The organism is Limnobacter sp., from assembly GCF_036405155.1.
Classification (GTDB): Bacteria; Pseudomonadota; Gammaproteobacteria; order Burkholderiales; family Burkholderiaceae_B; genus Limnobacter.
Genome location: NZ_DASWYD010000007.1, coordinates 681,995 through 739,304 on the forward strand (window position 1 = coordinate 681,995; position 57,310 = coordinate 739,304).

Sequence of the window (57,310 nt, forward strand, 5' to 3'; positions counted from 1 at the left end):
TGGGTGACGAAGGCCTGGAAGAAGCGACCATGACTGGTTTGACCGTGTTTTTTACCCAGTTCAAGGAACAGCCCGAGGCAGCGCGCATTTTGCTGGTGGAGGTGTTGACGGTGAACCGACACCTGGAAGAATTGTCGCTGAAGACGCTCTATAGCTTTGTGGAAATGCTGGAAGCACTGGCCAAGCCGCTGATTGAACAACGTGCCAAGGGCGACCCCAATGCGCATTTGGACTCCACTTTGTTGGCCTCTGGCCTGGTGGGCTCGGTGTTGTACATGGCTGCGCGGTGGGCGCTGGACGGGTGTCGTCAGCCTGTTGAGCATGTGGTTGAAAATGCCATGCTGATTTTCCGGGGTGTGGGCTTCAGTCTGGTGGGTGGGGCGCAACGGGTTTAATTCCGGCGGTGTTACCTCGCCTTTTGCAGATGAAAGACATAGAGGCACTGCACGGTCACACCCCTTTGCGACGGTCCATTGGTGTTTCCCTCGCTGAGCCTCACGATCGCTGAGGTCGCCCCTCCAAACGGCGAGTCGGGATCGACCTCTGGGCCAGCCTGAAGGCTTAGCCCACCGCGCCTGTTTGGCACGCTCGGGCCAATGGCCCTGACTGTCGCTGCAGGGGAGGTGAACCGCGCAGGCCGCCAACCGACTCGGTGCCATGCCACCAAGCAATGTCGGTGTGCCCGGCGCCGAACAGTCAGCCCCCCGATCGGTTTGACCTGCACAGCATTCGAACACACGGACCGAGATGTTTGAGCGCCACCGGCGCGAGTTCTCGGGACGGTTCGATATGCAAGGGTCAACTTTTACATTTCGGGGGGCGTTCGGGCCAGGCTACCGGTGTTGCTGGGGGCAATAAAAGGCACGGGCTACCGGTGTTGCGGGGGCAATGGAAACCACGGGCTGTCGGCGTTGCTGGGGGCAACGTACAGGCATTGGAAGTACCAATAAAAAACCCCGGCATCAAACCGGGGTTTTCAACATCACCAGGCTCAGTCATTGAGCCCGATCAAGATCACTTTGCTGCAGGTGCTGCTGGCGCTGCACCATCGGCGGCTGGGGCTGCAGCGGGTGCGGCTGGCTCAGGGGCTTTGAAATTGGCACCGGCCTCGTTGGCCATGTACGCCACGGCGCGGCCCACTTCAATGTCGTCGAGGTCGGGGTTGCCGCCCTTGGCTGGCATGGCGCGAATGCCCTCAACAGCGTGCTTCCACAGCGTGTCAAAGCCTTGCGACAGGCGCGGACCCCACTGGCCCTTGTCGCCAAACTTTGGCGCACCGGCTGCACCAGCGCCGTGGCAAGCTGCGCAGGCGCCTGAGTACACTTCCTGGCCGGTTTTCAGCACTTTGGGTGCATTGGCATCCAGAAACTCAACGGAGCCCACCGGCTTCAAGCGCTCGGCAATGGCTTCTTCGGTCATCGCGTTGCTGCCTGCTGCAGGCTTGTTGCCCGAGCTTACATAATTGGCCAGCAGAATAATGATGAAAACGGGCACCACAAAGGAAGCCACAATGGCCACAATCAGCTGCTTGGGTGTTTTAAACGGCAGTTCGTGTTCGTTGGATTCGCTCATACCACATCCTGTTTAATTGTTAGCGCGAGGGGTAAACCGGTGTGCACTGCCAGCATCCATGCCCCTGGGGAATGTTCCACCAGCCCGGTAAACTGTACGCAGCGCCAAAACAACTGTAAATTGTATCTTGAAAAAACCCAAAGTCCCAAACGGAATTTGCGGGAAAAAAGTTGTAAATCAAGCACAAGGACCTGACATTCATGCCACCAACCCCAAGCCCCGCCCGTTATAACCCGTTCATGATGCTGCTGCACTGGGCCATGGCCTTGGGTTTGGCCACCGCCTTTGGCATGGGTTTGTACATGGTGGACATTCCCGGAATTACACCGTTCAAGTTGAAATTGTTCAATTGGCACAAGTGGTTGGGCGTGACGTTGTTTGCCGTGTTGCTGGTGCGTGTGGTGGTGCGGGCCGGTTCAAAACTGCCCAGTTATCCGGCCAGTTGGGCCGGGCGTTTGATGACTTTGGTCAAGACGGGGCATTGGGCGTTGTACGCCATGATGCTGGTCACGCCGGTGTTGGGTTACCTGTACAGCCTTGCGGCCGGTTACCCGGTGGTGTGGTTTGGTGTCATTGAACTTCCGGTGCTCATTCACAAGGACCCTGCGCTAAAAGAGGTGTTTGAGGAACTGCATGAACTTTCGGCCTGGGGGCTGGTCATTCTGGTGGCGGGCCATGTGCTCATGGCATTCAAGCATGAGTGGATGGACAAGACCCGCATCTTGGGCAAGATGATCCCCGGCCTGAAGGTCGACAAGCAGTGAGGCAGACAATGCAGTGGAAGGGTGCGCGTGGTGTGGCTGCGGTACTGACCGTGGCCGGTTTGTGGGTTTGTGGTGTGGCGCAGGCGGATTCGATTGACCCGGCGCAAAGCCTGGTTCGGGCCACCTTCAAACAGTTCAATGTTCCGGTGAGTGGCGACTTCAAGAAGTTTTCCGGGCAGGTGGATTTCAACGCTGCCAAACCCGAGGCCACCAAAGCGACCGTGACTGTTCAAACGGCCAGTTTTGATTTGGGCGACCCCATGTACAACAAAGAGGTGGCCAAGCCCGACTGGTTTGACTCCGCCAAATTTCCCGATGCCACCTTTTCGGTTACCAGCGTGAAGCCCGTGGGCAAGGCCTACCAGGCCACGGGTGACCTGACGATACGTGGCATTAAAAAGCCGCTCACGTTTCCGGTGAACATCCAAACACAAGGTGGAAAATCCGTATTCACCGGCCAAACCAAAATCAAGCGGCTGGATTTCAAGGTGGGTGCCTCGGGCGAATGGGCCGACACCAGTCTGGTGGCCGATGACGTGGTGATTGATTTCAAGTTCGTCACCACCGGGAAATAAAACAACAAGCCGGGCTCATGCAGTGAGCCCCGACAGATTCAGCTCAGGAGTAGGGACTATGACAAAAAGAAACCGGCCCTTGGCCGCTTTGATGGTCGGCTGTGTGTGTGTGGGTGCGGCCGGTGTGGCCCACGCGGCGGTGGACAAATACCTGGTGGACCCGGGCCACACGTACCCGGCGTTTGAGGCGGATCATTTGGGTGGCTTGTCGATTTGGCGCGGCAAAATCAACAAAACAAAAGGCACGGTCACGCTGGACCGGGCCAACAAAACCGGCACCGTCAACATCGAAATGGATGCCAGTACGATTGACTTTGGGCACAGCAAAATGAACGAAGAGGCCAAAGGCGTCGAGATGTTCGATGTGGAGGCTTACCCGACAATTGAGTACGTGGGCAAGGCCATGCGTTTTGAGGGTGACAAGCCGGTGGAGGTGTTGGGCGAGCTCACCTTGAAAGGCGTGACCAAACCCGTGAACCTCACCATCAAGCAGTTCAAGTGCATCAACCACCCCTTCAAGAAGGTGGAGGTGTGTGGTGCCGATGCGGAGGCCAACTTCAAGCGCACTGACTTCAACCTGGGCTACGCGGTGGACCGCGGTTTTTTGCCCGAGGTGAAGGTGCGCATCTCGATTGAGGCGGTCAAGCAGCCTTAGGCTGCTGCCACCGCGGCTTCAATTTCTGCAAAGGTGTTGGCCTTCACCGGGTCGAACACGGGTATGCCCATTTGACGGGCAATTTGTGTGGCTGAAAACAAACCGACCACCCGCAGGTTGCCCTGCCGGTTGTCCACCACCAGCGCATGTTGCCGATTGTGGGCTTTCAGTGTCGCAATGATGTGGCCCACCTCAGCGCGGGACACTGCACCAAACTCCAGAAACTCCAGATCGGGCAGTTTCACCATGACGTCGTTGACCGTGAGTTCAAGCACGCTGCGACCGCTGTTGGCGGCTTGCACAATGGCGCGCTCGCCAGCCAGGTCGTTGGCGGTGATCAGGCCCAGCAGGTTGCCTTGTGTGTTGCGCACAAACAGTAGCTTCACGCCACACACAATCATGGTGGTGCGGGCTTGCTCAAGGCTTTCGGCTGGGTCGATGCTCACCGGCTGAATGCGGCGAAGGTCGGTCATGGCGTCAAAGGCAGGTGAGTCGGCTGTCAGCTTGATCGGCCGGCTGGGGTCGCTGACGGTTATCACGTCGGTGGCGCCTGCGGTGATGTGTTCAAGCGGCTGATAGTGTTGTCGAATCATTGCCCTAACCCCCTTCTTGTGTTTGAAAGTCCAGTCTACGCCGCTGCCTTGAAGTTACAAGTGCGGGCAAACACGGAATACAGGAACAAAGGCCCCTCAATTGTGCGTGGCCTTGCTTCTGTGAGGGTTTTCAGGGGTGGATGGTTCTCAGCTTTACAAAGCTTTACTTGAGCGGGGTGCCCAGCGCATAGGGCAGCAGGTCCATCACCTCGGTGCTGATGCCCATGGACAGGTGCGGTGTCTGGATCTCGATGTGTTCCACATTGGGTGAGAATCGGTCGATGCAGGCCTGCCAGCTGACGATGCTGTCTTTTTTGCAGTACAGGGCCACGATGGGGCACACAATCGGCTGTTCAAAGCGTTTCAGGGTGCTGTTCTCGATGGACTCCACATCGGTGCCCTTGAGGTCGTAGAGACCGCGCACCGCTGTGTACTTGGGGCCACCCACCACAGGGCTGCCGATGGTCACTATGCGGCTCACGTTTTGCTGCACTTCACGTGCTGCTTCGCGGGCCAGGTAGCCACCCAGGCTCCAGCCCAACAGTTTGATGGGGCCTTGGGCTTCGTCGGACAGGCGTTTGATGTCATCAATCACTTGCGGCAGCAGTTTGCCCACTTCGCCATGGTTGAAGCCCGCGCTCCAGTGCACCGCGTTGTAGCCCAGCGATTCCATGTACCGCTTGATGAAGCTCATGGCGGCAGGGCCCGAGCCAAAGCCGGGCAACAGCAAAATGGTTTGCCCCTGCCCCACATTTTTGCGGGGCAAAAAGCGCCACTGAACCGCGAGTTTGGCCGCTTCCAGCGGTGCCCGGGCTTCGCCCAGCAGCAGGCTTAGTTTGGGTTTCCGGATGGTGTTTCCGTAACGTTTCTGGAATTCGGCTTTGTTCATGGCGCGGGTGGGGTTTTTGTATACACCCGTGAACATACGGCATGCCGGGCGCTTGGACAAAGAATAAACCTTCTAGCCCGGCTGCGTGAGCGCAAGCCCCTGGTTGGACAGCCGAACCCGCAAGGTCAGCTCTTTGGCCAGGTTGCGCAACAGGGGTGTGGCCAATTCAGGGCCCAGTTGGTGATAGGTCTGCAGGGGCAGGTGCAACACGGTGCAGGCGGTGTCGGCCACCAAGGTGGCCGAGCGGGGGCGTTGGTCCAGCAAGGCCATTTCGCCAATCAGGCTGCCGGGGCAAAACCGCATCAAGCGTTCGGAGTGGGTGCCACTTTGGTGCCAGGCGCTCATTTGGCCTGCAGCCAGCACATACAGGCCTGTTGCGGCATCGCCCTCGCGGAACAGGGCTTCGCCAGCGCCCAGTTGCTGGGGCAGCCAAGCATCCATCAGTTGTGTTTGCAGGTGTGGGGGCAGGCCATCGCACACATGGCTGTTCAACAAGGCTTGGTCGGAAGGCGGATTGGCAAGCCCGGGCGCAGCGCCAAGCAGGTGGTTTTCCAGCCAGTAAAATGCATCATCGAGGTGGCTGGTGGTGTGCAGGCCACAACCCTGGCACAGTTGCAGCAGCGCATGGTGTGTTTCGGTTGGCACGTGCTGGGCTGCTGGCAACACGGCCACACTGTGCCCCTTCAAGTGGGGAAGGTTGCTGCCCAAGGCGCGCACCAGGGCTTGCACGGCCGTGTCGTCCACATACCGCACCCGCGAAAAATCGGCCACCCAATGGGCGCAGGGCTTGAGCTCGTCCTGCAGCCGAATGGCCAGCGATGCGGCATTCCCAAAAAACAGGCTGCCGTCCAGCGTGACCCTGCACACCTGGAGAAATGCGCGGTCCAAGGTTTGGCGATCGCCCCGGGGGCGCAATGTGCGGGATCTGCCTTGGGGGCGGTGCTCAAGCGCCAGCAGCCCACCCACCGATTGCTGACGCAAAAAGTACGCCGCCACAAACAACACGCCCACCAAGGTGCCAACCAGCAGGTTGCTGAGCGCAGTGGCCCCCACCATGCCGATGAGCACCCACACGGTAAACCGGGCATTGCTGTCCATGCGGCGGTGTTGGCTTGGGCGAAAGAACTGGCCCACCCACTGCAAGGTTTTTCCCTGAATCAGAAAAAGCGAGCTGATGGCGACCACCGTGGCCAGAATGTGCAGTGGCAACTGGTCCATGACCGGCCACAGCAGGGCGCTCAAGACCAGCAACACGGCACAATAGGCGGCCTCGCTGCGGCGGGTTTTGCCACCCACCGCCAGCCCGTTGTTGCTGCGGGACACATAGTTGGAACTGGGCAGCGCCAGCAGCAGGCCATTGACCACCGTCGCCAGTGCAAGGGTGTTCAGCTCGCGCGCGGTGTCGTGGCGGGTGTTCAAGGTTTGGTCCACGGTGAGCAGGGACTGCATGCTTTCCAGCACCACCAGCAGGGCAATCACGCTGGCACCGATGACCAGTTGAAGGCCCAGGCCCGGGTGTTGCCACAATGCGGCCAGTGCGTTGTTGGCCGAAGTAACCCAGTTCACGGTGTGCGGCCAGTGGGCTGTGGTCAAGCCCAGCAAGGGGCTGGTGATGGGCAGCAGGTGCTGGCAGGCTTGCTGAACCGCCAAGCCAGCAAGTAGTGCAATCACGATGCCCCAGGGGTTGGGCCGAACCACCCGGAAATACACCACCAGTGCTGTGGTGAGCGCGGAGATGGCGGCCACCAGCCACGAGGCCTCTGACAGGTGGTTGGCTGCGTGGGGCACACCCACAAACACGGCAAAACCCACCATGGCCGGCAATAATTTGTAAGCTGAAAACAGGCCCAGGGTGGTGTTCATGCCGATGAGCACGGGTGCAGGCAAGCACTGCATAAGCCGTCCCACGCCTTGCCGTTGGGCCAAAAAAACCAGCATCCCAGCCAGCACGACTTCAAGCGCGGTCAGGCCCACCAGCGCTTCCAGGCTCAGGGTTTGAGCCTGGGATTGAAACCCAATGATGGAACCCGCCACGATGAGGGCGGTGGAGGAGCGGGGGCCGCCAAACTGAACGGGCGCCTTGCCCAGCAGAGCACCCAGCGCGCTGCCCACCAGTGCACTGACAAGGCCAGCGTACAGACCAATGGCCAAGCCGTCTTGCCCCAGGGGGGCAAAAGCCAGCATGCCGTAAACCAGGGCTTGTGCAAAACCCGCCAGTGCAACCAGGGCACCGGCCTTGATGTCAGCGTTCAAGCAATCCTCTCGCAGAGTCGATGTTGGGCGGGCCCGTTGGACGAACTGCAACTCAACACCGAGTCTACGCGAAAGGTTTACTTCGAGGTGGGCATGGCAAATTCAGCGCCTTTCTGGGTGCTGTCTGGCCAGCGTTGCATGATGGACTTCTGGCGGGTGTAGAAGCGCACGCCTTCTTCGCCGTAGGCGTGCATGTCGCCAAACAGGCTGGACTTCCAGCCACCAAAGCCGTGCCAGGCCATGGGCACCGGAATGGGCACGTTGATGCCCACCATGCCCACCTGCACCTGGCGCCCAAACTCGCGCGCGGTGTTGCCGTCGCGGGTGTAACAGGCCACGCCATTGCCGTACTGGTGGCTGTTGATCAGTGCCAGCCCTTCGGCAAAGTCTTTCACGCGGATACAAGCCAACACCGGTCCAAAAATTTCTTCCTTGTAAATGCGCATGTGCGGCTTCACATGGTCAAACAGCGTGCCGCCTGTGTAAAAGCCTTTCTCGAAACCGGCTGGCTTGTGGCCACGGCCATCGACCACCAGGGTGGCGCCTTCGTCCACGCCAATCTGGATGTAATTCTCAATGCGCGCCAGTGCCTCGGCCGTCACGATGGGGCCCATCTCGGCCTTCAGGTCCATGCCATCGGTGATGCGCAGGGTGCGCACGCGCTCGGCCAGTTTGGGCATGATGCGGTCGGCCACATCGCCCACCAGCACGGCCACGGAAATCGCCATGCAACGTTCGCCCGCGCTCCCATAGGCTGCGCCCACCAGCGCGTCCACCACCTGGTCCAGGTCGGCGTCGGGCATGGCCAGCAGGTGGTTTTTGGCGCCACCCAGGGCCTGAACCCGCTTGCCGTTGCGGGCACCGGTTTCGTAAATGTATTGGGCAATCGGCGTGGAGCCCACAAAGCTCAGGGCCGACACATCGGGGTGGTTCAGCAGGGTGTCCACGGCCGACTTGTCGCCATGCACCACGTTGAACACGCCGTCGGGCAGGCCAGCTTCTTTCAGCAAGCCCGCCATGAAGTTGGCGGCTGACGGGTCGCGCTCGCTGGGCTTGAGGATGAAGGTGTTGCCGCAGGCAATGGCGACCGGGAACATCCAGCAGGGCACCATGCACGGGAAGTTGAACGGCGTGATGCCGGCCACCACACCCACGGGCTGGCGTGTGGTCCAGTTGTCGATGTTGGTGGACACCTGCTCGGTGTAGTCGCCCTTCAGCAGCTGTGGAATGCCGCAGGCAAATTCAACAATCTCAATGCCCCGGGTGACTTCACCCTGGGCATCCGTAAACACTTTGCCATGCTCGGCGGTGATGATGGCGGCCAGCTCATCCCGATGCTGGTTCATCAGCGCCAAAAAACGGTTCAGGATGCGCGCACGCTGCAGCGGGGGTTTGTTGGCCCAAGCGGGCAGGGCGGCTTTGGCAGCGGCCACCGCTTCGTTGACGGTGGCTGGCTCGGCCAGGGCCACCTGTTTTTGAACCACGCCATGCGATGGGTTGTAGACCGGCGCTGTGCGGCTGCCCGCAGGCAACACCGATTGACCGTTGATGACATGGGGAAGCGGGTTTTCACGTGCTGCGGCGTTCATGGCGGTGGGTTCTTTTGGTGAAACAGGAAGCTGACATTCTTGCCCGTGGGCACAACAGCGGCCATCGGGACTAACACCATACGGGCAAACCCGGGGATATTTGGCCAATTTGCACTTCATGACAGCGCATCCACTTTGTGATTTTTGAAGTAATACCCAATACCGGTAAAAAAGCAGCAGCCGGACAGCCGCTTGCGGCTGGCAACAATATTGAGGAGACAGTTGTGATCAATGTGCGTCAAAGCCGGCTAGGCTTGTTGACCGTCAGCGCCCTGGTGTTGGGCTTGGCGGGTTGTTTGGGTGGCAACGGGAGTGGCGGCGTTGCCGGCACAGACGGGCGGACCACGCCCAGCGAAGTGGACTACAAATACAATGCCACCATCACCCGCACCACCTACGGCGTTCCACACATTGAGGCCAAGGACTACGGCAGTCTGGGCTATGGCGAAGGGTATGCCTTTGCTGAAGACAACCTCTGCGTGTTCCTCGAGGACTTGTTGACCATTCGTGGAGAGCGGGCCAAATACTTTGGCCCCACCGGCACCTACACGATTGAACCCAATGGCTCGACCGCCAACAACGTGGACAGCGACTTCTTCTGGAAGAGCCTGTTTGCGTACAAAGAGAAGGGCACCGATGGCACGGAGCGCAATGCCTGGCAGCGTACCCGAGACAAGACCGTGCCCGATTTCCAAAATGTGGTGACGGGCTATGTGGCCGGTGTGAACCGCTACATCGCCGAGCTGAAAGCCGGCAAGCACCAATACACCAAGGCCGACGGCAGCAAGGTGAGCGCCCACGCCAGTTGCGCCACAGCTGACTGGCTGCAGCCCATTGCCACCGATGACATGTACCGGCGCTTTGTGCGCCTGGCGGTGCTGGCCAGCAGCTCTGTGTTTGTGACCGAAATTGGCAGCGCCCAGCCACCCAGTGGCGGTGCCCCTGCAGCCCCTGGCTTGCCGATGGCCAAAGCGGGCACGCCGTCCACCAAGCAGCAAATTGCACTGTTGAAAAACTCGCCCAACCCCTTGGTCGCGATGCAGGACCGTGACAAGTTCGGCAGCAATATGTATGCCTTTGGCAAGGACGGGACGCAAAACGGCCAGTCGATTGTGTACGGCAACCCGCATTTCCCGTGGCGCGGCACCGAGCGTTTGTACCCCAGCCACAATACGCTGACCATCAACGGCCAGAAGAAAATGGACATCATGGGCGTGGGCCTGTATGGCGTGCCAGCGGTGCTCATCGGCTTTAATGACAAGCTGGCCTGGAGCCACACCGTGTCCACGGCGTATCGCTTCACCTTCTACCAATTGCAGGTCAACCCGCAAAAGCCCACGCAATACATGTACGACGGCGAATACCGCGACATGATTGCGTTGCCCACTGAAATTGAAGTCAAGCAAACCGATGGCACGCTCACCAAAATGCAGCGCACCATGTACCGCTCGCATTTTGGCCCCATGCTGGTGCTCAAAGCCAGTGGTGTGCCGGTGTTGGGTTGGAACCAGTTACAGGCCTTCACACTGCGGGATGCCAACCTTGAAAACGACCGGCTGATCAACCAGTTTGCCAAATGGAACATGGCCAACTCGCTGGACGAGTTCATTGAGTTGCACAAAAGCGAGCTGGGTGTGCCTTGGGTGAACACCGTGGCCAGTGGCCCCGGCCAGCCGGCTTACTATGGCGACGTCACCGTGGTTCCCAATGTGACCGATGCCAAAACAGCGTCGTGCAAGAGCGAGCCTTTCCACACGGTGGTTAACCAGTTGTCGCCTGGCTTGCCAGTGCTGGATGGTTCGAAGTCCAGTTGCGAGTGGGACACCGATTCGGATGCGCCAGCCCCCGGCATTTTTGGCGCGGGCAACCTGCCCACCCTGAAGCGCGATGACTACGTGACCAACTGCAACGACAGCTATTGGTTGACCAACCCGGCCGAGCCAGTCACGGGCTACAACCGCATCATCGGTGATGAAAACACCGAGCGCACGCTGCGAACCCGCCTGTGTATTTTGCAGGCCGAGCGCCGCTTGGCTGGTGCAGACGGCCGCCCAGGCAACAAGATGACGCAAGACCTGTTGAAGGACATCGCCCTGTCGAGCGAAATCTACTCGGCCACGCTGGCCAAACAGGCTGTGACCGACCAACTGTGCCAGTTGCCCGGCTTGCCCACCACCAGCGGCCCACCCGTGCAAACAGCCGCAGCCTGTGCTGCGCTGAAGGCGTGGGATGGCAAGTCCAACCTGGACAGCAAGGGTGCCCACTTGTGGCGTGAATTCTGGACCCGCGCCATTGCCAACCCCGGCGGTTTGCCCGTGGGCTTGCCAGGGTTGTATCCACCCCCCTTGTTCCCCAACCCGTTGCCAGCCTCGCTGCCCACCAACTTGTGGGCCACAGGCTTCAACCCGGCCGACCCTGTGCGCACGCCCAACACGTTGAACCTGCTCAACCCGTTTACGGCGGCTGCGCTGGGCGATGCGATTGCCGCCGTGCAGGCCTCGGGCTTTGCGTTTGATGCACCCATGGGCATGGTGCAGCAGTCGGGCGTTCACAAAAACACGCGCATTCCGATTTTTGGTGGGACCAGCCCGGAAGGTGCCTTCACTGTGGTGAGTGTGGACAGTCGTTTGAGCAAAGCGGGTTACAACGTGGTGTATGGCAACAGCTACATTCAGGCCGTGACCTGGCGGGATGATGGCACGCCCAAGGCCGATGCCATGTTGACTTACTCGGTGTCCACCGACCCGGCCAACCCGCATTACGACGATTACACCAAAGCCTATTCACAAAAGCAGTGGCTGACCTTGCCGTACACACCGGCCGAGATCAAGGCCCAGCAAATTGCCGAGCCCTTGGTGCTTCAAGAGCCCAAATAAGCCAACGCGTTGTGTGTGTCTCTAAAAGCCCTCCCTTTGGAGGGCTTTTTTACAAGGCCATGTCTGCTTTGGCTGCGGCATACCGCTCGTCCAGTTCCTTGCGCAATTGCTTGCGCAGCAGGGCGGCGGCATGGCGTTTTTTTTCTTCTTGGGTGCCAGGCACAAACTGCGGTACTGGTGAGGGTTTGCCGTCCTCATTCATGGCCACCATGGTGAAAAAACAACTGTTGGTGTGGGTGGCAATGCCATGGTGGAAGTCTTCGGCCACCACCTTGATGCCCACCTCCAATGAGGTGTTGCCGGTGTAATTCACGCTGGCCAAAAAGGTGACCAGCTCGCCCACGCGAATGGGCTGCAAAAACTGCACCCGGTCTACCGAGAGCGTGACCACATACATGCCCGCATACCGGCTGGCGCACGCATAAGCCACCTGGTCCAGCAGTTTTAAAATATGCCCGCCGTGCACCTTGCCGCTGAAGTTGGCCATGTCGGGGGTCATGAGCACAGTCATGCTCAATTGGTGATTGGGAAAGGGCATGGGCGTGGCGCGATGATTGTTGTCGAAGTTCAAGAGTGTACCCAAGGCTCACCCCGGCGCAAGCCCACTACAATGCAGGGGTTTGATCTGATGAGGATGCGGCATGTTGGCCGAACTGACGAAATACGCCATCTGGTGCACAAGTCCACTCGGAATGTGGGTGCTATTGACCCTGTTGGCTTTCACGCTGTGTGTTCGGCGGCCCAAAACACGCGCCTTTCTTTGCGTGTTGGCCCAGCTTCAGTTGTTGGCTTTTTCAACACCGTGGGTGGCCGATCGCCTGTTTCAACAACTGGAGCAAGAGGCTGCCCAATTGCAAGCTGCCAAACCGTTGAAAGGGCCTGTCATGGCCATTGTGGTGTTGGGTGGTGGTGTGGATGGCCGTTACGCCGGTGTGCGTGAGCAGGGCGACCTCACCGACAGTGGCGACCGCATGCTGGAAGGCGCCCGCTTGTATCGCCGTGGTGTGTCTGCCCGGGTGGTGGCCAGTGGCGGCAAGTTTGGAAACGACCCCAACAAGGGCACCGAAGCCGCTGCCATGCAATCGATTTTGCAGGACCTTGGTGTGCCACCGCACAATGTGTTGATGGACGAACAATCCCGCACCACACTGGAGAATGCCCGCTACACCCGCGAGTTGTTGGGCCCTGGCCAACACAGCATTGCTTTGGTGACCTCTGCTTACCACCTGCCCCGTGCAGTCCGCCTGTTTGAACAGGCGGGTTTTGATGTGTACCCTGTGCTGTGCGACGTGCGGGTGTTGCCCGAGCACAAACAGCTCTGGGAAGAATTGCCCCGCCATGAATCGCTTCAGCGCAGCACCCTGGCCATCAAGGAATGGCTGGGTGGTCTGCAACTTCGGGTGTCAGACTGGTATTTGAAATTTTAATGGAACACCGATGAGAACCCACCAACGCTCACCCTGGCTGGCCTTGGTCGGCCTGGCTTGCTGGCTAGGCTTTTGTAGCCCGGCTTTCGCTGGCGACACGCTGAATGCCGTGAAGGCCCGCGGCGTGGTTCGCTGTGGGGTGAGCAGTGGGGTTGCCGGGTTTTCGGCCATCGGTTCGGATGGGCAGTGGCTTGGGCTGGACGTGAGCGTGTGTCGCGCCATTGCCGCTGCTGTGCTGGGCGATGCCCGCAAAGTGGTGTTTACCCCGCTCAGTTCGCAGCAGCGTTTTGCGGCTTTGCAGGCGGGGCAAATTGATGTGTTGTCACGCAACACCACCTGGACACTAAGCCGCGATGCGGGGCTGGGTATTGAATTCACCGGCATCAGTTACTTCGACGGGCAAGGCATACTGGTGCACAAGCGCTTCAAGGTGAAGCATGCCCACGAATTGAACGGCGCAGAAATTTGCGTGCAGTCGGGCACCACCAATGAAAAGAACCTGGCCACCTACCTGGCCACGCAGCGCATCCGCGCCAAAATCATTGTGTACGACCAATTTGAGCCTGCGTACAAGGCGTTTTTTTCAGGCCGTTGCCAGGCGTTTTCAACCGATGTATCCGCCTTGGTCAGCTTGAAGAGCAGCAAAAGCGCCCACCCGGATGACTTTGAAGTGCTGCCCGAGGTGTTTTCCAAAGAGCCCTTGGGCCCTGCTGTGCGCAGTGGTGATGCGGAGTGGTTTGCGATTGTGAAGTGGGTGCTGTATGCCATGCTGGAAGCCGAAGAGCTGGGTGTTGGGCAATCCAACCTGACGCAAGCGGCCCGCAGTGACAACCCCGCCGTGCTGCGGCTGCTGGGCCAGGCTGAGGACATTGGCAAACCCCTGGGCCTGCCGCGCGACTGGGTGGCCACCGTACTGGCCCAAGTGGGCAATTACGGCGAGGTGTACGAGCGCACCTTGGGGCGGCAGTCGCCCCTACAGCTGCCCCGGGGATTGAATGCACTGTGGACCAAGGGTGGGCTGATGTATGCGCCCCCGTTGCGTTAAGGGGCTCACGCCGTGAGCCTGAGTTTTTTATCAGACCCTGCAGGCTTTTCACTCAGTGAAGGCTGGTTGGCGCTGGGGTACACCGCACCGTATTGGCAGGTGTTTCTCAATGGTTTGCTCAACACCTTGAAGGTGGCACTGCCCGCCCTGTGCCTGGCGGTGGTACTCGGTTTCTCATTGGGTTTTGGTTTGCTCTCGCCCAACCCGGTGTGGCGGCGCACCGCACGGGTGTATGTGGGTGGGGTGCGCAACGTGCCCTTGCTGTTGCAGGTGTTGGCCCTGTACTTTGGGGCCAGCCTTTGGCTGCCGGTGGCCAGCGAAGCGTGGGCATTGCCGGGCGGTGTGCTGTTGAGCAAAAGTGGACTGGCGCTGCCTGCAATGGTGAGCACTGCGCAGGGTTGGCACGTGGACTGGCCACACATTGGCCGCTTTGCGGTGGAGGGCGGCTGGGTGCTCAGCCCCGAATACCTGGCACTGTTGCTGGCCTTGGGTTTGTACACCGCCGCCTTTGTGGCCGAGCTGGTGAAGGGAGGTGTGTTGTCGGTGCGGCCTGGCATGGCCCAGGCGGCACTGGCGCTGGGCCTTACCCCGGCGCAGGCGCGGCGCTGGGTGGTTCGCCCCTTGGCGTTGCGCGCCATGCTGCCCCCCTTGGCCAACCAGGTGCTCAACCTGCTGAAAAACGCGTCGCTGGGTGTGGCCATTGGTTATCCGGAACTGGTGTCGGTCGCCAACACATCCATGAACCAAAGCGGCAAAGCCACCGAATGCATGCTGCTGGTGCTGTTGATGTATGCATTGCTGAGCGCTGTGGCCGCCGTGTGCATGGCCGCCTTGAACAGCCGCGCCATGCGGGGCAGTGCATGATGCAACACAGGCTGAACAAAGCATTGACCGTATTGTGGCTGGCCTTGTTGGGCTGGCTGGCCTACAGCCTGCTGCGTTGGGGCCTGTGGCATGCGGTGTGGTCGCCCAACTTGGCGGCTTGCACGGCGCTGCAAGGGCAGGGCGCTTGTTGGGGCGTGATTGCTGAAAAAGGCCGTGTGATGCTGTTGGGGCGTTACCCGCTTGCGCAGCAATGGCGGGCCATCGCGGTTGTTGTGCTTTGGACCGGCTGGGTGTTTGCCGCATTGCTGGGTTGGCTTCATGGCCGGTGGCTGTGGTGCAGTGGTGCTGCGCTGCCCGCTGCGTTGCTGTGGTTCATGCATGGGGGCGCTGGTTTGCCCGTGGTGAGCAGCACCCTGTGGGGTGGTTTGCCGCTTACTTTGCTGATTAGTGGTGTGGGGTTCGCTGGTGCGTTTCCACTGGCGGTGGGGTTGGCGCTGGGGCGCCGGTCACGGTTGCGGCCCATTCGCTGGGCCTGCACAGTGTACATTGAGGTGCTGCGGGCCTTGCCTTTGGTCAGCGTGCTGTTTTTGGCAGCCTTTGTGTTGCCCAAATACATGTCAGGCTCATGGCTTGAGCCCGACTTGTTTGCTCGGGTTACCTTCACCATTGCGCTTTTCAGCGCGGCATACCTTGCCGAGGTGGTGCGGGGTGGCTTGCAGGCGGTGCCCAGGCACCAAGCGGAGTCGGCCCGGGCTTTGGGCTTGACCGCCTGGCAAGTGCAGCACTGGGTGGTGTTGCCACAGGCGCTGCATGTGGCCATGCCCGGCGTGGTCAACAGCTTTGTCACGCTGTTCAAGGAATGTTCGCTGGTGTCGATCGTGGCCCTGTTTGAGTTGACGGGTGCTTTGGGCTTGGCGCTGTCGGGCGACCTTCACTGGCGGGCCTTTTATCTGGAAGGGTATGTGTTCATTGCGTTGATCTACTGGGTCTATTGCTTTGGTTTGTCCAAAGCGGTTGAATACAGACAGGCAGTGTTCGGGGCTTTTGCGTCGGTTGGCCGTTAGAGCAGAATTTCTAGACCCTGAAGCCCTGTTTGTGTACAGTTGTACACCAATAGAACAACACCACCGTTCAGGGAGTGAGCACAGCATGAACACCGACAAGCCCGAGCACAGCACCGACCATGGCACCGCCGAGCGTGGCCGTGGCGACCCCACCACCGCTGAAACACTGGAAGGCACGCTAATGCTGGTGGGCGACACCATTGCACAGGCCACTAGCCGCGTGCATGAGTTTCACCGGGCCATTTCGGACATTCCCTTCAAAGCGGTGGGCACGGCCACGGTGTCGGCCAGCAAGCCGGTTGAAATGGTGCACAACGAAATCACCGACTTGGTGTACGGCGCTGTGCGCGAAACGGGCAAGGGCCTGTTTTCCGGTGCGGCCTGGGTGGTTCGCCAAGCCAACCAAAGCCTGTCGTCCCCGCAAATCATTGACGAAGCCTTGGGCGGCGAGCTGATGGAGCAGGTGTCCCGCGTGCCGGTGCCCGGCGTTCCCGGCGACACTGCGGCCAAGCGCGTGTCTGCCATTTCCAGCGCCATCAATGGCGTGTTTGGTGACCACTTGGCCGCCACCCGCAACCCCATGGAAGTGAAAATGGGCCTGTACGCCCATGGCCAATTGGTGGGCACCACCCAAGAAGAATTGATGCAACAGTTCCCCCAAGCCACGCGCCACCTGGTGGTGTTTGTGCACGGCCTGTGCTGCAACGAGGACAGCTGGAACCTGTATGTGGACTCCGCCCGGCCTGAAACCCGCCCTTATGCGGTGCGGTTGGAAGAAGACTTTGCCCTGACAGCGCTCCACCTGCGTTACAACACCGGCCGCACCATTGAGGCCAATGCCCGGCAGTTCAAGCGCTTGCTGAACAAGCTGGTGCGCAACTGGCCGGTGGCTGTTGAGGGTGTGACCCTGGTGGGCCACAGCATGGGCGGTTTGGTGAGCCGCGCGTTGGTCGAAATGATCGACCATGATGACCTGATTTTGCGCCGGGCCATTCGCGATGTGGTGTGCCTGGGGTCACCCCACGACGGGGCCCCCTTGGCCCGTTTGGCCGCAGCAGGCGAACAGTTGTTCAATCGCTTTGAGTTGTCCAAGCCACTGGGCCGTGTGCTGGGTGTTCGGTCACGGGGCATTCGGGATTTGAAGGACGGCCTTGGCCCCCTCAAAACCCACGACGGCCACGATGTGATGTTTCACCTCATTGGTTCATCCATTGGTGACAGCACCGGCAGTTGGCTGCCCAACACGGTGGGCGACGGCTTGGTCACGGTGAAGTCGGCCTTGGCCGATGACACTGGCCGTGCGCAGCGCCTGGCGTTTTCGCACAAGCACCACATGAACCTGCTGAACGACCCCGAGGTTTACCTGGAACTGCAAATGGTGATGCGCCAGCATTTGCGCCAGCGCGTGGAATAAGCCGGCTGTTTGGTTACCAGAACATGGGTGACAGGCGGTGCTCGGCCAAGAACACCGCTTGCGTGGTTTGCAGGTAATTGGCCAGCAGCTCGGCGTAGTGGCGCTTGGCGGCGGCACTCTCCATGCGGCTTTCTATCAGGTTCATGCCGTAGTATTTCAGCGCCATGTTGGCCCGCATGCAATCAGAGGTCCAGCACGGCAGGTGTTGCAAAATCTGGCCCACAGCATCTTGAAATGCAGTTGAAAAATTCAGGAAATCCGACTCGGTCATGCCGTCCAGCATTTGCAGGGCGTTGTGCACAACCTGGTGGCGGCACTCCGCATTCAGGCGCAGGCTGCGTGCTTGAAAGGTGCGCAGGAAATCCAGCAGCAGTGTGTCAGTCAACTGTTGTGCCGGTACACCATACAACAGGTTGACGCGGGTTAAATCAATGTGCAACTGGATGGCAAACTGGCCCGACACATTGCGGGCGCTCAGTGCCCAACACGCACCCAAGGTTTCAAAAAACACTTCACGCTCGTAGCTTTGAACCTTGGCCACAGGGCGGTACAGGGTTTGGTGGGGTGCGCGAATGCTCATTGTAAAACCAGCCTTGTGCAAGATGGGACAACCCATTCTTGCAAAAGCCGGGGTGCGCAACCATCACGTAAGTGTGGGTCCACCGCTTGCGGGACGCTCCAAAAGAGGGGGCGGGCTAACCCAGCCCCCGGGCATTCGCCTGCCCTGGTTTCAGCCTTTTTTTGCTGTCCCGATGTCCAGGTTCAGCGGCACAGTCTTGGGGTCTTCCGGCTCAATCGGCTTGGGCGTGCCGGGCTTTACCCGATCTGCGCCAAGCCCTGCCGCCGTTAACCCTTCCAAGGCCTTGTCCTGCCGTGTTTTGGCCAGCGCAGCCAATTGCGCGTCGGTGACCACCTCGCTGTCTTGCAGCTTTTGGGCAATCACGGCGTAAAAGTCTTTGCCCTTCAGGGCAGTCACTTCTTGCGCGCTCAGCTTACGGGTGTCTTTGAACAGATTGGTGACGGCGCTCAGTGCCTGCCCGGCCACACCTTGCTCCAACTTGCCAGGGTTGGCTTCGCGGTAGCCCGCTTTCAGCGAGGCCAATTCGCCACCGCCCAACCGTTTTGCAAACAGGGCTTCCAGTGCTTTTTGCACGGTGGGTGACTGCAATGCGAGTGGCCCCGGGTCTTCATCGGCTTGCAGTTTGTCGCCAGCTTGCAGGGCCACGGCGCGGCGCAACTGGCGGGCTTGCAGCGCGGTTTTGTCGCTGTTGGCCCAAGTGCCATTCACAGTGAGTGTGAGGTTGGGCCGCTTTTGCAGGGCTGTACCGAGCTTTTTCAGGCTCTCGCGTTGGGGGGGGGACAAGGTGGCCACACCCGGGTCGAATGCGATGTTGCCCAACGCTTCTTCGCCACCGCCAAACAGCGAGCCCAGCGCGCGGAACGGGGCTGTCACAATTTTGGTGAGCACGTTGGTGAAGGCCTTCCACACAATGGCGCCGTAGCTGAACTGCGGGTCGTTCAGGCTGCCGGTTACTGGTATGCCCAGGTCGATTCGGCCATCGCTGTCTTCCAGAATGGCAATGGCCAGGTCCAGCGGCAGGTCAACTGCCTGTGGGCTTTGCACCCGTTCACCCAGTTTTAGCTTGTCAATCAGCACCTGGTTGGTGCTGTTCAACTGTTGCTTGTCGATGCTGTATTCCAGGTTGAGCGACAGTTTGCCCGACTCAATTTTCCGGTTGGCAAAGGTGGCGGAATAAGGCGTGAGGGTGGTCATTTCCACATTCTGGAAATTCACCTTCAGGTCGAGGTAATTGGTGGGGTCGAACAGGTCGAGTTGCCCGTTGGCCTGCGCCAGACCGTAGTCGTCCACATCGCCTTTCAGGGCCACTTCACCGCGGGTGCCCGGCAGGTTGCTCAAGCCTGTCAAGCTGCCATTCAACCCATGAATACGGGTGCCAAAGGGAATGAACAAGGACTCGTCGGCAAAGTCCAGCTCGCTGTCGACAATGTTGAAGCGGTCGATGCTAACCCCGTAGGCTGGTGGGCCTGCTGGTTTGTCATTGGTTGGCTTGGCAGGCTCAACCGGTGAGCCTGGTTGTGTCACCAAAATCCGGCTGATGTTGGTGCTTTTGTCTTTGGCAATCAACACCGCGCTGTCCAGCCCTTTGAGGTTGAGCCGGCCAATGCGGGCGGCTTGTGTGCTGGCGGTGAAGGCGGGGGTGGAGAGGCTTTTCCAGGCCAAAAATGATTTCTTGGTGCCTGCCTCATTCAAGCGCAAATCGTTAATGGCCAGGTTGCCTGCGTATTCCGTGGTTTTGCTGTTGAAGGTGAGCTTGCCGGTGGTGGACAGCGCGCCGCTGGCCATGTCCAGCTTGGCCTGCTGGGCAATAAAAGGTTGTGCCAATTTCAGGGCGACATTGTTGATGGCCAGTTGAATGCTGGCGCTGGGGGCTGTGGCCACCACCGTGCCCTTGGCTTCGATTTGACCGCCCGAGTCCAGGCTCAGGCTGGCCTGCAGAGGCAGGGGTTTGTCCAGGTCTTGGCTTAAGCCTTGGGTGGCCACGGTGATGTTGGACGCGCCCACCGCAAAGCCGGCGGGCAGGCTGTCATCGGTAAATTTCACGCTGGATTGGTCGAGCTTCACGCCCGCCACGGCCCAGGTCCAGGGCTTGGCGGGGGTGGTGTCCTTGGTAGAGCTTTCGGCTGGTTTTTCATTGGCCTTCGGTGCATTTTGTGCAGGCACCCAAGCATTCACCCAGTCCAGCAGGTTCAACTGGCCTGCCTTGTCGCGGTTCAAGGCCGTGTTCAAGCCGCTGAGCGCCACGTCGCCCACCTGGGCGTGCTGGTCATTCAGCTTCACATCAATGCCGCCCACAGCCACTTTGCTCAAGGCCAAAGCAGGTTTGCCATTGGCGTAGTTGGCTTGCAGTTGGTTGAGTTCAATGCCGGCCACTTTGGCGGTGTTGTCGGGCAGGTGGAATTCAACGCCGGTGACGGCCAGTTTGCCCAAGGCCACCGTGCTTGCTGCCTTGCCCGCCTTGGCAGCCACGGCCAGATTGTCGGCGGTGAGTTCGGTGTTGGTGATGTGCACCACCGGCTTGCCGTCGGCCAACTGCACATCAAACTGGGTGCTGGTGTTCACAGTGCCCGTGGGTGGGGCGGTGGGCAGCAGGGGTTTCAGCAGCGGCTCCAGCTTGGCCAGGTTGATGTTCTTCACCGTCAAGGTACCGGTGAATGCAGGCACGGCCAGCTTGATTTGTGACTTCAATTGCACCTGCGCGTCAAACGAGGTGTTGGCGTCCAGCTCAAAATCGCCAGACTGGCTGTTGGCCAGGGTCGAGAGGTTGTGCAGCTCCAGCGCCAGGGGCTCCAGCCGGGTTTTGAAGCCATTGGGCGTGCGGCGGTCTTCCACCGTGATGGCGGCCTTGTCGATGTTCAAGTGGCCCAGTTTGAACTTGGGCGGGGGTTGGTCGGGCTCGGGTTCTTTTGATTTGAAGGCGTTGATGAGGTCAGTCCAGTTCAGTTCGCCGTTGGGCAGCAGGGCCGCATTCAGGTGCAGGCCTTGCAGGTCCACGGTGTCCAGCGCAATGGTGCCGGTCAGCAGGTCGGTGCCCGACACATCCACAAACAGGCTGTCGAAAGACACCAATTCCTCACCATCGGGCTTGGACAGCTTGAGCGCGGGCAAGCGAACAGACAACTTGAGCGGGTTGATCTCAGGTTTGCCCAGCACCAGGGTGTGGCCCGATTTGTTCTGGATGAACTTGGGCGCCTGCCATTGGATAAGGCTGGGCAAGGCCAGCCAGGCAAAGGCCAGCAACAGAGTAAACACGCCGAGTGCAATCAGCAGGGCTTTGGCCCATGTGGGCCGGGTGGGGGGAAGTACCTTGGTTTCAGTGGCTGGGCTGGACATGATAGGACGATCGATTTGTTGGGGTAATTTATGGCAAGACCCGTTACCCGCAAGTATCCCCGATCCCATGGCTGGTGTACACTACGGGCTGCTTGCGCGGCCGTAGCTCAGTGGATAGAGTACTGGCCTCCGAAGCCAGGGGTCGTGGGTTCGATCCCCGCCGGCCGCGCCAACTGTTTTGAGCTTGAAAGCCCCGCTGGTCGGGGCTTTTTTGTTTTTGCGCTCTAGATTCCCCAACCCATCAAGTATCTGCTGTGACACCTCTGTGACAAATTCTGTGACAAATTTTTGTCACAGGCCCTTGCTTGAGTATTGGTTAACAGCTGGGCCGAATTGATTTGTCACAGAATTTAGCCTAGCGAAGAAAAGCCGCATTTTCAACAATGCCGAGTGTCAAATCTCTTTCTGTCAGTAAATTCAGATCAAATTGCGGATGACGGTTTTTAGGCCATAGCAGCCGTGAAACTTTCGACCTAGAACGTCTCCTATGTGTTCTTGAACCGACGTTGAATGACGCCCAAGCTTAGGGGAGAATGGTTAGGCGTCGACACGCGGACTCTCTATGGTTGAGGCAAGAGCAACTTCTATTTCGTTCAATGCGTGATCGATGGCAGCGGTTGCGGGCGCGTGATATGAAGTTGCATTACGCAAGATTTTTGTTGAGGCATTCTCGCCATCCTGAAATTGAACATTCACGCCATAGACCGTTCGGTGAAGCATCTGCTCCAATTGAGCAAGGAATTCTATAAGCCTATATGCCTCAGATAGTGATCCGATGAGAGAGGGTGCGGATACGTGCCTGAGATTTGCGGTTGCTTTCATAGCATCCCAAGCCGATGTGTTCAGCGGTTCAACGGGGACTGATGTCCCCAACGTCGTTCTGTATTGAATGCTCTGCTGAGCGCCTAGCAACTCCGCCCGCAGAAGGGTCAAGACATCCTGACGGACGCGCTGATCAGCCCGCACCTGTTCCTCCTTCTCTTGTTTGGCGCGAGTACGTTCGAGCGCCAGTGCGACTGGAACGCCAACCACAATACCGAGAAGGGTGGCCAGCCAGTTTCCAACCGCGCCATCCCAATAGGAAAGCTCAGTGCGCCGATAAAAGGAGTATCCGAAAGCTAGCGCAGCCAACGCCAGCGGGAGTACCCACTTTAGGCTCGTACGGATGAAAGTAGTCATGCGACGCCTAACACTATCCTAACGGGTTGCTTTGAAGCGCCAGCGGAAAACTAATCCCGTTGACGTAATTGTTACGCATTGAAGTACGTCTCCAGGTCATTCTGTGACCAGCCACCTCGACCTGGTTTGCCAGGAGCTCCGGCTAATCCTGGTCGCCCCGGCTTACCGCCAAAACCAGGCGTACCCGGTACACCACCGACCCCGGGTCGACTTGGCAGGTAACCGGTCGAATTTCGAAGAAATCCCAAAGCTTGATTGCGGTTATCGTAGAGAACACCGCCTTCGAACCAACCAATATGCTTACCTTTGAGCGAATAGACGTTTTCTCCGTTTATCCACGCTACAACCTGGCCTCGACTATTGCGGAAACAATCATTATCGAAAATGACTGTGGCCTGACCATTTCGCCCGAACATCCAATCCGACACATTCCTCTCCTTGATGCTTAACGTATAAATGACCAGCGAACAGTGGGCCCGCGAACGCAGGCCGATAGGCCGTCCGTGTAGATTGCCATGTTAGACCTCTTCGCCCCGTTCTCGATCTGCGACTTCTTTCGGAATGATCCACCATCCGCCTCTCTTTGCCGGGACCAGGCGTTCGATTGCGATATTTTCGAGATTATCTTGGGGTAGCCGAGCGACATCTGGCGCCGTCGGAGCCTTCGTGAACGATTTGAGGTGTTCGACAAGTGTCCGCTCCACCTCCGGAGACAAGGGGATAGGTGCCTCACGAGAGGATCGAGCATTCGGGGCATACTTCCTCCAAAGCGAGGCAACGACGCCACTGGGGTCTCCTGGCGGCTGGGGAGCCAACTTGTGCAAGCCGATCTGACGCTCCTCCTCTGGGATAGAGGAGAGCTCCTGATTGATTCGTGTGATATCGGCCTTCAGGTCCGGACCCCAGACGAAGTCTTGCCGTTTGCTCAGAAATACTGGTGCGCAGCGACGGTGGAGTTTGTCCCCCGACACGAAGATGTGGCAGAAAGGCAAGTAGAAAAGATAGGCAATGTCAGCACGATTCGAGGGTCGATCGGAAGAGATCAGATTGGCTGCGAGCGCAATTTGGAAGAAGATCTCGACTTTCAGCACGTGCGCCGCATAGCTCGCGAACTCCGCTAGCGACGGAAAGCCTGCGTCCGACCAACGCTGAATAATGGGGCCCCACAGATGCTGCGGGATATGAACGAAGGAGAAGAGCAGACCGAGTTGCTGCTCCGGTGCAAATCTCGTATTCACAAGCGAGGCGGCGATGCCATACGCTTGCTCAATCGTCTTGCAGCTTTGAGGCGTTATACCAAGTGCGCGCATCCTCGCCGCAACTTCAGGCAGATTGAGATCCGACAGCATTGCACGCCAAGCAGAAGCCGCCCCCCGTTCAATGTCTTGAAACTGCCCGCGCTGCCATCGAGAGAAAGCTTCGGCTTCGGGAGAATTCTTGAACACGACGCCCGTCTTACCGTCCACGCCTCTGACCGGTCGCCCGCCTGCAAGGGGAACTTGACCAAAGTGTGGCGCCTCATGACCCATCAGGTTCGCTATGCAGATCTGTGAGTGATGCACGCAAGGCGCTCCGGACATGACAGGCGTTTTATCCGCAATGATGCGGACAAGGTCTTCAGGAGTTCGCGTACCTGCACAGTTTCGCTTACTCAGATCAGCGAGGGTTTCAACAAAAAACAAGGGGCAGATGACAGGCAGGAATAGATGATCAAACCACACCGACTCATCGACTGTGAGAGACTGCAAGAAGGATTTGTCGAAGAGCGCTATTGGACCCACGACGTCACCAACGAGGTCTAACGCCCAGCATCAGCGGCGGCGCGAAGTGCCGTCCGCTGCATGCTGTTGTTAGACGACCAAGGGGAGACTGTCACAGAACCTCACCGATTTTGGAGAACAGGCGCTCGAAGCGTGCCAGTTCATTGGGCTTAAGTATCTCAGCCGTCAGCGCTGGCAGTACCGCCTGCGCAACGCGGTAGTGGTTGAAGCCACCATCCTTCAGCAGCGTGATGTTCTTTGCCTTGAGCCAGTGGTTGATGCGTTCGATCATGCGCGGCTGCGCTCCAAGATCGGCCGCCGTCAACGTCACGCCGTTCAACTCCTTGCCATAGGCTTGGTTGAACGCTCCGATATAGGCGTCGGTGGGCAGCAAGTCTTCGATGTCGGCTTCGGCCGGAGCCGGGTCGATGAACATGGAGAAGTCGAGGACGCGCTTACGCTCGATCAGTTTCTGTCGCACCAGGTCTTCCAGCTTCTGGTTAGGGCTGGCGGCGCGGTCATGCAACACCACGAGCTTAAGCTTACTCGACCCGAGCAGCGCGACGAAGGTCGCCAACTTGTCCAGACCGCCGACCGGCACCAGAATCGCGTCCCCCAGCCCCTGCTTGCCGCCGGCTTCCAGCAATGCGCCCATATGCTGCAGCAGAATCAGGTCCGCCGGTCCTTCGATCAGGACGTTTTTCTTGGCGATGAAGAGGTTCTGCGCGATGGAGTAGCCGAGCGCGGCCTGCAGTGGGAACACACTTTCGTCTGATGAGCCGACCAAGTCACCGGTGATCTTGGTGCCTTCCTTGACGCGGTCTTCGACGACTCGCACTTCGTCCAGGCGCACGCTGTCCACCATGAACGGCGAGTGTGTCGTGTAAATGATCTGATGCTGCGTCGACAGCTCGCGAATGTAAGCAAGGAAGTCGGCCTGCGCCAGCGCGTGCAGGTTCAGGCCCGGCTCGTCGAGCAACAAAACGAGCGCATCCTGCGTCGCGGCGCGCGACTGCACGGCGTCGAACCAGACCAAGAAACTGAAGAACCAGATGAAGCCCTTGCTGCGCTGGTCGAACGGCACCGTGACACCGTGACGGCGGTTCTTAATGCGGATATAGAGGTTGACACCGCTGTTGTAGGGCGCAACGTCCTTGCTGTCGGTCTTGAGATCGAACTCTACGTCTAGGTCCTGGTTCTGTTTCCAGAACTCGAAGACCTTCTGGGTGATGTTAAGGCCGATGGCTTCTAGCTTCGCTTTCGCGGTTTCGTAGCCCTCGTCGCTCATCAACTCCTGCAGCGTCGTTCCAGCGAGCTGCAGAAGCCCCTGCGCGGTTTCGTCAGCGTCAGTCAATTGCTTCGCGGCTTCGCGCTGCTGCAGCGCAGGCAGATTGATCTTGCCTTCGAGCAGTTTGTAGTCGTCGAAGTAGAGGAACTTTGGCAGTGCCGACGACAGGTAGTTCTGCCAGATATGGCCATCAACCAATTCCCAGCCGTTCGCCTTGATCGCCCGTGCACGCCACTGTGCAGCGAACTCCGCCAGGCGGTTGTCCGTTGGCAGGTTCAGGCCTTCGATCTTGGCAAGCACGTCGGCGAGCGACGTGGCCCCGGCAAAGACTTCATCCTGGTGCTCCAGATCGCTTAGCTGCTTCTGCAGCGCGACTAAGGCCGCTTTCTGATCGACATGAAAGCCGATAGTATTCGTGTTGGCGATGGTCGTATCGCGACTGAAGGTACTGCCAGCGGCGACGATCTGCGCATCCCCGAAAACTTCCTTGTTGATCGCGTCGGCCAGTTCCTTCTCGATGCGAAAAGTCAACTGTACGGTCTTCTGATAGTTTTTCGCCTCGTGCTGAGATCGGTAGCGCACCAGGTCCTTGCGCGGATAATCAGCGACGTAGTCGTATCCGGCGTCGCCGAGCGGCAGCGCTTTATACAGCGCTTCGAGGAAGGCCGTCTTGCCGGACTCGTTCTTGCCAACCAGCACCGTCACGTCATCGGCCAGCGCCACGGGCGTTGAATCCTCAATTGACTTGTATTTCCAGACCTGCGCTTTGACGAGTGTTAGCACTATGCCCTCCGATTTCTCATGAACCTATCAACTGCGAGCGAGCCAGGATTGGTCGCCTAACTTGATTTATCGAACGATAAAGGCGATATCCATTTATCCGCACATCGCAAAAGATATCTTTAAATCAACTATTTCAAACATTTACAAAGCATCGCATGAACAGGATGAAAAATAAACCTAGGTTATTCGCCGCAAAATGTTGAGCCTGGAACTCGATTTTGAAGGTCAGATCTATCATTGACAACTGCCAAAGTTCCGAAGTCTGCTTTTGTAAATAACTCAGACGTCCCAGCCATCAGTCCTAATGGCTTCTTTGGCCGAAAACCCGTTGTTTGGTACCCTTGATTCATACTGCAACGTTGACGAAAGTACAGTCTTCGCACGATTGCGTTTACTGCTTCACAGCCATTCACGATACGCTGGATAAACACTTCCAATCCGTCGTGTAATGAGGACTACGGTTGCTGCACTTCATAGTCCATCCCCGCTCGAATCCTGAGGATGCACAGATCAATGAATCTCGCCCAAAGCGACCATTGATCTCATCCAGCGTTTTCATCAATTGAGCTGATTTCTTCAACTGAGTTGTATCAGTGAAGAGATCGGCCTGATAAGAATCCTTGGATATCAATCCCGTAAGCATCACACCGGCTTTTTTGTATACATAGCCTGGCTTGTACAGGTGTTTGATCACTCGGGAAGCAAGGTCCGAGATAACACGAGTGTCGTCCGTGGGCACGCCCAACGACACATGGTGGTTGGCCGCATATTGAGCTGCGCGGGGATCAAATGGATTGGTTCTCAGAAACACATACAAGCCGCTGGCCAGGGATTGTTGATGCCGCAGTTTTTGCGCGGCACGCTCCACATAAGCCGAGATCGCCTCGCACAGTTCAGAGACCATCAGGACAGGTTGACCAAAGCTTTTTGAACTCATGATCTGCTGCTTGTCCGGCGCAACTTCCTCCAAATCCAGACAAGAGATCCCCCGCAGCTCCTCGCAGGTACGTTCCAGCACCACATTGAACTGTTTTCGGATCTCGGAGGGCTTTGCATTCCGCAGATCCAGAACGCTGTGGATGCCCATCTCATTCAACCGAACCGCTATGCGCCGCCCCACGCCCCACACCTCACCCACATCAATTTTGGACATGAGCTCAACCCGATGCGTCCGGGGAATCGCATGCAAATCGCACACGCCATTGAACTGAGACATTTTCTTGGCCATGTGATTGGCCAGCTTGGCCAACGTCTTGGTGGGGCCAATCCCGACACACACCGGCAGGCCCAGCCATTGACGCATGCGCTGTCGGATCTGTTGCCCCATTTCTGTAGCCGATGAGTACAGGTTCAACACCGACTCAATCTGCAGAAAACTCTCATCAACGCTATACACCTCCAGATGCGGAGAAAACAGAGACAGCACCTCAACAGCGCGCTGGCTCATGTCGCCATACAGGGTGTAATTGGAGGAATAGGCCAGTACACCATGGCGACGGGCGAGGTCTTTGACCTTGTGCCACGGCTCACCCATCTGGATGCCCAGGGCTTTGGCCTCCGCGCTACGGGCAACCGCACAGCCATCGTTGTTGGACAGAACCACCATCGGAACCCGTTCAAGCTTGGGGTTGAAGACGCGCTCACAGGACACATAGAAGTTGTTCACATCCACCAGCGCAAAAACTGGACTAGCCTTGGTTTCCATAGCGTCGCACCACCCCAACCACCACACCCCAGATTTCAAGCTCACTGCCTTCTTTGAACACAATCGGCTGATACGCCGGGTTCTCAGGCCGCAACTCCACCTTGCTCGACGTCTTGTAGAGGCGTTTGATGGTGTATTCCCCGTTGACGACTGCAACCACAATGTCCTTGCTCTTGGCATTGACCGAGCGGTCAACAATCACCTTGTCCCCATCGACAATGCCGGCATTGACCATGGAGTCGCCCTTCACCGTAAACATGAAAGAAGCGGGTTTGTTGCGAACCAAGTAGTCATTCAAGTCCAGACCAACCTCCGCATAATCCGCGGCAGGGGAGGGGAATCCAGCCGAAATCCGGTGGGAGACGAGACGCACCGGATAGCCAGGCGGCTGGAGTCTGACGGAAGAGGGCGCTTGTGACAACGTGGCGGCATGATTGATGGAGAGTCCTGACATGAGGGGTCTCACTTTTTCGAAATACTGTATATTACAACAGTATTTTGAGATGGCAGCTCTCTTCAAATTACGTGCAGTGCGACTTCACGCACTAATAGGAAATCTTTTGACATGGTCTAGTCCAAGAAACCGGGTAAAGCCAATCAGATCGATGCCCAGCGGCAGCTAAGGCCTAGCAGCAGCCCAATCTACTCTCCCAGTTTATTGCTTGACCCGTTCAAGCAACTCGCCAACCTCGCAGTCAAAGTAGTCACAAAGCGACTGCAGGATCTCCAGGTCAACTCTCTCGGCCGTCTCGTGATACATGCGAGTCAGTGTTCCTCGGTTAATTCCTGTGTCCCGAGCTACATCAGTAATTTTCTTTTTGTGCTCGCCCAGAAGTCTAGCGAAATGAATCCGCATGATGCTCTCCAGATGCAAAACGATCTATAGAAGATCGAAATGACTTGCAAAAGATCTAAATGTGTGCATAATGATCTACAGGGGATCATAATAGCCCTTTGAAGATCAAAATGATCTCTAAGTGTAAACCCATATGGAGGCAGCATGGCTACCTATTTGACAACTGAAGAGTTATCCGCGCGCATCAAGTACGACACTCGAACGATCAGAGATCGATTGAAAGATTCTGTCTTAATTGAAGGCAAGCATTACTTCCGGCCTTTCGGTGGACGAAAAATTTTGTTTATCTGGGAGCAGATTGAACAAGACATGTACAACGCGGCTTCATTAACCGGGTCCATTCCCATGACTGCGTCCAGGGGGATGTGATGGGACACATACGTGTTAGACCTGAAACTGGCCTGCTGTATTTCGATTTCCAGTATTTAAAGATTCGTTGTCGTGAGCAGGCGAATCTTCAAGATACACCCGACAATCGGAAACTCATGGAGCGGGCTCTCCGAAACATCGAGGCGCAAATCGCTAAGGGGGATTTCAGTTACCGTAGCGCGTTTCCGAATAGTCGAAATCTGGAAAAAATCGAAGCCCTTGAAAACCATCAACGCATGCCGATACCTGGCACGGTTTCAATCCCGATGGCTCAGCAACCGGTGATGCAACCAGTAGGGCTCCCCAGCTCAATTGGACATCCCACCTTTGGTGAGTTTGCAGAGAAGTTCATCGCAGAAAACGAGTCAATCTGGAAGCGATCGAACCTTCGAACCAAACAAGAAACCTTGGAGAAGTGGTTAAGACCGCACTTCGGTACCAAGGTGATCAGCAGTATCACCAAACAAGACATTCTGGAATTTCGCTCAGTTCTCGCCAAAGCCCCGGGCAAAAAACCAGGAACAACAATGTCAGCTTCTCGGATTAATCATGTAATGACATCCGTGAGCCAGATCTTGAGTGAAGCCGCTGATCGCTTTAACTTTACCACTCCCTTCCAAAACATTAAAAGGCTGCGCATCAAAAAAACCGATGTGCATCCCTTTACGCTGGAGGAGGTGGAGCTGATCCTGAAGTACTGTCGGCCAGACTTCCGCAACTACTTTACCACCAAGTTTTTCACAGGCATGCGCCCGGGTGAAATTCACGGCCTGAAATGGAAGTACGTCGACCTTGAGAAGCGGATCATCACGATTCGTGAAACGGTGGTTGAAGGGTATGAAGAGACCCCCAAAACTGCGGGCTCCAATCGCGACATCCGAATCTCGCCCCAGGTGTATGAGGCCCTCAACGCCCAATGGGAAATGACGGGAAACCGATCTGTCTACGTGTTTGCCAATGCCAATGGTGGGCCGCTCACAAACCGCAATATGAGCAATCGGGTGTGGTATCCCCTGTTGCGCTCATTGGGGCTAAAACCGCGCACTCCGTATCAAACTCGGCACACCTTCGCCACGTTGATGTTGGCTGCTGGTGAATCGCCAGAATGGATTGCATTTCAGATGGGGCATTCCTCCACGGAAATGCTGTTCAAAGTGTACTCGCGTTATGTGCCCAACCTGACGCGGCGTGATGGCTCGGCGTTTGAACGCATGCTGGCTGCAAATTTTGGGTCTCCTAGCGCACCTCCAGCTGATCACTCATCCCAAGTCGAGTTGCCGCCCGGCGCTGTTTCCAATCGTCAGCGCAAGGCGCAAAAGAGCGAGCCGCCAATCGCACAACAAAAGGCAAGTCGATCCAAGGCGCAAGGCTCCGGAATGGATTCATCCAATCGGTCATCCCCGTATGAGGCAGCGCAAACATCGGACTCAGTTGTCGCCTTGCGCACTCAGCCAATGGAGGTGCCGTCTGAATCCGAAGGAGAGGTGAATCCGATCCACCGCAGCGCCAACATCGATCACAAAAACCCCTGGCTTGCCATGTTCCAAAACTATAACAACAAGGATGAATAACCATGAATTCTCAGAACCTCAACACATCGAAGAACAACACACTGGGTACTGTCTGTTTGCAGGTGAACCGCTACTGTCATGTCGATACCCAGATAAAGTCAGCCTACCATGCGCATAACCCTGAGCATCACTTTCAGCCAGTAAACGCACACCTGCTTGGAGGCGGCTCCGTACTGAGCAAGGCCTCAGCGCCGCATCTGTATGAACTCAAGGGACTGCAAGATGTATTGCCTGAAACGGGTGTGACGGTGGGTGCGTTCGGCAGTATTTTCTGGATCAGTACTCGGATCATCCGTTCTCCGGATAAGGCCGCAGCCTACAAGCGCCAGCATGCGCTTATCCGTGTGCCACTGTATTGCGCAGTCACGGGTACGTTTATCGCCAGTATCTTCATCCAACGGTTCTGGAAGGTGACCGAGAAAATCTGGCAGAGCGGTGAAATAGTGCACATTGCTGGCGAGGACGAGGCACAAGCGCTAAAGCAATTTCCAGCCATCACTTCACAAGAGGCCCCACCACAGTGCGCGGTGCCCAATGATCTCAATCCCTATGACTATGCGGGACTATTCATGCCCAAGAGCACTGCGATTGCTGGCCAAGTGGCACTCGTTCACCAAGGTCTGAACCTGCACGAGGTTTGTATGTTTTTAAGCGCGGTGTTCAATCACCTCAACCCAGAGGACAAGGCGCTGTACATGGCGGTGTTAGGCCAAGGAACCAGGTGGGACAAGTTTCTGACTTACCCCGCTTCCTTAAAAAACCACCACAGCTACGAGCGTGGCCTGTTGGTGCATACCGCAGAGACCGTAGCCCATGTGCTACTGGCTGTGCAGCGCTGTAATGAGGTGGTGGATGTAAGCCTAACCCTGTTGGCAGCGCTAATGCACGACCTTGGAAAGGTGCACGACTACATTTGCCTTGCGCACGGAACTTACATTGGCAATCAAAACTGTCAACTCATTGGTCACGAGCAGACGATGCTCAAGTGGATCGCCACGGCTTGCGCCACCCAAGTCACCTACCCCGAGGCACGGCAAATTGAGCTAGAGCACGCCATTTGTGCCGTCAAACGCCAGCATGATCAGTCGGGTGTGCGCAAGCGCAAAACCGTGGAGAGCTTTATCATGCACGAGGCCGATTGTAAAAGCGCCAGAACCGACTGTTTGAAGCAGCCCAGCATTCTGGTTGAGGCTGGCTTTGTGTCAGCCACCACCGGCAAGGGGGTATAACCATGAGAACAGGAAATTCAGTATCTCGCGAGCGTTTTCACAGTACGCGTGAATATCGCTGCGACACAGAAATCCCTGAGGGTTATCGTGAACACGAGCGCACTGGCCTTTTGATCCCAGTTCAAGATGAGTCCGCCTTAAAAGAGTTTGTTAAGGGGTGGAGAACCAAGGTAATGGCCGAGATGGTGCGATCGGAAGACTATAACCAGGTCATGGCGCGGTACATCACAGGCAATTATTTTCCGAAGCATTTTGCTGAGCTCAATGAATCGGAGCGGGCCGCTGTGTTCAATGTTTTGAGTAACCATGTGAAACATTCAAGGCACTCTTCCGCCGCCAATGAGCATGGTTTCCGAGACGCGGAGGCGAGCCCAACCGTTGAAGTACTTGGTAACCCCAGGGACTTTTTTGTTGGCGTGCAAGGACGAGGCGATCTTGAGTTTTTGATTGATTCCTGCATGAGTGATGATCCCCGGTTTCAGCGCAAAGATCCCAATCAATATCGTGTTTTCACAGCGCAAACCGCGCGCCGCCTGGTCAATAGCTACGATGCGGAAAGAGAGCGCAAAGACATGATTGAAGGCTTGGTGCGACACATCGCGGAAAACAATGGTTATCGACAAACGATCACCGCTACTGCGGCCAGACTGCGGCGCCTTGAAGCCTTGGTGGATACGTATCCCAACTTTCAGGCTGTGACCCAGCGGTTGATCGATCAGATGAGCGCCTGGAGATTTAAGCATCACCACCGGCGGTGCCTTCAACCGATCTTGCTCAATGGTCCCAAGGGCTGCGGTAAAACCGCATATGCCCAGGCCCTGGCCAAAGCATTGGATACAGAGTACGACTTCGTCAACTTGGCAGCCACTAGCATGGCGGGAGTTTTAACCGGTACTAGTGAGAAGTGGGGCAACGGCCAACCGGGGCTTTTGTTCAAGACGCTGAGCAGCGGCAAATCCGCCAGCCCATTGTTGTTGCTGGACGAAATCGACAAGATGAGCGATTTCGACGGCCGCTTTCCGGTGGGTGGTGCATTACTGGCATTGCTGGAGCCTGAAACCGCCAGGCATGTGCGAGATGAATACAGTCACCTTCCATTTGATGCCTCGCAAGTTTTCTACGTGGCCACCTGCAATGATGCAAGCTTGATCTCGCCGCCACTGCTGTCGCGATTTACAACCTTCAACGTGGGCTACCCGAGCCAAGAGCAACGCCGGGCCATCATCGCCAACTTTCTCAAGGCGAATTACCGACATGTTGAGATGTCGGAAGATGCATTGGCTTTATTGAGCAAAGAGACATGCGACCTGCGCCACATGAAACAGCTCATCGACCGAATGGTGAGCTGCCATGTTCAGGCAAAGCTCAAGCTGACGGGAATGGGTGTGACACAGAGCTTGAGAGGTAAACAAATCATCAATGCGCATACTGCTTGGCTGGTGTTGAACTTGTTGCCCCAATCATAGCCACGCGACCGATCGCCAAGTCACAGAAATGTCAGCTTCCCTGGAGATGTAAGTGGAGGCTGATTTTCTAGCTGCCAGCCAACCTTTCAATTACCCATAATTGTTGTCGTCAGCTGTGCGGGAATGATGAGGTCAGTCAAGCGTGACAATCCACGTCAAATAACAGCGTAGCTGGTTGGTGGGCCTTTGCGTGCAAAATATAAGACTAATTTCCTGAAAGCAAGTGGCTCAAGAAAATCGAGGCCTACGAGGACCATCGACGTATGCCGATAACCATGAGTTCTCAAAACATTCCCGAATCGACAGCCCCAATCCATGGAGGAAGCGGTTGCCACGGCTCGGCGCTTGGAAAAGGAGGGCTTCAACTTTTCCATGGGCCTGAGCCAAGTCAACCGACACAACCTAGCGAAGTATGGTGAAAACTATGCATCCATTTTTGAACCATGCCGGAACCTCCGAACAGGTGCGGCGATTCTGGTCGACTGCTATGCTAAAGCCACCACCAAAGACATGGGCGAACAAGTCGCCCTGAGAGCAGCGTTGAGTTGTTATTACTCGGGAAATTTCATCCGAGGCCTCAAACCCGATTCACCAGGCCAGCCCAGCTATGTCCAAAAGGTAGTGGATACAGCACTGAACAACAACCGACCCGTGGTCCTCAAGATCCAGCCCATCAGCTCTAGCTCCGATGAGATCGAAGTCCGGAAAACCACTCAGCCTGGATCGACTCAGCGCAACGATCCAGACTCAAAACCGTGGGTGATTTTCAAGCAGAGCCCACCCTCAACACCGCAAACTCAGAGCCCAAAAGACACTACTGTCAGAGTGAAACCAGTTGTTACTAAGACCCACAGCCGTTCGAATTTCGTTCAAATTCTGGAGTAACCACAATGAAGCGATTTAAGTTTCTGCTGGTTGCCAGCATGGCGTTCAACACGGGTTGGTCAGAGGAAAACACTCCTCAAGTGCTAGAGGGAGACGTTCGACTAGCCTGTGAAGCCAAGCTCTGTCTGACATCCCCAAATTCGCCCAGTGAGTGCGAACAGTCGTTGAACCGCTATTTTTCGATTCGGTTCAAAAAAGCCAGAGACACCATCAATGCAAGAAATCGATTTCTGAATTTACGTCTAACCAGCCAGCCGAATAGCGGGACACAATTCTCATCCGTTCCGTCGAGTCAACAATAATTGGCGGCATTGGTTGATGCCGGACGGTCTCTACTTTTTGACGTGTTTCGGATCGAATATTTCTAATTCCAAGCGATCACTATGGGCAGTTCCTCAGATAGTGGCGACCATGAAAAATCTTCGAACCCATCAAGTGCACTTGTCGGACTGTTCAGAGATCCTTCCTTTGGCTTCTATCGCTTTGCTAGACCCATCAGGCTGAACAAGGCAAGGGCTAAAACTGCACCCAGACATTCCGCCAGAACAAATGGCATTGAGCTTTCAGGGGCTATCCCGGCGAAGGTGTCGGAAAACATGCGACCGAATACGGCTGCTGGGTTCGCAAAGGATGTGGACGAGGTGAACCAATAGGCCGCGCCAATGTACGCGGCCACTAGCGATGAAATCCGTTGCGAATTGCTCAGCAGAATCACCGTAAGCAAGCCAAACGTGGCAGTTATTTCACCCACCCAGATTCCCAGGCCCTCTCGGATTTTCGTCGATGTCTGAATCGGCTCCAATCCGAACATCACGTTGGCAAGCCATGCCCCCAGAGCAGCACCAGCGAGCTGGGCCAGCAGGTACAGCAGAAACTCGGTTTTTGGCAGACGTTTGAGCAGTACCATGGTTGCGGTGACCACCGGGTTGAAGTGTGCTCCGCCAATCGGCCCGAAAAGCTCAATGAGCACGTACAGCCCAAACACCGTGGCCATGGTGTTGGCCAGCAATGCGATAGCGTCATTGCCCTGCGATAGATTAACGCCCATGATGCCTGAACCAATCACGATGCACAGCAGCAGCGCTGTGCCTACCAATTCGCTCAGCAGGCGAAGACGAAGGTTAGTGTTCATAAGGGTTATGACTTGGAGATGTCATTCAGGGCAACTTGCAGTTCACTGCTGCTCAGTTGTTCCAAAGGAAGTACCAGAAGTTGCAGGAGCTTATAGCCGATGGCCTGACGGGTGATTTCAAATGCCGTAGTCTTACCGGCCTCACCACCTTCTGCATTTGATGGGTCTGGAAAGCCCCAGTGTGCTTTGACTGGAGCGCCCGGCCAGTAGGGGCAGGTTTCTGCTGCTGCGCTGTCGCACACCGTGATGACGATGTCCATCTTGGGGGCTTCTTCTGCTGCAAACTCATCCCAGCTTTTGCTGCGGACGTAGCTGGTATCAAGTCCTGCTGAATCCAACACCTTCAACGCGAACGGATTGACCTGGCCCCTGGGCGAGCTGCCAGCGCTGTAGGCTTTAACGTCTTTACCCAGCTTGACTGCCAAGTGATTAAGCATTGTTTCACCCAGCACACTACGGGCTGAGTTGTGGGTGCAGAGAATGAGTACGCGGGTTGTCATGGTACGGTTTGTCCGATGTTTTTAACAGCCTGGTCCAAAGCCAGTCGTTCGAGTTTTGAAATGGGTAAGCAAAGAAAGAGGTCAATGCGGTGGCGAAGTAGTCCAGCCACCTTGGCGAACTGCGACATGATTTCCTCGTCAGTTCCTGTTGCCTTGGCCGGGTCAGGAGCACCCCAATGAGCAAGAATCGGTTGACCAGGCCATACTGGGCAAACTTCACCAGCCGCTTGGTCGCAGACCGTGATTACAAAATCCAGCACTGGCGCATCGGGCTGGGCGAACTCGTCCCAGCTTTTGCTGCGTGCAGCGCTTGCGTCAATGCCAAACTTCTCAAGCGTCTTGAGCGCATAGGGGTTCACCGCGCCTGCGGGGTGGCTACCAGCGGAATAGGCCTTGAAAGGCCCACGCGCCATGTGATTCAAAAGAGCCTCTGCCAGGATAGAGCGGGCCGAGTTGCCGGTGCAGATAAACAGAATGTTGAAAATACGCTCTGACATGGTGCGTTCCTCTTGGGTTTAGCAGCAACTGCCTTTGATAGGGATGGTCTTCTTGGGCAACTCCAGCTTGACGGGTTCAGCAGATTTTGGGGCGCAGCATGCGCTGACGCTTGTGGCTTGCCTTTCCGAGAAGACCGGAATGTTGCCCAGGGTATGGAATTGCTCCCACGCAATGCCCTGTGGGTCAGTGAGCCAATACTTGTCGCTGGCGGCGTAGCAGCAGGTGGTCTCGCCTTCGTTGATGAGTGCCATGTCCGCAGCTTTGGCGCGGTCTTTCATTTCGTCCAATTCTGATTCGGCATCCACTTGGAAGCCCAGATGGTCCAGCCCCACTTTGCCAGCGCGGGTTGAGATTGCGAAGTTGACCCGTGGGTCCTCCAGCATCCACTTGGCATAGTCAGTCTCTGTGCGGGTTGGTTCGACGCCGAACAGCTTGGAGTAAAAGGCGATGCTCTTGCGCAGGTCTTCTACGCTGATGTGTACGTGAAATCGCTTCATGGGGTTCTCCTTGGATTCAGCAGTCGCATTGGTTGGCGACTTCGGTTGCACAGGGCTGGCCTGCGCAGCAGTTCTCTGTGAGGAAAGAGAGCAGGTGATTCATCTGCTCGAAATTCGCGCTGTAAAACAGGTTGCGGCTTTCCCGTCGCTGCCCGATGAGGCCAGCATTGGTCAATTCTTTGAGATGGAACGACAGCGTTGCCGCAGCCAAACCCAGCCGCTCAGCGATAAGCCCAGGGGTCATCCCTTCAGGTCCCGCTACAACGAGGGCTCGAAAAATCTGAAGCCTGGTCTCTTGGGCCAATGCAGACAGGCACTTGACGACATCTAGTGTGTTCATGACTTTAACTATTCCATAATTATGAAATCATAGTATATTGGAATCGTGACTGTTTGACCACAGCCTCTGTTCCACTGCCATGGGGAAAAATGACCCCTGAGCATCGGAAAAGGGCATCTCCAAGGGGAATACGGGTTACATTCTGATGAATTGGAATTTGGTAGGAAGCCGGAAAGGCGAAATCTTCACCAATAGGACGTCTGCGGCCTATTGGTGATCATCTGCTACATAATAACGGGACAATAGTGACGTTTGTCCACAGCGAATACGACGCCTGATGCCAATTACACCAAAGCGAAGGTGGTCGAAATCAGTTTCATGAGTTTTCCTTTCAAAGGTACAGGTTGAGAATCAGATCAAAAGACTCGTTTATGAATTCTGCGAAGTGGCCACAGCCTGTGGATGTAACGGTTCGGCAGTGACGTCCTCCATTTCCTCGTCTGGACGATGAGCCAGCCGATACAGAATCGGAAGCACGAGCAGCGTCAGCAATGTGGAAGACAGGATGCCGCCAATCACCACAGTGGCCAAAGGACGCTGTACCTCGGCGCCGGTTCCCGTGGCGATGGCCATTGGAATGAAGCCCAATGACGCCACCAAGGCTGTCATCAATACAGGACGCAAACGAGTCAACGCACCCTTGCGGATGGCTGCGTCCAGGGTTGTTCCATCCTCTCGCAGACTGCGGATGTAGGAGATCATCACGAGGCCATTGAGCACAGCAACACCTGACAGGGCGATAAAACCCACTGCGGCAGAAATCGACATCGGGATGTCACGCAGCCACAGCGCCAGAATGCCACCGGTCAACGCAAATGGAATGCCGGTAAATACCAGCATTCCATCCTTGACGTTGCCGAACATTGCAAACAGCAATACGAAGACCAGGAGTAACGACACAGGGACGACTATTTGCAAACGCTGTGTCGCCGACTGCAGGTTCTCAAAAGTACCGCCCCAGCTCGTCCAGTAGCCCGCTGGGATCTTGACCTGTGCTAAAGCAGCTTCCGCATCGGCCACAAAGGAACCGACATCACGGCCACGCACGTTTGCACTCACCACAATGCGACGCTTGCCGTTTTCGCGGCTAACCTGATTGGGCCCCGGCGCCAGCTCGAAGCTAGCCACTTCGGCCAGTTGAATGAAATTGGTTCGTCCTTCGACAACGCCCGCACCGCGCGGCAAAGGAATCGGCAAGCGTTTCATGCTTTCAAGGTCGTTGCGCAATGATTCTGGCAAGCGCACCAAGATGTCGAATCGACGGTCGCCTTCAAACAGCGTACCGGCCTCACGTCCCCCGATGGCCGTGGCCACAGCATCCTGGATGTCAGCCACGTTTAATCCGTAGCGTGAAGACTTCTGACGATCAATGTTGACCGTGAGCATCGGCAATCCTGTGGTTTGCTCCACCTTCACTTCTGACGCGCCAGGGATTTTCTGCAACCTGGACGAGACTTCTTCGGCTGTCTTGTTCAAGACATCCATGTCGTCACCGAAGATCTTCACCGCCACATCGCTGCGCACCCCTGAGATGAGTTCATTAAATCGAAGTTGGATCGGCTGGGAAAACTCGTAGTTGTTACCCGGTATCTTGCCCACTACCTCTTGCACGGCGGCCAGCAACTCGTCGCGTGACTTGCGCGGCTCAGGCCATTCTGACATCGGCTTGAGCATGATGTAGCCGTCCGAAATATTTGGCGGCATGGGATCGGAGGCTATTTCCGCCGTTCCAGTGCGCGCAAAGACACGGTCGATCTCGGGAAACCTGGCTTTCAGCGTTGCTTCCAGTTGTTTTTGCATCTCCACCGACTGCGACAAACTGGTACCAGGAATGCGCAGGGCTTGAATGGCGAAGTCTCCTTCGTTCAAGCTGGGCACGAACTCGCTGCCCATACGCGTTGCGATCAAACCGCACAACACCACTGCCACGGCTGCGGTAGCCAACACTACAGCCTTGGCTGCCATTACGCGATCTAGCAAGGGACCGTACCAACGCTTGGCTTTCACCATCAAGAAGTTTTCTTTCTCACTGACACGGTTGCCAATGAATAGCGCGACCGCAGCCGGAATGAAGGTTACCGACAAAATCATGGCTCCCACGAGCGCCGCCACCACCGTGAACGCCATCGGATGAAACATCTTCCCTTCGACGCCGGTCAGAGCAAAGATGGGCAAGTACACCACCATGATGATCAACTGACCAAACAATAGCGGGCGTCGTGACTCCTTGGATGCAAGGAACACCTCGTGAAAGCGTTCTGAGCGCGTCAATGGCCTGCCGTAGTGAGCTTGCGCATGGGCAAGACGGCGAACACAGTTCTCGACGATCACCACCGCGCCATCAATGATGATGCCGAAGTCCAGCGCCCCTAGACTCATCAAATTGGCGCTGACCTTGTAATTCACCATCCCTGTGAAGGTGAATAGCATCGATAAGGGAATCACGGTGGCTGTGATGACGGCGGCGCGGATGTTACCGAGGAATATGAACAGGATCACGATCACTAGAATCGCGCCCTCTATCAAGTTCTTTTTCACCGTGCTGATGGCTTTGTCCACTAAAACAGTACGGTCATAGACGGTCACCGCGTGTACGCCCTCGGGCAGGCTGCGGTTGATCTCAATCATCTTCTTGTCGACAGCTTGCGAAACCGTTCGACTATTTTGGCCAATCAGCATGAAGACGGTACCCAGCACCACTTCACGGCCATTGTCCGTAGCAGTACCGGTGCGAAGCTCACGTCCGATGCCGACCTCGGCCACATCACGCACACGAATCGGCACACCACCCGCGCTGCTGAGGATGACATTGCCGATGTCCTCAACTGTCTTGACCTGCCCGGGGGCTCGAATCAGGTACTGCTCACCGCGCTTTTCGATGTAACCCGCTCCCACGTTGCCGTTGTTGCGATCCAGAGCCGTCACGATGTCCTGCAGGGTGACACCCAGGGATGCCAGTCGCTCGGGTATCGGCGAGATTTGGTATTCCTTAGCAAAACCACCTATCGAGTTGATTTCCGTCACGCCGGGCACATTGCGCAACTGCGGCTTGATGATCCAATCCTGAATCTCACGCAGATCGGTGGCCGTGTAGGGCTGGCCATCAGGTTTTTTCGCACCATCCTTGGCCTCGACTGTCCAGAGGTAAATCTCACCCAATCCTGTCGATATGGGCCCCATCGCAGGAGTAATACCAGAAGGCAGTTTGTCGCGGGCCTCCTGAATGCGTTCGTTGACCAACTGGCGCGCGAAGTAGATGTCGGTGCCATCCTTAAAAATTACAGTCACTTGCGACAGCCCGTAGCGCGACAAGGAACGGGTCTGCTCCAGATTGGGAAGACCCGCCATCACGGTTTCAATCGGGTAAGTCACCCGCTGCTCGGTTTCCAGAGGGGAATATCCCGGCGCTTGGGTGTTAATCTGCACTTGGACATTGGTGATGTCCGGGACGGCATCGATAGGTAGCTTTTGGTAGTTGAATACGCCAATGGCAGCCATACCAAAGACCGCCAGCAACACCAACCATCGGTGCTCAATGGCTGCGCGAATGAGTTTTTCAAACATGTGTGTCGCTCCGATATCAATGGGTGTGTTCGGCAGAGGCTTTGCCAAGCTCTGACTTCACTACAAAGCTTCCCGCCGACGCATACGGCGCCCCGGCTCTGAGCCCTTGCACCACCTCGACGCGCTTGCCATCGCTGCGGCCCAACTGCACGGGCTGGGCAATGAAACCCCCATTTACCTTCAGGAACACGACCGGCTTGTCGCCCACGGTCTGAATGGCATCGCTGGCCACTGTCACAGGTACGTCGGCCTCTGAGGATGTCACTTCCACGTTGACGAACAGTCCAGGACGCCAAGCACCTTTGGGATTGGACAAGACCACGCGGGCCTTGGCCATGCGGGTCTGTTCGCCAATCAGCGACCCAACAAAGGTGATGACTCCGGTCGCGCTGGCATCGAATGCAGTGGCCTTGATGGCAACCTTCTCGCCGACCCTGACGAGCGGCAAGTCTTTGGCAGGTACGTTGATTTCAGCCCAAACCTGCCCCAGATCGGACACGGTAAACACGGCAGCGTCCTCCTTGACGGCTTCACCGAGGCTAAGATGTTTTTCAATCACCAAGCCATCGAAGGGCGCACGCAATTCAAAGCGGTTAAGACCCCCAGGAGAACCCGTGGCTAGGCCCAAAGCGGAGAGCTTCTGTTGAGCGTTGGCCACAGCAACTTCCGCCTCATGCAGCGCTTGCCCTGCTTGCAGATAGTCTTGCTCTGCTGAAATTTTCTGCTCCCAGAGTCGCTTTTCACGCTCGAACGTGGTCTTGGCCAAGGCCAGACGCTTTTGTGCGGTTTGCAGTTCACTGCGTTGCTCAGACGCAGCCGGGCTCGCAATGACAGCGAGAACCTGTCCTCGTCTGACTGCTTGCCCCAAGCTGGCCTGCACGCTCTCGACCACCCCCGCAATGCGTGGCACAACGTGTGACGTCCGGTCTTCGTTCAAGCGAATTTCCCCTGGCAATTGCAGGGCGGACTTGATTCGTGCCGCACCAGCCGTATCGATACCGATGGATGCCGCTTTGATTTGCGCATCACTGAGTTCGACCTTGCCCTCTTCTTGGTTGAGCACGAACATGAAGGGTTCGTTGGCTGTCTGGGCAACGATGCTTATCTCAAACGCGTGCGGCTCCGGCACGACCTCGCGGCTCAACAGGCTGTCCTTGTCAGGTGCGAAATTTAGAGTCTGCTTCTCTCCGGTCAAGCGCGTGATGGTGGCGCTGACCTTGGCTGCACCGCTGGGTAGAGGCTTGTCCTTATCGAACAGCCAGATGCGCAAACGGGGTTCGCCGCCGTCCTCGGCCAGCAACGCTTCCAGCCCGAAATCCCCCTCCTTGAACAACTTGCCTCCATGCGGCCCCTTGCTCGGAGCCTCGTGGTGCTCGCCGTCCGCATGATCCTTGTCGTGATCGTGTTTTTCTCCACTGGCCTTGCCGTGATGCTCACCATCACTATGTGCCTTGGCTTCAACGTGGCTGCCGTGACCGTGGCCGTCATCTTCGGCTGTTTTGGTTGCAGTGACGCCGAGAATGGCGCTGCCCAGTACAACGCCCGCCGCAACGATGACGGCGATGGCGATCAGATGCTTCTTGCTGACATTCAGTTTGTTGGTGTCGATTTTCATGGTTATTCCTTATTCGCTGGCTGGGTAGCATTTGCGCCAGGTTCGCCGAGCACGCGGTCAATGTCCGCAGCCGTGCGATGCGCCTCAACCAATGCTTTGAGGTATTGGGACTTGGCGGCAAAGTAGGTGCGCTGTGCGTCCAGCACTTCCAAGAAGTTGAACTTGCCGTTTTCAAATCCGACGGTGGCCGCGTCGTAGGCACTTTTGGCCCCAGGTAAAACATCCCGTTGCACGACGTCGACTTCCCCACGAATGGATTCCAGCCGCTCGCGGGCTTGCAATACGTCCGTGCTGACTCGCATGTTCAAAGCTTGGAGTTCGTCCCGCGCCTTGTCTTCGCGCTTCAACGCTTCCAACAAGTTCCCCTGATTGCGATCAAACAGCGGCAAGGGGACGGAAACACCGAACAGCAGTTGATCGCGCTGCAGTTCGTTGGGGCGTTTCACCCCCAGGCTGAATGTGACGTCGGGTATCCGTTTGCTGCGCTCTACATCGACCAACGACCTGCGGCGCTCAACCTCCAGCTGCATACGGCGCAGCGTTGGCGAAGCGGACAGGCGCTGCTGGACGTTGTCGAACGAAGGGACAGCCGGAAGCTCCTCCACGTCGCCCGACACGAGAGTAAATCGAGGTGGGTTGGCCCCTAGCAAACTGGCCAAGCGTGCCCGAGCATTGCGTTGCTCGCTCTGGGCCTGTGCCAATTCGACTCGCACACCTGCTTCGGCCACACGTGCCTTGGTTTCTTCGACCGGCGAAACCTTGCCCGCTGCCACGCGTTTGGCAACAGCATCGGTAGCGCGTTTTGCCAGATCGACACTGGCTTGAGCCAATGCTGCGCGTTCCTGTGCCGCCAAAGTCTCGAAGAAGGCAGCAACCACGGCGGCACGAATTTCGACGCGGCGCAAGTTCAGTTCTTCGACCGCAATGTCGCGTCCTCGTTCTGCCGCCGTGATACGGGCCGCGCGCTTGCCACCCATTTCGACGGGCAGATTGATCTGCACACTTTGTGTGCGGGTCGCTGCCCTCTGGTCTTCCAGCGAGTACGCCAGTTCGGGATTGGGGCGAGCTTGCCCCTGGATCACCTGACCTTGCGTTGCCTCGATTTCCCGCCTTGCGACAGCCAAGTCTAGATTGCCATCCAAGGCCAGCGCGACTGCCTTTTGCAGCGTCAGGATCGTTGCCGCTTCGCTCGGCAAGCCGCTTCCGACGACTGGGTCATTGTCTTGTGCTGCTGGCAGCGCCTGAGCAAAAGCTGCCCTTGCAGTGAACGCAACGATCAGGCTAGTCGCAGCCGCAACTTTTGAGGCGCGAAGGACGGAGACTGACTTCCGTCGTTTGTGATTGTGATAACTCTTCAAAATCCGATTCTCCAGTGATATTCAAATACACGAGGGAATCGGCGGAGAGCGATCCAAATGATCGCCTGCTCGTCGTCACGTCAGCCGAGCGAGGTCGGCTTGATACGGTCACGCGCTAGGCGTATCCGTGCATTGGTGATAACGAAGGGGAAGGAACGCGCTCCCCGCCGATCAGGCGAGGACACGCCACTGAGGGCGTTCAAGGCGTTCAAAAGGGGGCGACGTGAGACGAGCCCAGTAATCTGCTGTATCCAGAGACGAGTCGGCAAGCGATGCAATCGTGACTGCCCCAGGCAAGGCCGACAAACATCCCGCGTGACAGGATGCGCAATCGGGATCGCCACCGATGGTCTTGGCTGGATCGGAAGATGCGTCTTTGCCATCCGCAGTCTTGTGGTGATGGACATGGTGGCCAAAGTGCTTGGCTGCGGCACCGGTTTCGTGTTGGCAATAGCTGGCTGCAGCCGCCCAGCCAAGCTGTAGCGGCATAAACACCAACAAAAGGATTGCCAACCATTTACGCATATCAACAGTGTAGCAGCTATAGACTTCCCTGTGCATCTTTTCTACTTGCTCTGTTGCCTTCCAAGCAACCTTAGCCCATTGAAGACCACCAGCAAGCTTGCCCCCATATCCGCAAAAACCGCCATCCACATGGAGGCATTGTCGAAGATGGCCAGAAGTAAGAAGACCAGCTTGATGCCTAGCGCAAGACTGATGTTCTGCCAAAGCACAGCATGGGTGCGCTTCGAGAGCCGTATCGTTTCCGGCAGACGCCGCAGGTCGTCGTTCATGACCACAACATCGGCGGCCTCCATCGCCGTATGGGTTCCAGCAGCACCCATGGCGAAGCCGATGTCGGCCTTGGCAAGTGCTGGCGCATCATTGATGCCATCGCCTGTCATTGCCGTGATGCCCAAGCGCTGTTGAAGTTCGCAGATGGCCTGCAACTTGTCTTCGGGTAGCAGGTTGCCCCGCACTTCGGCTATGCCCGCCTGAGAGCCGACGGTGCGCGCGGTCGCGATGTTATCACCTGTCAGCATGACCGGTGTCACGCCGAGCGACTTCAGGTCGGCCACCGCTTGGGCGGAGGATGGCTTGATGGTGTCTGCCACCGCACAGATCGCCATCACACGTTCGCTGTTAGCGAGGAGTGTGACCGTCCGACCTGCCTCCTCATGAACTGCGAGGCGGGCTTCGAGTTCAGCCGAACATTGCCCACGCTCCTCGATCCAGCGGTGGTTGGCCAGCGCGTAGGAATGATTGCCGATGACACCTTGCACTCCACGCCCTGCGACGGCTTGAAACTCTCCCACCTCTAGATCGGCGGTTGACAACCCCTCTGCGATGGCTTTGGAAACCGGGTGATCCGACCGGCCTGCGAGACTCTTTGCAAGCCCCTCCAGCACCCGTTGATCAAGATCTGTGTCCACGGGCTCGAAGGCTAGCAGTCTGGGCTTACCTTCCGTGATCGTGCCTGTCTTGTCCAGGGCCACAGCTTTGATCTTTCGCGCATCCTCCAAGTAAACGCCGCCTTTAATCAATATCCCCCGCCTTGCCCCGGCTGCCAAGCCGCTGACGACCGTGACTGGTGTGGAAATAACCAAGGCACAAGGGCAAGCGATGACCAACAACACCAAGGCTTTATAGACAGCCTGCATCCAGGTTAAGTCCGCAAGCCACGGCGCTAACAACGCGACGGCGACAGCCAGGATGAAAACGGCAGGGGTGTAGATCGCGGCAAACCGATCTACAAAGCGCTGTGTTGGCGCACGGGACGATTGTGCTTGCTCGACTGCGTGGATGATGCGCGCCAGGGTACTGTCCGAAGCGGGCGCGGTGACTCGAAATTCCAAGGCTGCAGACTGGTTGATGGTGCCTGCGTAGACTTCGTCGCCAGGAGCCTTGTCTATGGGCAGGCTTTCCCCAGTCACAGGGGACTGGTCGATGGCACTCTGCCCGAGCGTCACGACGCCATCGAGCGGAACGCGCTCTCCTGGACGGATGCGCACTATCGCGTTGACAACGACCGCTTTAACGCCGACGCGCGTCCAACTGCCGTCACTTTGACGAACCTCGGCCTGCTCCGGTGCCAGCGCCAGCAAGCTCTTGATGGCGTTACGCGCCCGGTCCACCGCTCGAGCCTCGATGGCCTCGGCTATGGCATACAAGGCCATCACCATGGCAGCTTCTGGCCACTGGCCTATCAAGAAGGCACCTGTCACGGCCACAGTCATCAAGGCGTTGATGTTCAAGCGGCCTTGCCGCAGTGCGGAAAGCCCTTTACCGTAGACAGAGAAACCCGCCAGGGCGATGGCCACCGCGGCCAGCGCCATTCCAAGGGCTTTTGCTGGCCAACTATCTGAAAAAGCGAATGCCAAGCCTTCAGCCGCCACGGCCAGCCCCAATGCAGCAATCAATTTGCCCCATGAGGCCCAGAAACCAATTGGCGCAGCGGCAGTAGCTCCATCCGATGTGTCTTCTACGTTGCGCGGCTCTGGTTTGAAGCCCGCCTTGCGAATCGCATCCAGAGCCAACTGCAGAGCATGATCATCCGCAGCGATGGCCAACTCGCGGTCGCCCAAGTTGAACTGCAAGCCACGAATGCCTGCCACGCCGTCAAGTGCTCTACGGATTTCTGACTCTTCTGAAGCACAGTCCATGTTCGCGATCCGGAACCGCTGTGGCGCAACAGTCGTTGCATTAGACGCCGTTGGCCCGTCCACAGCAAGCGATTTAGCACCGCCACTCCCACAATCGCAGGTCGTGTCAACTTGTTGGCATTGGTGAGTAGGGTTCATGATCTTCTCCTTGTTGGTTGGATTTAAAACCCTGTAGCCACTACAATGTCAAGCCTTTACTATGAAGTAATACAATTTTCCTGGCATCGTTCAAGGTGAAGATATGAAAATCGGGGAACTGGCCAAGGCCACTCACACCCAAGTTGAGACGATTCGGTATTACGAACGCGTAGGATTGTTACCTGAAACTCCTCGCACAGAAGGTAACTAGCGGGTGTACAGCAGCAAACACGTTGATCGCCTGTTCTTAATTAGGCGCTGCCGAGGGTTGGACATGACGTTGGACTAAATCCGAGTGCTGCTGCGCTTCAAGGACTCGCCTCAGGAGAATTGCGCACAAGTGAACGACCTGCTCGACGAGCACATAGACCATGTGGCAACACGTATAAACGAGTTAAAGGTGCTGGAACGACAGCTCAGGTCATTGAGAGCAAACTGTTGCGAGTCTCAACAGGTCAGCCAATGCAGAATTTTGACCGAATTGTCTACAGCGTTCAGCCAAGATTACGACTCAGCAACAAACAGAGTGCATGTCAACGGGGCACATAACCTCAAAGGAAAGCCTTAAACAAACGATGTGAAAAGCAGTTGTTGCACATGCAGAAGAATTCCAGCCATATGAGGTGGCAAATAAAGGAAGCCACAATCCGAACAACCAACTAAAAATAATCCTTGGCCTTTCCTCACAGCTTCTTTGGTGGACTTCTCGATGGTTTAACCCACGGGTCGGTCCAAATCACTGACCTTCTCAAACAGTCGGTCGACATCAATCAACAGCTCGGCCATCAAGGCTTCTCGGGTGGTGGTCAGTGGTTTCTCCGTCATGGCCATGGCCCATTTGAACAGTGCTTTGAAAATCTGATCGAGGTTCTCGTGGGCGCTCCTGGCCAGGTGTTGAGCCGACACCATGGAGACCGCATCGTGCTTCTCATCGTCGGTCTTGGCTTCACGGAGCAGGGCGCGATAATTAGTGGTGTCATTGCCCTTTCAATTTTGTGCCTCTGCGCCCCATGACGCGTTATCCTTGAAGTTGCTCTCAAGGGGTTTAGGCACTAAAAACTGACCAAACTCAGAAGTGAATCTATTGATTCGTAAATGAAGAATAAACCTCATATATGAGGAATAAAGAACAAAAAAATTTGACAGACTAAAGGTCTTCCTAATGTATTGGGCCTGAGTGCTTCGTTCGAGGCAGGATGAAGGCCGACCCCAAATGACGAAACATGAAAGACAAGCCCGAGTGGTGCTTCGTAGCATCATGGCCAGGCAGGATGTCACATACAAAGAGCTTGCGAGAAAGCTAGAGATGTACGGCTCAGAGCTTGACCACAAGGCCCTGAGCACAAAAATCAACCGAGGCAAATTCCAGTTTGCCTTCTTTATCCAGTGCCTTGATGCCTTGGACCAGATTGATAAGCTCGACAGACTCATGACCAATTAATATACTGATTAAATAAACAGTATAGTAGCCCTGTCTGATATCCGAAGCAACTGCGAATCAAATGTGTGGTGTTACTGTGACGAGCGTATTTTCCCCGTCTGTCACACTAAAAGACTTTTCTGGTTGAGGCGCGGCTAGAGGCTTGGCCTGTTCAGAAATTGAATGCCAACGCGCTTGCATTAAGGATTATTCAGGACTTCAACGAGAGGTTTGCGTCAGCGAAGTAGGTTTCTCAGCTTTGGCCAAGTGTTGGCTTTAATATAGTTACAACTGACTATTTGACCTTAAAAATTCAAAGAATTGAGGGCTAGCTCTTGTTTTCCCCACAACACTGGAGAGGACCTTGTCCCCATCAAAGAGTTTGTTCAAACGCTTAGAGTGACTTCAACGGTCTTGAACAAACTATTGTGAGAAGACTCAGGCAGACTCCCGTTCCCGTATCAGCATATAGAGGCACCCCCCCTCCAAGAATCGAGGCGGGTTCCACTTGGTTCAAGCCGTAGTCTGCGCTGTAGAGAGATTTTCAACCCACAAGGACTCTAGCCGCAATCGTCAAGTCGATAGTTTTACACTTACGAAATTAGTCCCCAATCGATAAGTTAAGTTGCTATACTGGAAATATCTTCAGGTTGAGCAATGAGACGAACTTTCTTCCAAATCTTTTGCATGTGCTTAGTTGCCTGCTCTCTGTTGTTACAGGGTGTGGCCAGCGCTGCTATGGCTGGTTGTCATGAGTCGTCTTCTGATTCTTCCGCCCCCATGCACCAGATGCATGAACACGACGATGCGACTGGCGAGCACGCGAATGACCCTCATCTGAAACACTCATATGCGGGTGCCAAAGCGGACAAAGCTCAAAAAGACAAAGCAGGCGACTGCTGCGACTGCCACGCTGCCTGCAAAGCATCTTTTATGTTGCCTTTTTTGGATAGCCCCTCCGTAAAAATTTCCTCGGTAGTAACAACTACACCGATTCTCGCGCATCAAAGTTCAGACCTCATTCCCCCTTACCGTCCCCCCATTTCTGCCTGAAATCAACTGATTTGCCATTTGATTTTTGAACACCAGAAATGGAGGTGCGTCCATGCGCGCTCAAATTTGCAATGCACTGATAGGCTTTGTGGGTCTACTCAGTGTGAACGGGGCTTTTGCTGAACCCCAGACAGACCTGACATACCAATCGGCCTTCGAAGAATTTGATTCCTATCAGCCCACTCAAAGACGTGATTGGCGGACCGCCAACGACCATGTTGGAAAGCTGGGGGGATGGAAATACTACGCCAAAGAGGCGGCCTCTCGGGGGGAGGAAGGCTCTCGCGAGGAGCCTTCAGTGGCCCCTGAAACTTCGCAGGGAGTCAAAAACTCGCGCCCCTCAATGAAACACGACATGTCTCAGATGAAGGGCATGTCCATGGAACATGGGATGGGCGCAGGTGAATCTCCCCAGGGGAGGCAGCAATGAGCTACCTCCGTAAATCGATACTGGCCCTGGCTGTTGCCTCTTTGGCCGGTTGTGCCACAGTGGACATCAACCAATCCATCGACCAAACCAACCTGCGTACCCAGTCCCTAACAGCCGGAAAAGTCTCATTGGCTTTGAATGCCACGCAAAAACAGGTACTTGGCGAGACGACGGATAAGTTACTGGCGCAGCCGCTCACCATGGCAGGCAGTGTTCAACTGATGCTAGCCAATAGCCCGGATTTTCAGGCACTGCTTGCGCAGAACTGGGCCAACCAAGCATTGGCGGCTCAATCCGGACGAATTGCCAATCCTTTACTCACTTTCGAGCGAATTACCACCGGAGACCAATTGGAGATTGGCCGGCTTATCACATTTGGATTGCTGGACATCCTCTCTCTGCCATGGCGACAACAATCTGCTTCCCTGCGGATTGAGCAAGCACAATTGCAAATGAGTTCCGATGTTATCGGGCAGTCGGTTGCGGTTCAACAAGCGTGGGTGGACGCGGTCGTCGCCAATCAGAAGGAAACCTATGCCAAGAAAGTGTTGAGTGCTGCCCAGGCGGGTGCCCAATTGGCCAAAAGGCTTGCGGAAGTTGGAAACTTTACAACCACCCAAAGAATTCGGCAGCAGATGTTTTACTCGGATGCGGTAGTGACCTATGCCCAAGCCAAGCAAACATCTATTGCAACGCGCGAAAAATTGGGTCGAATTCTGGGGCTGACAACAGAACAGATGGCGAAGCTGAAAATCCCCGACCACTTACCAGCCCTTCCAGACGCTCCGATGGACAGTGCCAAAGTTGCACAAATGGCAACTAACCGCCTGGACATTGAAATGGCCAGACTTGCTTACAATTCAGCGCTAAAAAGGGCTGGATTTGCAACTGTGGGCTCTTTTATTGATGTGGACCTTGGTATCCGTAGGAATTCAGTCTATGACCGAGCTTCTGGAAATTTGTCCAATCCCAGGGGTTATGAACTGGACATTCGACTTCCACTCTTTGACTGGGGAGAACTGAAAAGGGATGCTTTTGGTGCAGACCTGCTCAGTAAGGCAAATCTGCTGGAGGGGACCATCCGCAATGCAGAATCGTCTCTTCGGGAAAGCTATTCGGCCTACAGAACAGCCTACGACATCGCCAAACACTACAGGGATGATGTCATTCCGATGCAGGAAGCCTTGGCCGACGAGGGGGTCTCCCAATACAACGGTATGTTAATCAGCACGTTTGAGCTACTTGCGGAGAGTCGCAATCAAGTCCGCGCAGGTCAAGCTGCCATTGAATCCGTTGGAAATTTTATTAGGGCGCAATTGGCGCTTGAATCCACCCTGATGGGGAAACCACTGAATGCCAATCTGATGATGAGCAGCACCGGTGGCCAGGCCTCAGCCGGTGGGCATTAAGAGATTGGAGAACCATCATGAACTCAAGACGAGACTTTATTAAACTGGCTGGCATCGCCGGAGGTGCTGTTGCCGCCACTTCCGTGAGCAAAGTGGCCATGGCCGCTTTGCCAGAGCCAATTATTCAAACATCGCCGGACACCATGGCTCCACTGTTTCCCAAAACGGGTCGACCATACAACCCAGTGGTGACCTTAAATGGTTGGACCCTTCCCTGGCGCATGAATCAAGGAGTTAAAGAATTTCACCTCGTTGCTGAGCCAGTTGTTCGAGAAATGGCTCCAGGCATGAAGGCGCACCTGTGGGGCTATAACGGGCAAAGTCCAGGTCCCACGATTGAAGTGGTCGAGGGCGACCGAGTACGGATTTTCGTGACCAACAAATTGCCTGAGCAGACCAGTGTTCATTGGCACGGACAACGCCTGCCCAATGGCATGGACGGGGTGGCTGGGCTAAATCAACCTGCAATTCCATCCGGTAAAACTTTTGTTTATGAGTTTGAAGCCAAGCGGCCCGGTACGTTTATGTATCACCCGCATGCAGACGAAATGACACAAATGGCCATGGGCATGATGGGTTTTTGGGTGACACACCCCAAGAATAAAAACCCTTTGATTGAAGAAGCGGACCGAGATTACTGCTTCTTGCTCAACGCCTACGACATTGACCCTGGGGCATACACACCAAAAATTATGACCATGCTCAATTTCAACCTGTGGACATGGAACAGCCGGGTCTTTCCGGGAATTTCACCACTGGTGGCCCGCAAAGGTGACCGGGTACGGATTCGGGTGGGTAACCTGACCATGACCAATCACCCCATCCATATCCATGGGCATGAGTTTGAGGTGACAGGCACTGACGGTGGCCCAACCCCCAAGGGTGGTCGCTGGCCAGAAGTTACAGTGGATGTGGCTGTGGGTCAGATGCGGCAAATGGAGTTCATTGCCGACGCCGTGGGTGACTGGGCTTTTCATTGCCACAAAAGCCATCACACGATGAACGCGATGGGCCATGACCTGCCAACATTGATTGGGGTGGACCACACCGGGATTTCTAAAAAAGTGCACAGCCTGATTCCAGATTACATGGCCATGGGGGAACGGGGTATGGCTGATATGACCGAGATGGACATGCCATTGCCAGACAATACCTTGCCCATGATGACCGGGGACGGCCCCTTTGGCTCTGTCGAAATGGGCGGGATGTTCAGCGTCCTGAAAGTTCGAGACAACCAAAAGCCTGGAGACTATACGGACCCGGGCTGGTACCAGCACCCCAAGGGGACTCAGGCGTATGAATACACAGGTGAAGGGTTGCCTCCTGCGCCCTCCAGTGCTCGCTCGGGACCTGCAGCCATGAAGGCTCAAAACATGCCTGCAACCAATATTGAAGTTCAGGTCAAAAAACCCGTTGGACATTCAAATCACTGAGGAAACCACGATGAAAATCCATCAATTCTTACTCAACCTAGGGGCTGTCCTGATGGCTGTAACCACATTCAATGGGGCACTAGCACATGGCAGTAACCCGCATGAGAAGGCGCCCGTCTTTTCGGAGAAGGATTTTGAACAAATGCCCTGGGGAATTGGCGCAATGCCCACCAAGGCCCAGCGTACAGTTCAGGTCACCATGTCGGACAACATGCGTTTTGACCCATCCAGTCTCAACGTCCGACCTGGCGAAACTATCCGCTTTGTGGTCACAAACAAAGGCGTATTGCTACACGAGTTCGTCATTGGAACCATTGAAGCAAACAAAGAGCATGCAGAGCTGATGAAACGCTTTCCGGACATGCAGCACGAAGCACCTTACATGGCGCATGTACCGCCTGGACAAACAGAGGAAATCGTCTGGACATTCAATCGACTGGGTGACTTTCAGTTTGCATGCCTCATTGCCGGACACTATGAAGCTGGCATGGTCGGCAGTATCCGTGTCGCAGATGCGAAAGGGGCTAAAAAATGAGGTCATTTCTTCACCACAGCTTGGTACTAGCCCTTGCTTATGGGGCCATGGGCGGGAATGCTTGGGGTACAGAGGCAACCGCACCAACAACTAACCCCAAAAGAATCATGTCCACACCTGTTAAGGTCGTTGGCTTACAGGTGTACAAATCTCCCACCTGCGGCTGCTGCGAGGACTGGATAAAGCATCTAGAACAATCCAAGTTGTCTGTTCGGTACGACAACGTGTCTGATATGCCAGCGCTGAAAAACAAACTTGGAATTGACTCTAGGTACCGTTCCTGTCACACGGCAGTTAGTGCCGAGGGATATGTCTTCGAAGGACATGTACCCGCGAAGTACATACGCCAATTTCTAAAAGAGAAGCCCCAGGACGCTATCGGGCTAGTTGTCCCCGGTATGCCTGCAGGCTCGCCTGGGATGGAGATTGGTGCTGATTTTTCCCCCTATCAAGTGCTCTTGCTCACTCGGGATGGTCAAAGCCGCGTTTACGCCACCGTCCAAACCTACGAATCACAGTTTTAACTTTTGGAGAAACACCATGAAAAACCTCAATTACTTACTCATCACCATAATTTCAGCGCTCACCCTTGGTCAAGCTCAGGCTCAGGACCCGCACGCAGGCCACTCCCCCTCTACGGAATCGTCGGTGAAAGCCTCTGACGGTTCAGACCGCATTGGCAACCTGTCCGACGCTGACATGACTGAAGGTGTCGTCAAAAAAATTGACCTCAATCAGGGCAAGGTGACACTGAAGCATGGTGAAATCAAAAGCCATCAAATGCCCGGTATGACGATGGTTTTTAAGGTCGGTTCAATGGAGATGCTCAAGGGCCTACAGGCCGGAGACGAAGTCAAGTTCGCATTGGACCCCAGCATGACAGTCACCCGTATCGAGAAAAAGTAAGGGCATGGCCATCTTCCGGTCAAAAACTGGTTTGGCTGATTGAACTTTTCAAAGTCCTTATGTCCTATACTGAAGTGGGCAGATGGTCTGCCCACTTTTCAAAAGGAAAACTGTAATGAAAACTTTGATGTTGAAAGCAAGCGTTGTATTTACTGGTCTGCTGGCCACCACATATGCCTTCGCAGGCACATGCTGTGAAGCGGGAGCCGCCTGTTGTGCCCTGGGAATGTCCTGCTGCTAAGTCAAGCAACATTATCCCTTTTGGCGTAATCGCATGACCCGAGTCCATCGGTTTTTGGCAATGATGTTGCTGTTATGCCTGAGTTTTCAGGTTGCGGCCTCAACATTGGCGGAACTCTGTTGATTCGAATGCGAGCAGGCAAATCAGTCTGAGCTGATAAAAACCAGGTCGGTCAGCCAAGACATTGTTGTATCTAAGCCCGAACAGGGAATTGGAGCCGTCAGATGGACCGCGCAACGGGATGACCTAGCTCTGTCAGGTATGACTTGCGAAGGCTGCATATCTTGTCAAGAATGCATGCCAAGCATTGCACTGATACCCTCATGCCTCGCTCAGCCTTCATCGTTCAAGAATCATCTTGAAATGTTTGTGTTGAAGCGAGTTTCCTCGGGTGAACCCGAACGACCTTTCAAACCGCCGCGTATTTTCTCCCTGCATGCCTAAGCCGAATTAATTGCTTCACTGGTGCCCATCCTATTTCTCTAGCTGTGTTAACAATTTGTGTTGATTACCGGCTAAGGCCGAGAGGGTGCTTAGATGGTTTGTGGTCACACCAGACATGCACCGTGTGCACCAGTCCATTCGTCCGGAGGAAACCAATTCAAACTACGGGTTTAGTTTCCCATGGTGGGACCGACTATTTGGAACTTACATGGCAAAACCGAAAGAAGACGCTCAAACGATGCCAATTGGCATTGAGCTATTCAGGCAAGAGGGCGACTCCAACCTCCCCAAAATGCTGATTCAGCCATTCATTTCGGGGCACTGATACCTGTTTTTTCTAATTCTAGAATCCTTCAAGAACCGCATAAACAAAGCAGGTGAGACCTACTGGTGTTCACCTGCTACATAATGCCGGGGTATGAACAAAAATACCGTGCAACGCGTGTTTCAGTTGATGAGCTGGCAGGTGCGCAAGCGACCCGTTGGCTTTCGCCCGCGTGTACAGGCTTTACCTGCCGTTGCGCAACGGCCCGATGAACGTTGGGCCACAGACCTGTGTCGTATTTGGTGTGGCAAAGACGGCTGGGCTAGCTTGGCATTGGTGATTGATTGACACACGCGAGAATTGCTTGGTTGGCACTTGAGCAGAAGCGGTAAATCGGCCACGGCAGAGTCTGCGCTGGAGCAAGTCCTTATCAGCCGCTTTGGCGTGCTTGGAAAGGTCTCAAAACCCTTCCTGCTGCGTTCGGACAATGGCTTGGTGTTCTGCTCCAGAAGCTACACGGCACTGGTGCGCAACTACGGTTTGCAGCAGGAATTCATCACGCCCTACAGCCCCGAGCAAAACGGTATTGTGGAGCGCGTGATACGAACCCTTAAAGAGCAGTGCGTGCACCGCCATCGGTTTGAGACCATCCAGCATGCCAGCCGAGTGATTGCAGACTGGATTCGGTTTTTTATAACACCCAAAGACCCCACCAGGCGCTGGGCATGAGAACACCCGCTGAGCAGTACCAATTAGCGGCCTAAGTTGTGCAGAAATCGCTTGGTCTTTACGGCCTCGTATCTGTTCCAATTCATCACTCAGAGGAACCGGGGAGGAGTCGATCATATTCTTCGTCCAATCTCAGACACACATGTTTACGGCCATCTAAAACCTGATACCGAAACTCAATTTCCATATTGAATTTCTTTTCCCAAGGCATATATTTGCTTTGATGTTTAACACTCGAAAAATCATCGGTGTTGATGAAAAAACTCTCTTCATTCGGCTTCTGTGGGAATTTTGACTTGCCCGTAGAGCCATTGTTGTCCTCCCTCTCCTCTTCATAACCTTCAGTGTCGGTATCTGCAGCTGATGTGTGGCGCGCAGGTTGAAATTCTTCCCCATTTGGGTTTGCTTGCACATCCTTACTGATCACTTTGATAGTTTTCTGGATTCCGTCATAACTTGTTACTCGTCCCTTAAAAGTATGAATTCGGGTGGTATCCCAGGACGCACTGAGTTGTTCAGCGGGGTGTATGGTGAGCTCTGCGTTTTCTGCCAACCCTGAGAAATCTCTGAGTTTGATGCAGTCGTGTTCGGATAGATAGCCAAGAATGAAATTATGCACGAGCTCAATGAGCTGCTCTTTGTCTGAAGCTTCAATTTCAGCGCCCGGGCTTCTTCCCCTGAGCAAAGCGATGTTAAGCCTCGGCTCGAATATAACGCCTTGTAGGCTAGAAACGATATCAAGGATGTGAGCATTGATCCATTCCAGGAGCTCAGATATCGCTGATTCATTCCCATTTGCTGAGGAGATGTCAAAGCCAAGAAGCCAATGCTGCTTATCGCTATCTGAGTCCCCAACCAGGTTGCCGATGCTATAAACACCATCAGTTTGTTTGATCAAAATTGCTGCGATGCTATGAAGAAGTCGAGCCTTCGCGGTTTTGAATAGCCTGAGACTTTCCGCCGCCATCGCCTCTGTCAGGGACTGAGGGTTTTTCACCTTGAGTTTGTGAACGACGTAAAAGGTCATTTAGTAGGCTCCAGCCAACAAATGTACGATCAATCCGATCCAGAATAATTCAGTGTTTGAATAAGGGGCGTCTTTTTTCTGGCGTATAACACCAACAACCCAGATGGTCTCCATTTCGATATTGAATTTGGCTGTTTGTCGCAAAGGCCCACCCGACGGGATCAATCGCCTATTGAGTTTGAGATCGCCTAACAAGTTACACACATCACACTCTTTGGCTGTTGAGTTTGACCAAAAAAATAGGTCTTTGGGATCAAGTTCTAGGAATCGTAGGAGCGCAACGATATGAACGAGATAAAGCAGATCCTTTTCCTTCATGGATTCACGAATGACAAAATTTGCGTCCTGCGTAAAATTTCCAAGTGGATCGAAGCTCGAATGAAGCCGCAGTGGAATTCTTTGGAGAGTCGCAATTCTTGCATTGCTCGACGCAGACCCTTGAATTTGGCGAATCAAATTCTCGACGTCAGCTTGGTCCGGTAGATGTTTGGCCAGACGCTCATAAAAAGATCGGCTCAAAAAAATATGTGCTGTTTTATCGTGGGCAAAGCACGCGGGTTGAAGGCTG

General features: G+C 55.7%; 54 protein-coding genes, 1 tRNA gene and 1 pseudogene (2 of these 56 cut by a window edge). 28 read left to right on the forward strand and 28 right to left on the reverse strand.

The genetic code is table 11. The features are described 5' to 3' along the window. A protein-coding gene (locus VGE55_RS13795; RefSeq protein WP_331132246.1) for a TetR/AcrR family transcriptional regulator crosses the window boundary here: on the forward strand, positions 1 to 395 show its 3' portion. The gene continues 292 nt to the left of window position 1, outside the view; only the last 395 of its 687 coding nucleotides appear in the window; its start codon lies off the left edge, out of view; its stop codon occupies positions 393 to 395. Between the two features lie 619 nt (positions 396 to 1,014). On the opposite strand, the gene VGE55_RS13800 is transcribed toward VGE55_RS13795, so the two are convergent. Next, positions 1,015 to 1,572, reverse strand: a complete 558-nt coding sequence (locus VGE55_RS13800; protein WP_331132247.1) for a c-type cytochrome — start codon at positions 1,570 to 1,572, stop codon at positions 1,015 to 1,017. Positions 1,573 to 1,772: 200 nt separating this feature from the next. Between VGE55_RS13800 and VGE55_RS13805 the strand changes: the two genes are divergently transcribed. From VGE55_RS13805 to VGE55_RS13815, 3 genes are read left to right on the forward strand one after another with little or no spacing between them, the layout of a single operon-like run. Beyond that, positions 1,773 to 2,336 (forward strand): cytochrome b, encoded by a 564-nt coding sequence (locus VGE55_RS13805; RefSeq protein ID WP_331132248.1) that lies wholly within the window; start codon positions 1,773 to 1,775, stop codon positions 2,334 to 2,336. Positions 2,337 to 2,344: 8 nt separating this feature from the next. Next, complete coding sequence (locus VGE55_RS13810; RefSeq protein ID WP_331132249.1) at positions 2,345 to 2,911, forward strand: YceI family protein; 567 nt, start codon at positions 2,345 to 2,347, stop codon at positions 2,909 to 2,911. 58 nt (positions 2,912 to 2,969) lie between these two features. Then, entirely contained in the window at positions 2,970 to 3,566 is a 597-nt protein-coding gene (locus tag VGE55_RS13815) for a YceI family protein (RefSeq protein ID WP_414675033.1), read from the forward strand. On the opposite strand, the gene VGE55_RS13820 is transcribed toward VGE55_RS13815, so the two are convergent. The 4 genes from VGE55_RS13820 to VGE55_RS13835 form a co-directional block, all read right to left on the reverse strand. Beyond that, positions 3,563 to 4,159, reverse strand: coding sequence for a CBS domain-containing protein (locus VGE55_RS13820; protein WP_331132250.1), 597 nt, complete (start codon positions 4,157 to 4,159; stop codon positions 3,563 to 3,565). The two genes, VGE55_RS13815 and VGE55_RS13820, sit on opposite strands and share 4 nt — an antisense overlap. A 163-nt stretch (positions 4,160 to 4,322) precedes the next feature. Beyond that, on the reverse strand, positions 4,323 to 5,084 hold the full coding sequence (locus tag VGE55_RS13825; protein ID WP_331132251.1) for a hypothetical protein: 762 nt from the start codon (positions 5,082 to 5,084) through the stop codon (positions 4,323 to 4,325). A gap of 36 nt (positions 5,085 to 5,120) precedes the next feature. Next, on the reverse strand, positions 5,121 to 7,301 hold the full coding sequence (locus VGE55_RS13830; RefSeq protein WP_331132252.1) for a cyclic nucleotide-binding domain-containing protein: 2,181 nt from the start codon (positions 7,299 to 7,301) through the stop codon (positions 5,121 to 5,123). A gap of 77 nt (positions 7,302 to 7,378) precedes the next feature. Continuing rightward, positions 7,379 to 8,890, reverse strand: coding sequence for a CoA-acylating methylmalonate-semialdehyde dehydrogenase (locus VGE55_RS13835; protein WP_331132253.1), 1,512 nt, complete (start codon positions 8,888 to 8,890; stop codon positions 7,379 to 7,381). Positions 8,891 to 9,114: 224 nt separating this feature from the next. Between VGE55_RS13835 and VGE55_RS13840 the strand changes: the two genes are divergently transcribed. Further along, the gene (locus VGE55_RS13840; protein ID WP_331132254.1) at positions 9,115 to 11,766 is read left to right on the forward strand and encodes a penicillin acylase family protein; all 2,652 of its coding nucleotides are present in this window, start codon (positions 9,115 to 9,117) and stop codon (positions 11,764 to 11,766) included. A gap of 49 nt (positions 11,767 to 11,815) precedes the next feature. Here VGE55_RS13840 and VGE55_RS13845 read toward each other — a convergent pair whose 3' ends face one another. Then, positions 11,816 to 12,304 (reverse strand): acyl-CoA thioesterase, encoded by a 489-nt coding sequence (locus VGE55_RS13845; RefSeq protein ID WP_331132312.1) that lies wholly within the window; start codon positions 12,302 to 12,304, stop codon positions 11,816 to 11,818. A gap of 103 nt (positions 12,305 to 12,407) precedes the next feature. Between VGE55_RS13845 and VGE55_RS13850 the strand changes: the two genes are divergently transcribed. The 5 genes from VGE55_RS13850 (at position 12,408) to VGE55_RS13870 (ending at position 17,541) form a co-directional block, all read left to right on the forward strand. Beyond that, complete coding sequence (locus tag VGE55_RS13850) at positions 12,408 to 13,193, forward strand: YdcF family protein (RefSeq protein WP_331132255.1); 786 nt, start codon at positions 12,408 to 12,410, stop codon at positions 13,191 to 13,193. A gap of 10 nt (positions 13,194 to 13,203) precedes the next feature. Then, positions 13,204 to 14,238: an amino acid ABC transporter substrate-binding protein gene (locus VGE55_RS13855; protein ID WP_331132256.1), complete on the forward strand. Its 1,035-nt coding sequence runs from the start codon at positions 13,204 to 13,206 to the stop codon at positions 14,236 to 14,238. A 12-nt stretch (positions 14,239 to 14,250) separates the two neighbouring features. Further along, positions 14,251 to 15,102 (forward strand): ABC transporter permease subunit, encoded by an 852-nt coding sequence (locus VGE55_RS13860; RefSeq protein ID WP_331132257.1) that lies wholly within the window; start codon positions 14,251 to 14,253, stop codon positions 15,100 to 15,102. Beyond that, positions 15,099 to 16,127 carry an amino acid ABC transporter permease gene (locus VGE55_RS13865; protein ID WP_331132258.1) on the forward strand — a complete coding sequence of 343 codons (1,029 nt, stop codon included), beginning with the start codon at positions 15,099 to 15,101 and terminating at the stop codon, positions 16,125 to 16,127. Before VGE55_RS13860 ends, VGE55_RS13865 begins: the two co-directional genes overlap by 4 nt. An 85-nt stretch (positions 16,128 to 16,212) precedes the next feature. After that, on the forward strand, positions 16,213 to 17,541 hold the full coding sequence (locus VGE55_RS13870; protein WP_331132259.1) for an esterase/lipase family protein: 1,329 nt from the start codon (positions 16,213 to 16,215) through the stop codon (positions 17,539 to 17,541). Positions 17,542 to 17,554: 13 nt separating this feature from the next. Here the strand turns inward: VGE55_RS13870 and VGE55_RS13875 are convergent, their stop codons facing one another. Beyond that, positions 17,555 to 18,121, reverse strand: a complete 567-nt coding sequence (locus VGE55_RS13875; protein ID WP_331132260.1) for a hypothetical protein — start codon at positions 18,119 to 18,121, stop codon at positions 17,555 to 17,557. 150 nt (positions 18,122 to 18,271) lie between these two features. Beyond that, positions 18,272 to 21,454: a DUF748 domain-containing protein gene (locus VGE55_RS13880; RefSeq protein WP_331132261.1), complete on the reverse strand. Its 3,183-nt coding sequence runs from the start codon at positions 21,452 to 21,454 to the stop codon at positions 18,272 to 18,274. A 96-nt stretch (positions 21,455 to 21,550) separates the two neighbouring features. Here VGE55_RS13880 and VGE55_RS13885 point away from each other — a divergent pair. Next, positions 21,551 to 21,626, forward strand: a tRNA-Arg gene (locus VGE55_RS13885). A gap of 365 nt (positions 21,627 to 21,991) precedes the next feature. Here VGE55_RS13885 and VGE55_RS13890 read toward each other — a convergent pair. The 7 genes from VGE55_RS13890 to VGE55_RS13920 all read right to left on the reverse strand — a co-directional run bounded on the left by VGE55_RS13890 (position 21,992) and on the right by VGE55_RS13920 (position 29,025). Beyond that, positions 21,992 to 22,633 carry a hypothetical protein gene (locus VGE55_RS13890; protein WP_331132262.1) on the reverse strand — a complete coding sequence of 214 codons (642 nt, stop codon included), beginning with the start codon at positions 22,631 to 22,633 and terminating at the stop codon, positions 21,992 to 21,994. A gap of 71 nt (positions 22,634 to 22,704) precedes the next feature. Continuing rightward, entirely contained in the window at positions 22,705 to 23,061 is a 357-nt protein-coding gene (locus VGE55_RS13895) for a 4-fold beta flower protein (RefSeq protein ID WP_331132263.1), read from the reverse strand. A gap of 90 nt (positions 23,062 to 23,151) precedes the next feature. Beyond that, the gene (locus VGE55_RS13900; RefSeq protein ID WP_331132264.1) at positions 23,152 to 24,381 is read right to left on the reverse strand and encodes a hypothetical protein; all 1,230 of its coding nucleotides are present in this window, start codon (positions 24,379 to 24,381) and stop codon (positions 23,152 to 23,154) included. Positions 24,382 to 24,505: 124 nt separating this feature from the next. After that, a complete protein-coding gene (locus VGE55_RS13905; protein ID WP_331132265.1) occupies positions 24,506 to 26,464 on the reverse strand; it encodes an AAA family ATPase in 1,959 nt (652 codons plus the stop codon). 409 nt (positions 26,465 to 26,873) lie between these two features. Further along, the gene (locus VGE55_RS13910) at positions 26,874 to 28,169 is read right to left on the reverse strand and encodes a Y-family DNA polymerase (RefSeq protein WP_331132266.1); all 1,296 of its coding nucleotides are present in this window, start codon (positions 28,167 to 28,169) and stop codon (positions 26,874 to 26,876) included. Next, positions 28,153 to 28,623, reverse strand: coding sequence for a translesion error-prone DNA polymerase V autoproteolytic subunit (locus VGE55_RS13915; protein WP_331132267.1), 471 nt, complete (start codon positions 28,621 to 28,623; stop codon positions 28,153 to 28,155). Before VGE55_RS13915 ends, VGE55_RS13910 begins: the two co-directional genes overlap by 17 nt. 201 nt (positions 28,624 to 28,824) lie before the next feature. Beyond that, entirely contained in the window at positions 28,825 to 29,025 is a 201-nt protein-coding gene (locus VGE55_RS13920; protein WP_331132268.1) for a helix-turn-helix domain-containing protein, read from the reverse strand. A gap of 144 nt (positions 29,026 to 29,169) precedes the next feature. Between VGE55_RS13920 and VGE55_RS13925 the strand changes: the two genes are divergently transcribed. The 6 genes from VGE55_RS13925 to VGE55_RS13950 all read left to right on the forward strand — a co-directional run bounded on the left by VGE55_RS13925 (position 29,170) and on the right by VGE55_RS13950 (position 34,847). After that, the gene (locus VGE55_RS13925) at positions 29,170 to 29,394 is read left to right on the forward strand and encodes a hypothetical protein (RefSeq protein ID WP_331132269.1); all 225 of its coding nucleotides are present in this window, start codon (positions 29,170 to 29,172) and stop codon (positions 29,392 to 29,394) included. Then, positions 29,394 to 30,965, forward strand: coding sequence for an Arm DNA-binding domain-containing protein (locus VGE55_RS13930; protein WP_331132270.1), 1,572 nt, complete (start codon positions 29,394 to 29,396; stop codon positions 30,963 to 30,965). Before VGE55_RS13925 ends, VGE55_RS13930 begins: the two co-directional genes overlap by 1 nt. A 2-nt stretch (positions 30,966 to 30,967) precedes the next feature. Next, positions 30,968 to 32,194: a hypothetical protein gene (locus VGE55_RS13935; protein ID WP_331132271.1), complete on the forward strand. Its 1,227-nt coding sequence runs from the start codon at positions 30,968 to 30,970 to the stop codon at positions 32,192 to 32,194. A gap of 2 nt (positions 32,195 to 32,196) precedes the next feature. Further along, positions 32,197 to 33,660: an AAA family ATPase gene (locus VGE55_RS13940; RefSeq protein ID WP_331132272.1), complete on the forward strand. Its 1,464-nt coding sequence runs from the start codon at positions 32,197 to 32,199 to the stop codon at positions 33,658 to 33,660. A 315-nt stretch (positions 33,661 to 33,975) separates the two neighbouring features. Further along, on the forward strand, positions 33,976 to 34,545 hold the full coding sequence (locus VGE55_RS13945; protein ID WP_331132273.1) for a lytic transglycosylase domain-containing protein: 570 nt from the start codon (positions 33,976 to 33,978) through the stop codon (positions 34,543 to 34,545). Positions 34,546 to 34,583: 38 nt separating this feature from the next. Then, complete coding sequence (locus tag VGE55_RS13950; RefSeq protein WP_331132313.1) at positions 34,584 to 34,847, forward strand: TrbM/KikA/MpfK family conjugal transfer protein; 264 nt, start codon at positions 34,584 to 34,586, stop codon at positions 34,845 to 34,847. A 173-nt stretch (positions 34,848 to 35,020) separates the two neighbouring features. Here VGE55_RS13950 and VGE55_RS13955 read toward each other — a convergent pair whose 3' ends face one another. The 10 genes from VGE55_RS13955 to VGE55_RS14000 all read right to left on the reverse strand — a co-directional run bounded on the left by VGE55_RS13955 (position 35,021) and on the right by VGE55_RS14000 (position 46,850). Then, entirely contained in the window at positions 35,021 to 35,677 is a 657-nt protein-coding gene (locus VGE55_RS13955; RefSeq protein ID WP_256763400.1) for an aquaporin, read from the reverse strand. Between the two features lie 5 nt (positions 35,678 to 35,682). Then, positions 35,683 to 36,177, reverse strand: a complete 495-nt coding sequence (locus VGE55_RS13960) for an arsenate reductase ArsC (protein WP_331132274.1) — start codon at positions 36,175 to 36,177, stop codon at positions 35,683 to 35,685. Next, positions 36,174 to 36,674, reverse strand: a complete 501-nt coding sequence (locus tag VGE55_RS13965; protein ID WP_331132275.1) for an arsenate reductase ArsC — start codon at positions 36,672 to 36,674, stop codon at positions 36,174 to 36,176. Before VGE55_RS13965 ends, VGE55_RS13960 begins: the two co-directional genes overlap by 4 nt. Positions 36,675 to 36,692: 18 nt before the next feature. After that, positions 36,693 to 37,172, reverse strand: a complete 480-nt coding sequence (locus tag VGE55_RS13970) for an ArsI/CadI family heavy metal resistance metalloenzyme (protein WP_331132276.1) — start codon at positions 37,170 to 37,172, stop codon at positions 36,693 to 36,695. A gap of 16 nt (positions 37,173 to 37,188) precedes the next feature. After that, complete coding sequence (locus tag VGE55_RS13975; protein ID WP_331132277.1) at positions 37,189 to 37,512, reverse strand: metalloregulator ArsR/SmtB family transcription factor; 324 nt, start codon at positions 37,510 to 37,512, stop codon at positions 37,189 to 37,191. A 369-nt stretch (positions 37,513 to 37,881) separates the two neighbouring features. After that, the gene (locus VGE55_RS13980; protein ID WP_331132278.1) at positions 37,882 to 41,076 is read right to left on the reverse strand and encodes a CusA/CzcA family heavy metal efflux RND transporter; all 3,195 of its coding nucleotides are present in this window, start codon (positions 41,074 to 41,076) and stop codon (positions 37,882 to 37,884) included. Between the two features lie 16 nt (positions 41,077 to 41,092). Beyond that, positions 41,093 to 42,691 (reverse strand): efflux RND transporter periplasmic adaptor subunit, encoded by a 1,599-nt coding sequence (locus VGE55_RS13985; protein WP_256763407.1) that lies wholly within the window; start codon positions 42,689 to 42,691, stop codon positions 41,093 to 41,095. 2 nt (positions 42,692 to 42,693) lie between these two features. Then, positions 42,694 to 44,052 (reverse strand): TolC family protein, encoded by a 1,359-nt coding sequence (locus VGE55_RS13990; protein WP_370569140.1) that lies wholly within the window; start codon positions 44,050 to 44,052, stop codon positions 42,694 to 42,696. A gap of 168 nt (positions 44,053 to 44,220) precedes the next feature. Beyond that, positions 44,221 to 44,538, reverse strand: a complete 318-nt coding sequence (locus VGE55_RS13995; RefSeq protein WP_256763410.1) for a hypothetical protein — start codon at positions 44,536 to 44,538, stop codon at positions 44,221 to 44,223. 77 nt (positions 44,539 to 44,615) lie between these two features. Next, positions 44,616 to 46,850, reverse strand: coding sequence for a heavy metal translocating P-type ATPase (locus VGE55_RS14000; protein ID WP_414675034.1), 2,235 nt, complete (start codon positions 46,848 to 46,850; stop codon positions 44,616 to 44,618). Positions 46,851 to 46,953: 103 nt separating this feature from the next. Between VGE55_RS14000 and cadR the strand changes: the two are divergent. After that, positions 46,954 to 47,418, forward strand: a pseudogene (gene cadR / locus VGE55_RS14005) (Cd(II)/Pb(II)-responsive transcriptional regulator). Positions 47,419 to 47,564: 146 nt separating this feature from the next. Here cadR and VGE55_RS14010 read toward each other — a convergent pair. Then, positions 47,565 to 47,759 (reverse strand): hypothetical protein, encoded by a 195-nt coding sequence (locus VGE55_RS14010; RefSeq protein WP_331132279.1) that lies wholly within the window; start codon positions 47,757 to 47,759, stop codon positions 47,565 to 47,567. Positions 47,760 to 48,063: 304 nt separating this feature from the next. On the opposite strand from VGE55_RS14010, the gene VGE55_RS15045 reads away from it, so the two are divergent. From VGE55_RS15045 to VGE55_RS14050, 10 genes are all read left to right on the forward strand, one after another. Then, positions 48,064 to 48,291: a DUF6471 domain-containing protein gene (locus VGE55_RS15045; RefSeq protein ID WP_370569125.1), complete on the forward strand. Its 228-nt coding sequence runs from the start codon at positions 48,064 to 48,066 to the stop codon at positions 48,289 to 48,291. 1,084 nt (positions 48,292 to 49,375) lie between these two features. Then, on the forward strand, positions 49,376 to 49,753 hold the full coding sequence (locus VGE55_RS14015; RefSeq protein WP_331132280.1) for a hypothetical protein: 378 nt from the start codon (positions 49,376 to 49,378) through the stop codon (positions 49,751 to 49,753). Continuing rightward, entirely contained in the window at positions 49,750 to 51,162 is a 1,413-nt protein-coding gene (locus VGE55_RS14020; RefSeq protein ID WP_331132281.1) for a TolC family protein, read from the forward strand. The genes VGE55_RS14015 and VGE55_RS14020 overlap by 4 nt, the downstream gene beginning before the upstream one ends. Before the next feature lie 17 nt (positions 51,163 to 51,179). Continuing rightward, positions 51,180 to 52,595: a copper oxidase gene (locus VGE55_RS14025; RefSeq protein WP_331132282.1), complete on the forward strand. Its 1,416-nt coding sequence runs from the start codon at positions 51,180 to 51,182 to the stop codon at positions 52,593 to 52,595. A 10-nt stretch (positions 52,596 to 52,605) separates the two neighbouring features. Beyond that, a complete protein-coding gene (locus VGE55_RS14030) occupies positions 52,606 to 53,130 on the forward strand; it encodes a cupredoxin domain-containing protein (protein WP_256763419.1) in 525 nt (174 codons plus the stop codon). Positions 53,131 to 53,363: 233 nt separating this feature from the next. Next, the gene (locus VGE55_RS14035) at positions 53,364 to 53,654 is read left to right on the forward strand and encodes a DUF411 domain-containing protein (protein ID WP_331132315.1); all 291 of its coding nucleotides are present in this window, start codon (positions 53,364 to 53,366) and stop codon (positions 53,652 to 53,654) included. 16 nt (positions 53,655 to 53,670) lie between these two features. Then, positions 53,671 to 54,036 (forward strand): copper-binding protein, encoded by a 366-nt coding sequence (locus VGE55_RS14040; RefSeq protein ID WP_256763421.1) that lies wholly within the window; start codon positions 53,671 to 53,673, stop codon positions 54,034 to 54,036. A 770-nt stretch (positions 54,037 to 54,806) separates the two neighbouring features. Beyond that, the gene (locus VGE55_RS15010; protein WP_349256618.1) at positions 54,807 to 55,046 is read left to right on the forward strand and encodes a sterol desaturase family protein; all 240 of its coding nucleotides are present in this window, start codon (positions 54,807 to 54,809) and stop codon (positions 55,044 to 55,046) included. Between the two features lie 93 nt (positions 55,047 to 55,139). After that, the gene (locus VGE55_RS14045) at positions 55,140 to 55,334 is read left to right on the forward strand and encodes a hypothetical protein (RefSeq protein ID WP_256763422.1); all 195 of its coding nucleotides are present in this window, start codon (positions 55,140 to 55,142) and stop codon (positions 55,332 to 55,334) included. 27 nt (positions 55,335 to 55,361) lie between these two features. Next, a complete protein-coding gene (locus VGE55_RS14050) occupies positions 55,362 to 55,715 on the forward strand; it encodes an integrase core domain-containing protein (RefSeq protein ID WP_256763423.1) in 354 nt (117 codons plus the stop codon). Between the two features lie 85 nt (positions 55,716 to 55,800). Here VGE55_RS14050 and VGE55_RS14055 read toward each other — a convergent pair whose 3' ends face one another. After that, a complete protein-coding gene (locus VGE55_RS14055) occupies positions 55,801 to 56,742 on the reverse strand; it encodes a hypothetical protein (RefSeq protein WP_331132283.1) in 942 nt (313 codons plus the stop codon). Continuing rightward, positions 56,743 to 57,310 carry the end of a hypothetical protein gene (locus VGE55_RS14060; protein ID WP_331132284.1) on the reverse strand. It continues 4,532 nt past the right edge of the window, so 568 of the gene's 5,100 nt are visible here — the last part of the coding sequence; the start codon falls outside the window, past its right edge; the stop codon is at positions 56,743 to 56,745. It lies immediately after the preceding gene.

Excerpts from the sequence above, each read along its gene's own strand:
- VGE55_RS13800 (WP_331132247.1), bottom strand. The coding sequence starts at position 1,572 with ATGAGCGAATCCAACGAACACGAACTGCCGTTTAAAACACCCAAGCAG.
- VGE55_RS13805 (WP_331132248.1), top strand. The coding sequence starts at position 1,773 with ATGCCACCAACCCCAAGCCCCGCCCGTTATAACCCGTTCATGATGCTG.
- VGE55_RS13810 (WP_331132249.1), top strand. The coding sequence starts at position 2,345 with ATGCAGTGGAAGGGTGCGCGTGGTGTGGCTGCGGTACTGACCGTGGCC.
- VGE55_RS13815 (WP_414675033.1), top strand. The coding sequence starts at position 2,970 with ATGACAAAAAGAAACCGGCCCTTGGCCGCTTTGATGGTCGGCTGTGTG.
- VGE55_RS13820 (WP_331132250.1), bottom strand. The coding sequence starts at position 4,159 with ATGATTCGACAACACTATCAGCCGCTTGAACACATCACCGCAGGCGCC.
- VGE55_RS13825 (WP_331132251.1), bottom strand. The coding sequence starts at position 5,084 with ATGTTCACGGGTGTATACAAAAACCCCACCCGCGCCATGAACAAAGCC.
- VGE55_RS13835 (WP_331132253.1), bottom strand. The coding sequence starts at position 8,890 with ATGAACGCCGCAGCACGTGAAAACCCGCTTCCCCATGTCATCAACGGT.
- VGE55_RS13845 (WP_331132312.1), bottom strand. The coding sequence starts at position 12,304 with ATGCCCTTTCCCAATCACCAATTGAGCATGACTGTGCTCATGACCCCC.
- VGE55_RS13850 (WP_331132255.1), top strand. The coding sequence starts at position 12,408 with ATGTTGGCCGAACTGACGAAATACGCCATCTGGTGCACAAGTCCACTC.
- VGE55_RS13855 (WP_331132256.1), top strand. The coding sequence starts at position 13,204 with ATGAGAACCCACCAACGCTCACCCTGGCTGGCCTTGGTCGGCCTGGCT.
- VGE55_RS13865 (WP_331132258.1), top strand. The coding sequence starts at position 15,099 with ATGATGCAACACAGGCTGAACAAAGCATTGACCGTATTGTGGCTGGCC.
- VGE55_RS13870 (WP_331132259.1), top strand. The coding sequence starts at position 16,213 with ATGAACACCGACAAGCCCGAGCACAGCACCGACCATGGCACCGCCGAG.
- VGE55_RS13875 (WP_331132260.1), bottom strand. The coding sequence starts at position 18,121 with ATGAGCATTCGCGCACCCCACCAAACCCTGTACCGCCCTGTGGCCAAG.
- VGE55_RS13880 (WP_331132261.1), bottom strand. The coding sequence starts at position 21,454 with ATGTCCAGCCCAGCCACTGAAACCAAGGTACTTCCCCCCACCCGGCCC.
- VGE55_RS13890 (WP_331132262.1), bottom strand. The coding sequence starts at position 22,633 with ATGACTACTTTCATCCGTACGAGCCTAAAGTGGGTACTCCCGCTGGCG.
- VGE55_RS13910 (WP_331132266.1), bottom strand. The coding sequence starts at position 28,169 with ATGGAAACCAAGGCTAGTCCAGTTTTTGCGCTGGTGGATGTGAACAAC.
- VGE55_RS13915 (WP_331132267.1), bottom strand. The coding sequence starts at position 28,623 with ATGTCAGGACTCTCCATCAATCATGCCGCCACGTTGTCACAAGCGCCC.
- VGE55_RS13920 (WP_331132268.1), bottom strand. The coding sequence starts at position 29,025 with ATGCGGATTCATTTCGCTAGACTTCTGGGCGAGCACAAAAAGAAAATT.
- VGE55_RS13925 (WP_331132269.1), top strand. The coding sequence starts at position 29,170 with ATGGCTACCTATTTGACAACTGAAGAGTTATCCGCGCGCATCAAGTAC.
- VGE55_RS13930 (WP_331132270.1), top strand. The coding sequence starts at position 29,394 with ATGGGACACATACGTGTTAGACCTGAAACTGGCCTGCTGTATTTCGAT.
- VGE55_RS13935 (WP_331132271.1), top strand. The coding sequence starts at position 30,968 with ATGAATTCTCAGAACCTCAACACATCGAAGAACAACACACTGGGTACT.
- VGE55_RS13940 (WP_331132272.1), top strand. The coding sequence starts at position 32,197 with ATGAGAACAGGAAATTCAGTATCTCGCGAGCGTTTTCACAGTACGCGT.
- VGE55_RS13945 (WP_331132273.1), top strand. The coding sequence starts at position 33,976 with ATGGAGGAAGCGGTTGCCACGGCTCGGCGCTTGGAAAAGGAGGGCTTC.
- VGE55_RS13950 (WP_331132313.1), top strand. The coding sequence starts at position 34,584 with ATGGCGTTCAACACGGGTTGGTCAGAGGAAAACACTCCTCAAGTGCTA.
- VGE55_RS13955 (WP_256763400.1), bottom strand. The coding sequence starts at position 35,677 with ATGAACACTAACCTTCGTCTTCGCCTGCTGAGCGAATTGGTAGGCACA.
- VGE55_RS13960 (WP_331132274.1), bottom strand. The coding sequence starts at position 36,177 with ATGACAACCCGCGTACTCATTCTCTGCACCCACAACTCAGCCCGTAGT.
- VGE55_RS13965 (WP_331132275.1), bottom strand. The coding sequence starts at position 36,674 with ATGTCAGAGCGTATTTTCAACATTCTGTTTATCTGCACCGGCAACTCG.
- VGE55_RS13970 (WP_331132276.1), bottom strand. The coding sequence starts at position 37,172 with ATGAAGCGATTTCACGTACACATCAGCGTAGAAGACCTGCGCAAGAGC.
- VGE55_RS13975 (WP_331132277.1), bottom strand. The coding sequence starts at position 37,512 with ATGAACACACTAGATGTCGTCAAGTGCCTGTCTGCATTGGCCCAAGAG.
- VGE55_RS13980 (WP_331132278.1), bottom strand. The coding sequence starts at position 41,076 with ATGTTTGAAAAACTCATTCGCGCAGCCATTGAGCACCGATGGTTGGTG.
- VGE55_RS13985 (WP_256763407.1), bottom strand. The coding sequence starts at position 42,691 with ATGAAAATCGACACCAACAAACTGAATGTCAGCAAGAAGCATCTGATC.
- VGE55_RS13995 (WP_256763410.1), bottom strand. The coding sequence starts at position 44,538 with ATGCCGCTACAGCTTGGCTGGGCGGCTGCAGCCAGCTATTGCCAACAC.
- VGE55_RS14000 (WP_414675034.1), bottom strand. The coding sequence starts at position 46,850 with ATGAACCCTACTCACCAATGCCAACAAGTTGACACGACCTGCGATTGT.
- VGE55_RS14010 (WP_331132279.1), bottom strand. The coding sequence starts at position 47,759 with ATGGTGTCGGCTCAACACCTGGCCAGGAGCGCCCACGAGAACCTCGAT.
- VGE55_RS15045 (WP_370569125.1), top strand. The coding sequence starts at position 48,064 with ATGACGAAACATGAAAGACAAGCCCGAGTGGTGCTTCGTAGCATCATG.
- VGE55_RS14015 (WP_331132280.1), top strand. The coding sequence starts at position 49,376 with ATGCGCGCTCAAATTTGCAATGCACTGATAGGCTTTGTGGGTCTACTC.
- VGE55_RS14020 (WP_331132281.1), top strand. The coding sequence starts at position 49,750 with ATGAGCTACCTCCGTAAATCGATACTGGCCCTGGCTGTTGCCTCTTTG.
- VGE55_RS14025 (WP_331132282.1), top strand. The coding sequence starts at position 51,180 with ATGAACTCAAGACGAGACTTTATTAAACTGGCTGGCATCGCCGGAGGT.
- VGE55_RS14030 (WP_256763419.1), top strand. The coding sequence starts at position 52,606 with ATGAAAATCCATCAATTCTTACTCAACCTAGGGGCTGTCCTGATGGCT.
- VGE55_RS14035 (WP_331132315.1), top strand. The coding sequence starts at position 53,364 with ATGCCAGCGCTGAAAAACAAACTTGGAATTGACTCTAGGTACCGTTCC.
- VGE55_RS14040 (WP_256763421.1), top strand. The coding sequence starts at position 53,671 with ATGAAAAACCTCAATTACTTACTCATCACCATAATTTCAGCGCTCACC.
- VGE55_RS14045 (WP_256763422.1), top strand. The coding sequence starts at position 55,140 with ATGAACAAAAATACCGTGCAACGCGTGTTTCAGTTGATGAGCTGGCAG.
- VGE55_RS14055 (WP_331132283.1), bottom strand. The coding sequence starts at position 56,742 with ATGACCTTTTACGTCGTTCACAAACTCAAGGTGAAAAACCCTCAGTCC.